The organism is Streptomyces malaysiensis subsp. malaysiensis (genome assembly GCF_040653035.1).
Lineage (GTDB): Bacteria > Actinomycetota > Actinomycetes > Streptomycetales > Streptomycetaceae > Streptomyces > Streptomyces malaysiensis.
The window spans coordinates 1-57,671 of record NZ_JBEZNG010000034.1 but is presented as its reverse complement, the minus strand read 5'-3'; the positions used below and the strand labels follow the sequence as shown (position 1 = coordinate 57,671).

Genomic DNA, 57,671 nt, shown 5'->3' with positions numbered 1-57,671 from the left:
GCAGCGCCAGCTGGGGTTCGTCGCAGGAGAGCGCGGCGTCCAGCAGGTGCTCGCTCTCCTCGTCGGTGTCGACGAGGACGAAGGCGCCGGGGTTCTCCGACTGGGCGGACCTGAGCAGCCCCCACACCGGGGAGCCGGCCAGGTCGGTCACGTCCTCGTCGGCCGCGGTGGCGATGGCGCCGCGGGTGACGACGGCCAGGCGGGCGCCGTCGGGGTGGTCGGCGGCCAGCCACTCCTGGAGCCGGGCGAGCGTCCGGCGGGTGGTCTCGTGGGCCGCGGCCGCGGTCGGCTCGCCCGGCTCGACACGGACCACGGTGTCGGTGCGCTCCACGGCCCGCGGCAGCGGGCGGGTCACCCAGGCCACCTGGTACAGCGAGTCGTGGCGGGCCAGGCCGGTGAGGCGGCGCAGCGCGAGGGAGTCCACCGTGAGCACGGGCCGGCCGTCGCGGTCGGCCGCGCGCACGGACACCTCGTTCTCGCCGCGCACCGTGGTCTCGACCCGCAGGTCGCCGCCGGGCTCGCCGTGCAGGGCGACACCGCCGAAGGAGAAGGGCAGGACGGGCCCGCCCGCGTCCCCGTCGCGGGTCAGGCCGACGGTCTGGAGTGCCGCGTCGAGGAGCGCCGGATGGACGCCGAACCGCCGCAGACCGGACCGCTGCTGCTCGGGCAGGGCAACCTCGGCGTAGATCCGGCCGTCCAGGCGCCAGGCGGCGATCAGCCCCTGGAACGCGGGGCCGTACGCGATGCCACTCTCGGCGAAGGTGCCGTAGAGGTCGTCGATGTCCACCGGTTCGGCCCCGGCCGGCGGCCACGGGGCGCCGACCGGCTCCGCCGCCGTGTCCCCGGCCCCGGCGGGCGCGAGCCAACCGGTGGCGTGCCGGGTCCAGGGTCCCTCGCCGGACGTGGAGTGGACGGCGAACGGACGCCGCCCCGCCGGGTCGGAACCCTCCACGGACAGCTGGACGGTGAGCGGCGCGACCGGGTCGAGCACGAGCGGGGTCTCCACCGTCAGCTCTTCCAGCAGGCCGCAGCCGAGGTCCCGGCCGGCGTGCAGCACGGTCTCGACCAGGGCCGCGCCGGGCAGCACCACGGTGCCGCCGACGGCGTGGTCGGCCAGCCACGGGTGGGTGCGCAGCGAGAGGCGACCGGTGTGCAGCAGGGTGCCGCTGTCGGCGACGGGCTGCGGCCGGCCGATCAACGGGTGGCCGTCGGCCGCGCCGCCGAGGTGCTCGATGGCCGGGTCCAGCCAGTACCGCTTGTGCTGGAAGGCGTAGGTGGGCAGTTCGACCCGCCGGGCGGTGCGGAAGGCCGCGCTCCAGTCGACGGGCACGCCGGCCACGTGGAGTTCGGCGAGGGAGAGCAGGAACCGGTCCCAGCCGCCGGCGTTCCGCCGCAGCGTGCCGGTCACGGTCCCGGTGGCCGTCTCCTCGATCGCCGAGGTCAGCACCGGGTGCGGGCTGACCTCGACGAACACGCCGTGGCCCGCGGCGCCGAGCGCGCGGACGACGCTCTCCAGCTCCACGGTCCGGCGCAGATTGCGGTACCAGTACTCGGCGTCGAGGGCCGCGGTGTCCAGCAGGCCGCCGGTCACCGTGGAGTAGAAGGGGATCTGACCGCTGCGCGGCGACACCGCCGCGAGCACGCTCAGCAACTCCTCGCGGATCTCCTCCACATGGGCCGAGTGCGAGGCGTAGTCCACCGGCACACGCTTGGCCCGCTCCACGGAGGCCAGGACGGTCTCCAGACCGGCCGGGTCACCGGCCACCACGACCGAGGACGGGCCGTTCACGGCGGCCACCGACACACCCTCCGGCAGCAGCGACCGCACCTCATCCACCGGCAACGGCACCGACACCATCCCACCACGACCCGCCAACCCAGTGATCGCCTTGCTCCGCAGGGCAACGACCCGCGCACCGTCCTCCAACGACAGCGCACCCGCCACCACGGCGGCGGCAATCTCACCCTGCGAGTGACCCACGACCGCGTCCGGACGTACACCGGCGGACTCCCACAGCGCCGCGAGTGACACCATCACGGCCCACAGCGCCGCCTGCACGACGTCCACCCGGTCGTACGCACCGGACCGTACGACGTCCGTCAGCGACCAGTCCACGAACGGTGTCAGGGCACGCTCGCACTCCGCGAACCGCGCCGCGAACACCGGCGAGGACTCCAGCAACTCCACCGCCATGCCCGTCCACTGCGCGCCCTGGCCGGGGAAGACGAAGACCTTCTTGCCGGCCGGTGCGGTGGTGCCGCGGACGGTGTGGTCGGAGAACTCACCGCGGGCCAGCAGCTCCAGTTCGCGGCCGAGGGCGTCGCGGTCGGCGCCGACGACGACCGCGCGGTGCGGCAGCGCGGCCCTGCCGGTCGCGGTCGAGTACGCGATGTCGGCCGGCGCGAGGCCGGGCCGGGCCGCCAGGTGGGTCCGCAGCCGGTCGGCCTGGTCGCGCAGGGCGTCGGCCGTCCGCGCGGACAGCAGCCAGGGAACCGCCGTGCCGGGCGCGGGCGCCGCCGCGGCGGGCTCCTCGTCGGCCTCGGGGGGCTGCTCGAGGACGAGGTGGGCGTTGGTGCCGCTCACCCCGAAGGAGGACACGCCGGCGCGCCGGGGATGCCCGTACTCGGGCCAGTCGACCGCCTCGGTGAGCAGCCGGACGTCGCCCTCCGACCAGTCGATGTGCGTCGACGGCCGGGTGATGTGCAGGGTGCTGGGCAGGATGCCATGTCGCATCGCCTGGACCATCTTGATCACACCGGCCACGCCGGCCGCCGCCTGCGTATGACCGATGTTGGACTTCAGCGAGCCCAGCCACAGCGGCCGCTCGCGGTCCTGCCCGTAGGTGGCCAGCAGCGCCTGCGCCTCGATCGGATCGCCCAGCGACGTGCCCGTGCCATGCGCCTCCACCACGTCCACCTCGGACGGCTTCAGCCCGGCATTGGCCAGCGCCTGCCGGATCACCCGCTGCTGCGAAGGACCATTGGGCGCCGACAGACCGTTGGACGCACCATCCTGATTCACCGCACTGCCACGGACCACCGCGAGCACCGGGTGACCGTTGCGCCGCGCGTCCGACAACCGCTCCAGAAGCACCACGCCGACGCCCTCACCGAAACCGGCGCCGTCGGCGCCCTCGGAGAAGGACTTGCAGCGGCCGTCGGCGGCGACGCCGCCCTGCTGGCTGAGCCCCACGAACAGGCCGGGGCCCGCCAGCACGGTCGCGCCGCCGGCCAGGGCCAGTGTGCTCTCCCCCGCGCGCAGGGACTGCGCGGCGAGGTGGATCGCCACCAGGGAGGAGGAGCAGGCGGTGTCGACGGTGACGGACGGCCCCTCCAGGCCGAAGGCGTACGAGATCCGGCCGGATCCCACGCTGGACTGGGTGCCCATGCCGAGGAACGCCTCGACGCCGTCCGGGACGTGGTGCAGGGGGCCACCGTAGTCGGTGCCCATCAGGCCGACGAAGACACCGGTCCTGCTTCCGCGCAGGGTGCCCGGGTCGATGCCCGCCCCTTCCAAGGTCTCCCAGGTGGTCTCCAGGAGCAGCCGCTGCTGCGGGTCCATCGCGAGCGCCTCGCGCGGCGAGATCCCGAAGAAGCCCGGGTCGAACGCGCCGGCGTCGGTGAGGAAACCCCCCTCGCGGGTGTGGGACCTCAGCGAGTCGGGTCCGCCCTCACCGAACAGGCCGCCGGTGTCCCAGCCACGGTCCTCGGGGAACGGGGAGATGGCGTCCCTCTCCTCGCTGACCAGGGTCCACAGGTCGTCGGGCGAGGCGACCCCGCCGGGGTAGCGGCAGCCCATGGCCACCACGGCGACCGGCTCGTCGGTCCGCTTCGACAGACGCTGATTGGCCTCCTTGAGGCGTTCATTGTCCACCAGTGCGCTGCGCAGGGCAGCGATCACCTGGTCCTGAGGGGCAGTCATCATGAGCTCCACAAACGTCGATCCAGGTCAGGATTCGTCATTACCGAGGGCACTGGCCCAGCGCACAAGATCGTCCACGTCCATGCTCCGGATGTGGTCGATCCGCTCGGCCGTCGTCCGCTGCCGCCCCTCCTCCGCCAGCCGCAGGATCACATCGAGCACTCCGGCCGTGCGCAGTTGCTCCACGGAGACGGCCGCCAGGGCCTCGCGCACCTCGGACTCGTCCACGTCCCCGGCCGGCTCCGGGCCGGCGACGGCCGCCGCCGCGGGGGCCAGCCCCAGCTTGTCGTAGAGGTGGCCGGCCAGCCCCGAGGCGGTCGGGTAGTCGAACACCAGGGTCGGCGTCAGACGGGTGCCGACGGTGTCGGAGAGCCGGTTGCGCAGTTCGACGGCCATCAGCGAGTCGAAGCCGAGGCTCATGAACGTCACCTCCGGGTCCACGGCGGCGGGCCCGTCATAGGCGACGACCGCGGCCACGGTCGACCGCACCAGATCCAACAGACTGTCCCGCCGCGCCTCCTCCGGCAGCCCCTCGAGGCGCTGCCGGAACGTCATCGCGTCCGCCGATCCCTCGGCCACGGCCGGAGCCCGCCGTACCGCGGGCCGCACCAGGTGCCGCAGCAGCGGCGGGACCCGCCCGCCGCGGGGCGACAGATCCAGGTGGATCGGGACCAGCACCGCGTCGTCCATGGCGGACGCGGCGTCGAACAGCGCGAGACCGTCGGCCGAGCCGATGGGCCGCACGCCGCCGCTGGTCAGCCTGGCCACCTCGCGGTCACCGAGCCCGCCGGTCATGGCGCTGCGCTGTTCCCAGAAGCCCCAGCCCAGCGACTGGGCCGGCAGGCCCTCGGCACGCCGGCGCTCGGCCAGCACGTCGAGGAAGGCGTTGGCCGCGGCGTAGTTGGCCTGGCCGGCCGCGCCGAAGGTCGCCGACGCCGAGGAGAACAGCACGAACGCGGAGAGCCGCAGGCCGCGCGTCAGCTCGTCGAGCAGCAGCGCCGCGTCGGCCTTGGGCCGCAGTACGCGGTCCAGCTGTTCCGACGTCAGCGACATGACCGGGGCGTCGTCGAGCACACCGGCCGCGTGCACGACCCCCGTCAGCGGCCGGTCGGCCGGGACACCGGCGATGAGCTCGGCCATCGCGGCCCGGTCGGCGGCGTCGCAGCGGGCGGCCACCACCCGGGCACCCGCCGCCGTCAGCTCCGCGACCAGCTCCGGGTCGGGACCGGAGCGTCCGACCAGGACGAGGTCGCGCACTCCATGCCGGTCCACCAGGTGCCGCGCGGTCAGCCCGCCGAGGACGCCGCCGGCACCGGTGATGAGCACCGTGCCGTTCGGGTCCCACTTCGGCTCCTCGCCGGTCGGCGCGGCCCGCACCAGACGGGCGGCGAGCACCGCACCGTCCCGGACCGCGACCTGCGGTTCACCGCCGGCCACGGCGGCCGGCAGCCACTGGGCGACCTCGTCGGCAGGACCGAGGTCCACCAGGACGAACTGGTCGGGGTGCTCGCTCTGCGCCGCCCTGACCAGGCCCCACACCGACGCGTGCACCGCGTCCCGAGCGTCGGGCCCGGCCGCGCCGCGGGTGACGAACACCAGACGCCGGTCGTCCTCGTGCTCCGCGGCCAGCCACTCCTGGACCCGGGCGAGCGCCCGGTGCGCGACGGTGTGCACGTCGTCGTCGGATCCGGTGAAGTCCGCCACCTCGTACGGCGGTACGGCCGTGTCGTCGGCGGTCACCGGGTGCCAGTCGACCCGGTACAGCGACCGCACCCGGGCGGCCTCCAGCTGTCCCGCCGCGAGCGGGCGCATCACCAGTGATTCGACGGTGGCGACCGGGGATCCGGCGGCGTCGGCGACGGTGATCGCGACCTCGTCGGTGCCCGTCGTCGTCAGCCGCACCCGCAGGGCCGTCGCGCCCGACGCGTACAGACTCGTCCCGCCCCAGCTGAACGGCAGCCGGACGCCGCCGGCCTCGCCCGCGGACGGGCCGGCCCCGACGGCCGCCAGCCACAGCGCGTGCAGCGCCGCGTCCAGGAGTGCCGGGTGCAGGCCGAACCGCCGGGCGCGGTCACGCTGCGCCTCGTCCAGGGCGACCTCGGCATACACCTCGTCACCGCGGTGCCAGGCCGCCCGGAGCCCCTGGAAGCCGGGCCCGTACTGGTATCCCTGCTCGGCGAAGCGGGAGTACAGGTCGGTCGTGTCCAGGGGTTCGGCCCCGGCCGGGGGCCACGCTCCGGTCAGGGCGTCCGCCGTCGAACCGCCGGTGGCCAGCGCACCGGTGGCGTGCCGAGTCCACTCCTGGTCCGCGGGCGCGTCCTCCTCCCGCGCGTACAGGTTGAGCGAGCGCCGCCCGGACACGTCGGGCGCGCCCACCGACAGCTGGAGGGTCAGTCCGCCGCGGTCGGGCAGGACCATCGGGGCTTCCAGGGTCAGTTCCTCGACCGTGGCACAGCCGAGCTGCTCGCCCGCGTGCTGCGCCAGCTCCAGGAACGCCGTACCCGGCAGCAGCACCGTCCCGTTCACCGCATGGTCCGCGAGCCACGGGTGTGTGCGCAGCGACAGCCGCCCGGTGAACAGATACCCCTCCGCATCCGCCAACGGCAGCGCGGCACCCAGCAACGGATGCTCCACACCACGCAGACCCGCCGCACTCACATCACCACTCGCCGCCGACCTCTCCAGCCAATACCGCTGCCGCTGGAAGGGGTACGTCGGCAAATCCCGATACGTGGGAGTGCCGCCGAAGACCGAGGTGAAGTCCACCCCGACACCACGGACGAACAACTCCCCCGCCGACAACAGGAACCGGCGCAGACCACCCTCATCCCGCCGCAACGTCCCCGACACCACAACCTCATCACCAACCGCCCCATCGATCCCCACCGTCAGCACAGGGTGCGCGCTGACCTCGACGAAAGCGGAGTGCCCGGCATCCACCAGCCCGCGCACAGCAGCCTCGAACTCCACCGTCCGCCGCAGATTCCGGTACCAGTACTCGGCATCGAGGGCCGCGGTGTCCAGCAGGCCACCGGTCACCGTGGAGTAGAAGGGGATCTCGGCACTGCGCGGCGACACCGCCGCGAGCACGCTCAACAACTCCTCGCGGATCTCCTCCACATGGGCCGAGTGCGAGGCGTAGTCCACCGGCACACGCTTGGCCCGCTCCACGGAGGCCAGGACGGTCTCCAGACCGGCCGGGTCACCGGCCACCACGACCGAGGACGGGCCGTTCACGGCTGCCACCGACACACCCTCCGGCAACAGCGACCGCACCTCCCCCACCGGCAACGGCACCGACACCATCCCACCCCGACCCGCCAACGCCCTGATCGCCTTCGACCGCAACGCCACCACCCGCGCACCGTCCTCCAACGACAGCGCACCCGCCACCACGGCGGCGGCAATCTCACCCTGCGAATGGCCCACCACCGCGTCCGGCCGCACACCCACCGACTCCCACAGCCCGGCGAGCGACACCATCACCGCCCACAGCACCGGCTGCACCACATCCACCCGGCCGAAGTCACCGGACCGGACCACGTCCGTTAGCGACCAGTCCACGAACGGGGACAGCGCACGCTCACACTCCGCGAACCGCGCCGCAAACACCGGCGAGGACTCCAGCAACTCCACCGCCATACCCGCCCACTGCGAACCCTGACCCGGGAAGACAAACACCGTCCTGCCCGTGGCGGACACCGCACCGGAAACGACACCGGCCAGCGGCTCGCCGTTCGCGAGCGCCCGCAGGCCCGCAGCGAACTCCTCGGCCGACTCACCCACCACCACCGCACGCTGCTCGAACACCGAACGGCCCACCAACGCCGCACCCACCGCCGCACGGTCCTCCTCCACCAGCGGCACCAGCCCAGCCGCCCCCGCACGCACCGCCTCCACCGAACGCCCCGACACCACCCACGGCACCACGGCAGAAGCCACAGGCGCCCCGACCGCTTCCCCGGACACCAACTCCTCAGCCGGAGCCTGCTCCAGGATCAGGTGGGCGTTCGTACCGCTGAGACCGAACGACGACACACCGGCCCGGCGCGGGCCGTCCCAGGGCCGCTCCTCGGTCAGCAGGCTCACCTGGCCCGCGGTCCAGTCGACATGCGTCGAGGGCGCGTCCACGTGCAACGTCCTGGGCAGGATGCCATGCCGCATCGCCAGCACCATCTTGATCACACCGGCTACGCCGGAGGCGAGCTGCGTGTGACCGATGTTGGACTTCACGGAGCCCAGCCACAGCGGTTCCTCACGGTCCTGGCCGTAGGTGGCCAGCAGGGCCTGCGCCTCGATCGGGTCACCGAGCGTCGTGCCCGTGCCGTGCGCCTCGACGGCGTACACGTCGGACGGCTCCAGCCGGGCGTTGGCCAGCGCCTGCCGGATGACCCGCTGCTGCGCGAGCCCGTTGGGCGCGGACAGGCCGTTGGACGCGCCGTCCTGGTTGGTGGCGCTGCCGCGGATCACGGCGAGCACCGGGTGGCCGTTGCGGCGGGCGTCCGACAGCCGCTCCAGTACCACCATGCCGACGCCCTCGGACATACCCATGCCGTCGGCCGCGTCGGCGAACGCCTTGCAGCGGCCGTCCTCGGCGAGGCCGCGCTGCCGGCTGAAGCCGATGAAGCCCTCCGGGTTGGCCATCACGGTGACACCGCCGGCGAGGGCGAGCGAGCACTCGCCCGAGCGCAGCGCCTGGCCCGCCAGGTGCATCGCCACCAGCGACGACGAACACGCCGTGTCGACGCTGACCGCGGGCCCTTCGAGACCGAAGGTGTACGCGACGCGGCCGGACGTCACGCTGACGGAGCCGCCCGTGACCATCTGGCCCTGGAGTGCCTCCGGGACCTCGGCGTTGGCGCCGTAGCCCTGGTGGCCGGTGCCGACGAAGACGCCGGCCCGTTCGCCCCGCTGGCTCTCCGGGTCGATGCCGGCCCGCTCGAACGCCTCCCACGCGGTCTCGAGGAGCAGCCGCTGCTGCGGGTCCATCGTGAGCGCCTCACGCGGGCTGATGCCGAAGAACACGGGATCGAAGTCGCCCGCCCCGGCGAGGAATCCGCCGTGCCGGGTGTACGACGTGCCGGGCTTGTCGGGGTCCGGGTCGTAGAGGCCGTCCAGGTCCCAGCCGCGGTCGGCCGGGAAGTCCGAGATGACGTCACCGCCCGCGCGCAGCAACTCCCACAGCTCCTCCGGGCTGTTCACACCGCCCGGGAACCGGCAGGCCATGCCCACCAGCGCGATCGGCTCGTCCTCGGCCGCGACCACGACCGTGGCCACCGGGGTCGCGGTGTCCTGGGTCAGCTCCGCGCGCAGATGGCGGGCGACGGCGTGGACGTTGGGGTGGTCGAAGACGACCGTGGTGGGCAGCCGCAGGCCGGTCGCGGCGTTGAGCCGGTTGCGCAGCTCCACCGCGGTGAGCGAGTCGAACCCGATGTCGCGGAAGGCACGCCTGGGATCGACCGCGTCGGCTCCGGAGTGGCCGAGGACCGAGGCGACCTGCTCGCGGACGAGCGTGACGAGCTCGGCCTCGGACAGCTGGGCCGCCACCGGTGCGGCGGCGGGGGTCTCCTCCCGGGCCTGGGCCGCCACCTCCGGTATCTCGTCCAGCAGCGGACGGGGCCGGGCGGAGGTGAAGACCGGAGCGAAGCGTGACCAGTCCACCTCGGCGACGGCGAGGACCGTCTCGTCGTCGTCCATGGCCCGCTGGAGGGCCGCGACGGCCAGTTGCGGGTCGATGAACGGCAGGCCCTGGCGGCGTACCCGGTCCATGTCCAGACCGCCGGGCATGGCGGCGGACTCCACCAGGTTCGGGGTGTTCCAGATGCCCCAGGCGATGGAGGTGGCCGGTGTGCCGCGGCCGCGCAGGTGCTCGGCGTAGGCGTCGAGGAAGGCGTTGGCCGCGGCGTAGGCGCCGTGGTCGCCGCTGCCCCAGACGCCGGCGATCGAGGAGAAGAGGACCAACGCGTCGAGGTCGGGCAGCAGCTCGGCCAGGTGGACCGCGCCCGCGACCTTGGCGTGCACGACGTCCTCGAACTCGGTCAGCGAGGTGTCGGCCAGCGACGCGATCTGGATGAGAGCCGCGGCGTGTACGACCGCGCGGACGGGGGTGCCCGCCGCGTCCAGCCGCGCCACCAGCTCCGCCACGGCCGTACGGTCGGTGACATCGCAGCCGGTGTACTCCAGTCGCGTCCCCGACTCGGCGAGTTCCGCGATGAGTTCGGCGGCGCCGGGCACGTCCGCGCCGCGGCGCCCGGCCAGCACCAGGTGCTCGGCTCCCGCGGCGGCCAGCCAGCGGGCGATGTACGGTCCGACCGCGCCCGTGGCACCGGTGAGCAGGACGGTTCCCCGGGGGCGCCAGGCCCGCCTGGCCGGCCGTCCGTCCGGCAGGGGGCGGGTGAGGCGGCGCACCAGGGTGGTACCGCCGCGGACCGCCCACTGGTCCTCGTCGCCGCCGCCCGCGAGCACGTCGCAGAATGTGGCGGCGGACCGTTCGTCGTGGTCGGTGGGCAGGTCGACCAGGCCGCCCCAGAACTCCGGGTGCTCCAGGCCGATGACGCGGCCGAGCCCCCACACCGCCGCCTGCGCGGGGTGCCGCGGCTCCCCGTCGCCCGCCGCGGAGGTGGCGCCCTGGGTCAGGCACCACAGCGGGACGGTCCAGCGCGCGTCGTGCAGCGCCTGGGTGAGCACGGTGGTGAGCGCAAGGCCCGCGGTCAGGCCCGGGTGCGCGGGGTCCGGCCGCTCGGCCAGGGCCAGCAGCGACAGCACGCCCTCCGGCCGTGCCCGGTCGGCCAGGGCCGCGGCCAGCTCCTCCCGGCCGGTGCCGGCGGGGACGACGTACTCCTCGACCCGGGCGCCGCGCTCGGTGAGCGCGCGGATTGCCCCGGCCGCCCAGGCGTCCTCGCGGTGTCCCTCCGGGACGACCGCCAGCCAGGTGCCGGGCAGCGGCCGTGCCTCGGGCACGGCCGGGCGCCAGGTGACGCGGTAGCGCCAGGAGTCCGTGGAGACCTCCGGGGACGGCGGCGCCAGCCAGTACCGCTCGCGCTGGAACGGGTAGGTGGGCAGGGCCACCTGCCGGCCGCCCCGGTACAGCGCGGCCGAGTCCACGTCCACGCCGTGTGCCCAGGCGGTGCCGAGCGAGGTCATGAAACGGCGCAGGCCGCCGTCGTCGCGGCGCAGGGTGCCGACCGCCAGGATCGCGGTGTCGCCGTCGATGTCCTCGGCGGTCTCCTCGATGGGCATGGTGAGGACGGGGTGGGCGCTGATCTCGATGAAGGCGCCGAAGCCGGCTCCGGCCAGCCCGCGTACGGCGGCTTCGAGCTCCACCGTCCGCCGCAGGTTGCGGTACCAGTACTCGGCGTCGAGACCCGTGCCGTCCGCCCACTCCACATCCACGGTGGAGAAGAACGGCACCGTCGCCTCACGCGGCGACACCCCCGCCAGCACACGCAGGATCTCCTCACGGATCTCCTCCACCTGAGCCGAATGCGACGAGTAATCCACCGGCACACGCCTGGCCCGCTCCACGGAGGCCAGCACCGATTCCAGACCCGCCGGATCGCCCGAGATCACAACGGAGGACGGGCCGTTGACGGCGGCCACGGACACACCCTCCGGCAGCAGCGACCGCACCTCGTCCACCGGCAACGGCACCGACACCATCCCACCACGACCCGCCAACCCAGTGATCGCCTTACTGCGCAGGGCGACCACCCGCGCACCGTCGTCCAACGACAGCGCACCCGCCACCACAGCGGCGGCAATCTCACCCTGCGAATGACCCACCACCGCGTCCGGACGCACACCCACCGACTCCCACAACCCGGCGAGCGACACCATCACGGCCCACAGCACCGGCTGCACCACATCCACCCGGCCGAAATCACCGGACCGCACCACATCCGCCAACGACCAGTCCACGAACGGCGACAGCGCACGCTCACACTCCGCGAACCGCGCCGCGAACACCGGCGACGACTCCAGCAACTCCACCGCCATACCCGCCCACTGCGAACCCTGACCCGGGAAGACGAACACCGTCCTGCCCACACCGGCGGCGACCGGGCGGTCGAGGGCGGCCAGGCCGACCGTCCAGTCCTCGGCGTCCCGCCCGACGACGACCGAGCGGTACTCGAACGCGGTGCGGGTCGCCAGGGTGTGGCCGATGTCCACGGGGTTCTCGCCGGTCAGCGGCCGCAGCTGCTCGGCCAGTGCCAGCACGGCCTCCGGCGTCCGGCCCGACAGCAGCCACGGCACGACCGTGGCGGGCGGGGCGGCGGGCGCGGCGGCGGGGGGCACCGACTCGATGATCGCGTGCGCGTTGGTGCCGCTGATGCCGAACGACGACACACCGGCCCGGCGCGGGCCGTTCGCGTCGGGCCACTCACGGGCCTCGGTCAGCAGCTCCACCTGGCCCGTGGCCCAGTCGATGTGCGGCGACGGCTCGTCGGCGTGCAACGTCCTCGGGAGCGTGCCGTGCTGCATGGCCAGCACCATCTTCATGATGCCGGCGACGCCCGCGGCGGCCTGGGTGTGGCCGATGTTGGACTTCACCGAGCCCAGCCACAGCGGCCGGTCGCGGTCCTGCCCGTAGGTGGCCAGCAGCGCCTGCGCCTCGATCGGGTCGCCCAGCGACGTGCCCGTGCCATGCGCCTCCACCACGTCCACCTCGGACGGCTTCAGCCCGGCATTGGCCAGCGCCTGCCGGATGACGCGCTGCTGCGAGGGGCCGTTGGGGGCGGTGAGCCCGTTGGAGGCGCCGTCCTGGTTGACCGCGGTGCCGCGCACCACGGCCAGTACCGGGTGCCCGTTACGCCGCGCGTCCGACAGCCGCTCCAGCAGCAGGACGCCGACGCCTTCCGCCATGCCGAAGCCGTCCGCGCCCGCCCCGAAGGACTTGCACCGGCCGTCCGCGGCCAGGCCGCGCTGGCGGCTGAACTCCACGAACCCGCCCGGCGTGGCCATCACCATGACACCGCCGGCGAGCGCGAGGGTGCACTCACCCGAGCGCAGCGCCTGGCCCGCCAGGTGCAGGGCGACCAGGGAGGAAGAGCAGGCCGTGTCGACGGTGACCGCGGGCCCCTCGAGGCCGAAGGTGTACGACAGCCGGCCGGAGACGACGCTCGCCGAGTTGCCGGTGGCGATGTAGCCCTCACCGGCGTCCGGGTCCCCGGCCAGCAGCGTGATGTAGTCCTGGCTGTTGGTGCCCACGAAGACACCGCCGGGCGTGCCCTTGAGCGAGGCCGGGTCGATGCCGGCCCGTTCGAACGCCTCCCAGCTGGTCTCCAGGAGCAGCCGCTGCTGCGGGTCCATGGCCAGCGCCTCGCGCGGGCTGATGCCGAAGAAGCCCGCGTCGAACTCGCCCACGGCGTCGAGGAAGCCGCCTTCGCGCACGTATGAGGTACCCGCGTGGTCGGGGTCCGCGTCGTAGAGGCGGCTGACGTTCCAGCCGCGGTCGGTGGGCAGCCCGGTGATCGCGTCGCCGCCCGAGGCCAGCAGCTCCCACAGCGCCTCGGGAGTGCTGACGCCGCCGGGGAACCGGCAGCCCATGGCGACGATGGCGATCGGCTCATCGGAGGCCGCGGCCACCGGGGCGGCCGCGGCGGTACGGGTGCCCGCCAACTCGGCGAGGAGGTGGCCGGCCAGGACGGTGGGGGTCGGGTAGTCGAAGACCAAGGTGGCCGACAGTTTCAGGCCGGTGGCCTTCGTCAGCCGGTTGCGCAGCTCCACCGCGGTGAGCGAGTCGAAGCCCAGCTCGCGGAATGCCTTGCCGGCCTCTACCAGGTCCGGGGAGGCGTGGCCGAGGACCACGGCCGCGGCACCGCGCACCAGGTCGAGGGCGTACCGCTGCCGCTCCGCCTCCGGCATGGCCGCGAGCCGGTCCCCGAGGGAGACTCCGGCGCCCGCGCCGGTGGCCGCCCGCCGCGCGGGCGCGCGCACCAGGCCGCGCAGTACGGGGGGCAGGGTCTCTTGCCGACGCAGCGCGTCGTGGTCGACGCGGACCATGACGGGGGCCGCGAGGTCCGTCGCCAGGGCGGCGTCGAAGAGGGCGAGGCCCTGCTCCGAGGAGAGCGGCGGCATGCCGGAGCGTGCCATCCGGGCGACATCGCCGTCGTCGAGCCGCGCGGTCAGGCCGCTGCGCTGCGTCCACATGCCCCAGGCCATGGACTGGGCGGGCAGCCCCGCCGCCCGCCGGTGCTGGGCGAGGCCGTCGAGGAAAGCGTTGGCCGCGGCGTAGTTGCCCTGGCCGGGGGCGCCGAAGCTGCCCGCCGCCGAGGAGAACAGCACGAAGGCGGCCAGGTCCTGGTCCCGCGTCAGTTCGTGCAGATGGAGGGCTGCGTCGGCCTTGGCTCCGAAGACCTGGTCCAGGCGATCGGGGGTGAGGTCGGCCAGTACGCCGTCGTCGAGGACGCCCGCGGTGTGCACGACCGCCGTCAGCGGCCGCTCCAGCGAGCCCAGCACCTCGGCCAGCGCGTCCCGGTCCGAGACGTCGCAGGCGACGTAGCGGACCTCGGCGCCGGGAACATCCGGCGCGTCACCGCTGCGGCTGAGCATGACCAGGTGGCGGATGCCGTGCTCGGCCACGAGGTGTTCGGCGACGAGCCCGGCCAGCACACCGCTGCCGCCGGTGATGAGGACTGCGCGGTCGGGGTCGAGGCGGCGCGGCGGGGTGAGGACGAGCTTGCCGACATGCTTGGCCTGGCTGAGGAAGCGCATCGCCTCGGGGGCGCGGCGCAGGTCCCAGCCGCGGGTCGGCAGCGGCGTCAGCACGCCCTGTTCGAAGAGGCCGAGCACCTCGGTCAGCATCGCGTGGATCCGGTCGGGGCCGGCGTCCATCAGCTCGAAGTCCCGGTAGCGCACGCCCTCGTAAGCGGCCGCCACCTGCTCGGGGTCGCGGAGGTCGGTCTTGCCCATCTCGATGAAGCGTCCGCCGCGGGGCAGCAGGCGCAACGAGGCGTCGATCAGCTCGCCGGTGAGGGAGTTGAGGACGACGTCCACGCCCCGGCCGCCGGTGGCGGCGAGGAAGGCGCTCTCGAAGTCGGCCGTCCGGGAGGAGGCCAGGTGGTCGGTGTCGAGTCCGGTCGCCTCCCACTTGCCGGTGCCGGCCGTGCCGTAGACCTCGGCGCCGAGGTGGCGGGCGAGCTGGACGGCGGCCATGCCGACGCCGCCCGCCGCGGCGTGCACGAGGACGGTCTCACCGGCGCTCAGACCGGCCAGGTCGACCAGTCCGCGGTAGGCGGTGAGGAAGACCACGGGCACGCCGGCGGCCTGCTCGAAGGTCCAGCCGTCGGGTATCCGAGCCAGCAGCCGCCGGTCGGCGACCGCGACCGGCCCGTAGCAGCCGGCGAACACACCGCAGACCCGGTCCCCGACCGCGAGGCCGGTGACGCCCGGCCCGGTCGCGGTGACGACACCGGCGCCCTCGATGCCCATCGGGCCCGGCTCGCCGGGGAGCAGGCCGAGGGCGTTGAGCGCGTCGCGGAAGTTCATGCCCGCGGCGCGGATCTCGACGCGCACCTCGTTGTCGGCCAGGGGTGCCAGCAGCTCGGGCGCGGGCAGCAGCGCCAGGTTCTCCAGAGTGCCGCGCTCCGTGGTGCCCAGCAGCCAGGCCGACGTGCCGTCGGCGGGCGGCAGCAGGGTGTCACCTGTGCCGACGCGGGCCAGTCGCGGCTGGTGGGCGATGCCGTCGCGGAGCGCGAGCTGCGATTCGCCGGTCGCCACGGCGGCGGCCACCAGGTGGTCGGACGCCTCGTCGGAGTCGATCAGTACGAAGCGGTCGGGGTGCTCCGCCTGGGCGGAGCGGACCAGGCCCCACACCGCGGCGTGCGCGGGATCCACGTCGGCGCCCGGCTCGGTGGCCACTGCCGCCCTGGTGCGGACGATCAGGGTGCCGTCCTCGGTGAGGGCGTCCTGCAACCGGGCGAGCACCTGCGCGGTCACCTCGTGCGCCGAGCCGACGCCGACGGCGAACACCTCGGGCTCCGGGTGCGTACGGTCGGTGTCCAGCGCCAGGACCGGCCACTGGAAGTGGTACGGGAGCTCGCGGGAGGCACGGAACAGGGCCGGGTTGAGCGGGCGGACCACCAGCGAGCCGACCGTCACGACGGGCTCGCCGGACCCGTCGGCGGCCGCGATGGTGATCGAGTCGGGCCCGTCCGGGCGGACCCGGACACGCAGCACGTCGGCGCCGGACGCCAGCAGCGAGACCCCACGCCAGACGAACGGGAGCCGCGCCTCGTCACCGGAGAAGAACGCGCCCAGACCCGCGGCCTGGAGCGCCGCGTCCAGCAGTGCGGGGTGCAGACCGTACGCGTCGGCTTGGTCGGCCTGCTCGTCGGGGAGCGCGACCTCGGCGAACAGGGTGTCGCCCTGCCGCCAGGCGGCGCGCAGCCCCTGGAAGGCCGGGCCATAGGCGAAGCCGTTGCCGGCCATGCGGTCGTAGAAGCCGTCGATGTCCATCGCCTCGGCCCCGGCCGGGGGCCACGTGTGGGCGGTGAAGTCGGCGGGAGCGGTCGCCTCGGTGAGCGTGCCGCCCGCGTAACGGGTCCACTCCTGGTCGGCGGGCGCGTGTTCGGCCTTGCCGTGGACCGTCAGCCGCCGACTGCCGTCCGTGTCGGGCGCGCCGACGACGACCTGGATCGCGAGTCCGCCGCGGTCGGGCAGGACCATCGGTGCTTCCAGGGTCAGTTCCTCGACCGTGGCACAGCCGAGTTGCTCGCCGGCGTGCTGCGCCAGCTCCAGGAACGCCGTACCCGGCAGCAACACCGTCCCGTTCACCGCATGGTCCGCGAGCCACGGGTGCGTGCGCAGCGACAGCCGCCCGGTGAACAGATACCCCTCAGCATCCGCCAACGGCAGCGCGGCACCCAGCAACGGATGCTCCACACCACGCAGACCCGCGGCACTCACATCACCACTCGCCGCCGACGCCTCCAGCCAGTAACGCTGTCGCTGGAAGGCGTATGTGGGCAGGTCGGGGTAGGCCGGGGTGTTCCCGAAGAACGGTGTGAAGTCCACCGCGACGCCGCGGACGAACAGTTCACCCGCCGAGCGCAGGAACCGGCGCAGACCGCCCTCGTCACGCCGCAGTGTCCCCGAGACCACCGACTCGTCCCCGACGGCCTCGTCGATGCCCACGGTCAGTACGGGGTGGGCGCTGACCTCGATGAAGGTGGTGAAGCCGGCGCCGGCCAGATCGCGTACGGCGGCTTCGAACTCCACGGTCTGCCGCAGGTTGCGGTACCAGTAGTCGGCATCCAGACCCGTACCGTCCGCCCATTCCACATCGACGGTGGAGAAGAACGGCACCCTCGCCTCACGCGGCGAGACATCCTCCAGCACACGCAGGATTTCCTGGCGGATCTCCGCCACCTGCGCCGAGTGCGACGAGTAGTCCACGGGCACACGCCTGGCCCGCTCCATGGACGCCAGCACCGACTCCAGACCCGCCGGGTCACCGGAGATCACGACGGAGGAGGGGCCGTTCACGGCGGCGACGGACACACCGTCCGGCAACAGCCCGCGGACCTCGTCCACGGGCAGTGGCACCGACACCATGCCACCACGACCCGCCAGGGCTGTGATCGCCTTGGACCGCGATGCCACCACCCGTGCGCCGTCCTCGAGCGAGAGCGCGCCCGCCACCACGGCGGCGGCGATCTCACCTTGTGAATGTCCCACCACCGCGTCCGGACGCACGCCCGCCGACTCCCACAGTGCGGCAAGCGACACCATCACCGCCCACAGCACCGGCTGCACCACATCGACCCGGGCGAAGTCACCGGAGTGCACGATGTCCGTCGGCGACCAGTCCACGAACGGGGACAGCGCACGCTCGCACTCCGCGAACCGTGCCGCGAACACCGGTGAGGAGTCCAGCAGTTCCACCGCCATACCGGCCCACTGCGAGCCCTGCCCCGGAAAGACGAACACCGTCCTGCCCACGGCGGACGCGACACCGGAGACGACGTCGGCCCGCTGCTCGCCGTCGGCGAGCGCCCGCAGACCAGCCGCGAGCTCCTGGGCCGGACCGCCGAGGACCACCGCACGGTGCTCGAACACCGAGCGGCCCGCCAAACCCGCACCCACCGCGGCACGGTCCTCATCCGCGAGCGACACCAACCGCCCCGCCTGGGCACGCACTGCTTCCGCCGAACGACCCGAGACCACCCAGGGCACCACGGCCGGAACCACGGGCGCCCCGGTGGCCTCCTCGGCGACCGGCTCCTCCACCGGGGCCTGCTCCAGGATCAGGTGGGCGTTCGTACCGCTGAGACCGAACGACGACACACCGGCCCGCCGCGGGCCGTCCCAGGGCCGTTCCTCGGTCAGCAGCTCCACCTGGCCCGCGGTCCAGTCGACATGCGTCGACGGCGCGTCCACGTGCAACGTCCTGGGCAGCACGCCGTGTCGCATCGCCTGGACCATCTTGATCACACCGGCCACGCCGGCCGCCGCCTGCGTATGACCGATGTTGGACTTCAGCGAGCCCAGCCACAGCGGCCGCTCACGGTCCTGCCCATAAGTGGCCAGCACAGCCTGCGCCTCGATCGGATCGCCCAGCGACGTGCCCGTGCCATGCGCCTCCACCACGTCCACCTCGGACGCCTTCAGCCCGGCATTGGCCAGCGCCTGCCGGATCACCCGCTGCTGCGAAGGACCATTGGGCGCCGACAGACCGTTGGACGCACCATCCTGATTCACCGCACTGCCACGGACCACCGCGAGCACCGGGTGACCGTTGCGCCGCGCGTCCGACAAACGCTCCAGAAGCACCACGCCGACGCCCTCACCGAAACCGGCGCCGTCGGCGGCGTCCGCGAACGCCTTGCAGCGGCCGTCGGCGGCGAGGCCGCGCTGCCGGCTGAACTCGGTGAACAGGGCGGGCGTGGACATGATGGTGACACCGCCGGCGAGCGCGAGCGAGCACTCACCCGAGCGCAGCGCCTGGCTCGCCAGGTGCATCGCCACCAGCGACGACGAACACGCCGTGTCGACGCTGACCGCCGGGCCCTCCAGGCCGAAGGTGTACGCGATGCGGCCGGACAGCACGCTGGGCGAGGTGCCGGTGCCGAGGAAGCCCTCGATCTCCTCGGGCACCTCGGTGACGCGCGCCGCGTAGTCCTGGTACATCACACCGGCGAAGACACCGGTGGCGCTGCCCTTGAGGTCCTGCGGGCGGATGCCCGCGCGCTCGAACGCCTCCCAGCTGGTCTCCAGGAGGAGCCGCTGCTGCGGGTCCATGGCCAGCGCCTCGCGCGGGCTGATGCCGAAGAAGCCGGGGTCGAAGTCGGCGGCCTCGGCGAGGAAGCCGCCCTCGCGGGCGTACGAGCTGCCGCGGCGGACGCCCTCGGGGTCGTACAGGCCGTCCAGGTCCCATCCGCGGTCGCCGGGGAAGGCGGCGATGGCGTCGCCGCCGGAGGCGACCAGGTTCCACAGGTCCTCGGGGGTACGGACGTCCCCGGGGAAGCGGCAGCCGATGGAGACGATCGCGATCGGCTCGTCCACGGCGACGGCCTGGACGGCGCTGGTGGCCGTGGTCCGTCCCTCGCCCAGTTCGACGAGGAGGTGCTCGGCGAGCGCGATCGGGGTCGGGTAGTCGAAGACCAGCGTCGCCGGGAGCTTCAGGCCGGTGACGGCGTTGAGCCGGTTGCGCAGCTGGACCGAGGCGAGCGAGTCGAAGCCGAGGTCGCGGAAGGCCCTGTTGCCGTCGATGACGTCGGCGGAGGCATGGCCGAGGACCGTGGCGACGCGGGTGCGGACCAGGTCGACGACGGCGCCGAGGCGGTCGGCGGCGGGTAGGGCGGCGAGCTGTGCGGCCAGCGAGGTGGTGTCCTCGGCGGTGCCATGCGCGGCGACGGCCCGGCGGGCCGGGGTACGGACCAGGCTGCGCAACAGCGGCGGGACCGGGTCGGCGGAGGCGCGCAGCACCGGCAGGTCCAGGCGCATCAGGACGAGCAGCGGGTCCGGGGCGGCCAGCGCCCGGTCGAACAGCTCCAGGCCCTGCTCGACGGTGAGGGGCGGCATGCCGGAGCGGGCAATGCGGCGCAGGTCGGCCTCGTCGAGGTGGCCGGTCATCGCGCTGGCCTGCTCCCACAGGGACCAGGCGAGGGACTGGGCGGGCAGTCCGGCCGCGCGGCGGTGCTGGGCCAGCGCGTCGAGGTAGGCGTTGGCGGCGGCGTAGTTGGCCTGGCCGGGGCCGCCGAAGACGCCGGACGCGGAGGAGAACAGGATGAACGCGGCCAGGTCGCGGTCGCGCGTCAGCTCGTGCAGATTGACCGCGGCGTCCACCTTGGGCCGCAGGACGGTGTCGACGCGCTCCGGGGTCTGGGCGGTGATGACGCCGTCGTCGAGCGCGCCGGCGGCGTGGATCACGGCGCACAGCGGCCGGCGCAGCCCGTCGATCACCGCGGCCAGGGCGGTGCGGTCGGCGGCGTCGCAGGCCACGATGTCGACCTCGGCGCCGAGCCCCGTCAGCTCCGCATGCAGCTCCGGGGCGTGCCCGGTGCGGCTGAGCAGGACGAGGTGGCGTACGTCGTGGTGGGTGACGAGGTGCCGAGCGAGGTGGGAGCCGAGCAGGCCGGTACCACCGGTGATCAGCACGGTGCCGTCGAGCGCGGCCGGTGGGCCGTCGGAGCGGGCGCGCTCCAGGCGGGGGGCGAGGAGGCGGGCGCCGCGCACCGCGAGCTGGTCCTCGCCGGTGACGAGCGGCGCCTCGGCGCCCTCGGTGTCGGTGTCCACGAGCACGAAGCGGCCGGGGTGCTCGGACTGGGCGGACCTGACCAGGCCCCAGACGGCGGCGCCCGCCAGGTCGGTGACGTCCTCCTCCGGGGCGGCGGACACCGCTCCGGTGGTGACGAACACCAGCTGTCCCGGCTCGTCGTCGGCGAGCCACCGCTGCACCTCGGCGAGGGCGTGGCCCACCGCGGCCCGGACGTCGCCGCCGGGCTCGACGCGTACGGTCCCGGCCGGTCCGGCGGTGCCGGGCGCGGCGGTCACCGCCGTCCAGGCCGGGCGGAAGACGGCATCGGCGCCCGGGGCGCGCACGGCGTCCTCGGCGGGCGGCCGTAGCGCGAGGGACTCCACCGAGGCGACGGGCCGTCCGGCGGGGTCGGCGACGTGCACGGAGACGGCGTCCTGCCCGGCGGGGGCGATCCGGACGCGCAGCGCCGTGGCGCCCTGGGCGTGCAAGGACATGCCGTTCCACGAGAACGGCAGCCGGGCCTCGGCGGCATCGGCGAGTCCGGTGACGTGCAGTGCCGCGTCGAGCAGCGCGGGGTGCAGGCCGAAGTGGCGGGCCGCGTCCTGCTGGTCGTCGGGGAGGACGACCTCGGCGAAGAGTTCCTCGCCGCGGCGCCAGGCCATGCGCAGGCCCTGGAAGGCCGGGCCGTAGCCGAAGCCGGCCGCGGCGTAGCGGTCGTACATGTCGGCGGCGTCGAGCGGGGTGGCGTCCCGCGGCGGCCAGACGGTGAGGTCGGCGGCGGGGGCTGCGGGGGCCGCGGACAGGGTGCCGCTGGCGTGGCGGGTCCACTCGTCCGTGCCGTCGGGAGCCGCGTGCAGGGTGATGGTGCGGCGGCCGGACGGGTCGGGGGCGCCGACCGCGAGCTGGATGGCGACGGCGCCGTGCTCAGGCAGCACGAGCGGGGTTTCCAGCAGGAGTTCCTCGACCCGTTCGCAGCCCACCTGGTCACCGGCGCGGGCGGCCAGTTCCAGGAACGCCGTGCCGGGCAGCAGGATCGCGCCGCGGACCGTGTGGTCGGCGAGCCAGGGGTGGGTGCGGACGGAGAGGCGCCCGGTGAGCAGGGCGCCCTCGGCGTCCGCGAGCGCGACGACCGCGCCGAGCAGCGGGTGGTCGGCGGAGCCGAGGCCGGCCGCGGTCACGTCGCCCTGCTGGGCGGAGTGGTCCTCCAGCCAGTACGCCTCCCGTTGGAAGGGGTAGGTGGGCAGGTCGACGCGGGAGCCGCCGGGCAGGAGCGCGGTGAGGTCGGCGGGGACGCCCGCCACGTGGAGCTCGGCGAGGGAGAGCAGGAACCGGTCCCAGCCGCCGGCGTTCCGCCGCAGTGTGCCCACGACGGTGCCCGCGACCGTCTCCTCGATCGCCGAGGTCAGCACCGGGTGCGGGCTGACCTCGACGAACACATCGTGGCCCGCGGCGCCGAGCGCGCGGACGACGGTCTCCAGCTCCACGGTCTGGCGCAGGTTGCGGTACCAGTACTCGGCGTCGAGGGCCGCGGTGTCCAGCAGGCCGCCGGTCACCGTGGAGTAGAAGGGGATCTCGGCACTGCGCGGGGTCAGGCCCGCCAGGGTGGTGAGCAGTTCCTCACGGATCTCCTCCACATGGGCGGAGTGCGAGGCGTAGTCGACGGGGACGCGGCGGACGCGCACGTCGTCCCAGGTCTCGAGGGCGTCGAGGGCGGCGGTGTCCCCGGCCACCACGACGGACGAGGGGCCGTTGACGGCGGCGACGGACAGACCGGGTCCGATGCGGCGCCGGGCCTCCTCCGCCGAGAGGGCGACGGAGGTCATGCCACCGCGGCCGACGAGGGCGTTCAGCGCCTTGCTGCGCAGGGCGACGACGCGTGCGCCCTCCTCCAGCGAGAGCGCGCCGGCCACCACGGCGGCGGCGATCTCACCCTGCGAGTGGCCGACGACAGCGTCCGGCCGGACCCCGGCGGCCTGCCACAGGGCGGCGAGGGAGACCATCACGGCGAACAGCACCGGCTGGACGACGTCCACCCGGTCGAAGTCACCGGAGCGCAGCACGTCCTCCAGGGACCAGTCGACGTGCGGGGCGAGCGCCTCGGCGCACTGGGCGATCCGGTCGGCGAAGACCGGCGAGGCGTCGAGGAGGTCCACCGCCATGCCGGTCCACTGAGCGCCCTGGCCGGGGAAGACGAAGACCAGGTCGCGGGTGGGGCGGACGGTGCCGCGCACCAGGAAGGGGTGTTCCTCGTCGTTCGCCAGGGCGGCCAACGCGGCGTCGGCGTCGCTGCCGCCGCCGAGCACGACGGCGCGGTGTTCCAGCGCGGCCCGGGTGGTGGCCAGGGAGTGGCCGACGTCGAGCGGGTCGAGACCGGTGAGAGCGCGCAGCTGTGCCGCCCGGGCGCGCAGCGCCCGCGGGCTGCGGGCGGAGAACGTCCAGGGCACGACGGCCGGGGCGGTCACCGCTGCGGGCGCTGCGCCGGCGTCGGCGTCCGCCACGGGGGCGGGCCCGGTCTCCTTCGGCTCCTCGGGCGCCGGTGCCTGCTCCAGGACGATGTGGCTGTTGGTGCCGCTGACGCCGAAGGAGGAGACGGCGGCGCGGCGGACCCGGTCCACCTCGGGCCACGACTGGAGTTCGGTGGCCAGCCGGACCGTGCCCGATGCCCAGTCGACCTGGGGCGTGGGCCGGTCCGCGTGCAGCGTGGGCGGCACCTGGCCGTGCCGCATGGCCTGCACCATCTTGATGATGCCGCCGACTCCGGCGGCGGCCTGGGTGTGGCCGATGTTCGACTTCAGCGAGCCGAGGAGCAGCGGCTGCTCCGGGCTGTGCTCGCGGCCGTAGGTGGCCAGCAGCGCCTGCGCCTCGATGGGGTCGCCGAGCGGGGTGCCGGTGCCGTGCGCCTCGACGACGTCGACGTCGGCCGGGGTCAGCTTGGCGTTGGTCAGCGCCTTGCGGATGACCCGCTGCTGGGCGGGGCCGTTGGGCGCGGTGAGCCGGGAGCTGGCGCCGTCCTGGTTGACGGCGGTGCCGCGGACCAGGGCGAGCACGGGGTGGCCGTTGCGCCGGGCGTCGGAGAGCCGCTCCAGCAGGAGCATGCCGACACCCTCGCCCCAGCCGGTGCCGTCGGCGTCGGCGGCGAACGACTTGCAGCGGCCATCGGCGGCCAGGCCGCGCTGGCGGCTCATCTCGGTGAACGCGACGGGGGTCGACATCACCATGGCGCCGCCGGCCACGGCGAGCGTGCACTCCTCGGCGCGCAGGGCCTGGGCCGCCAGGTGCAGTGCGACCAGCGACGACGAGCAGGCGGTGTCGACGCTGACCGCGGGGCCCTCGAAGCCGAAGGTGTAGGAGATGCGGCCCGAGGCGACGCTGTCGGAGTTGCCCCCGGCGAGGAATCCCTCGACCTCCTCGGGCACCTGGCGCAGCCGGGAGCCGTAGTCCTGGTACTGCACGCCGGCGAAGACGCCGACCTGGGCGCCGCGCTGGGCCTGCGGGTCGATACCGGCCCGCTCGAACGCCTCCCAGGTGGTCTCCAGGAGCAGCCGCTGCTGCGGGTCCATCGCGAGCGCCTCGTTCGGCGAGATGCCGAAGAACTGCGGTTCGAAGCCGGAGATCTCGTCGAGGAAGCCGCCCTCGCGGGCGTAGCTGCTGTCCGGCCGGTCGCCCTGCGGGTCGTACAGCCGCTCCAGGTCCCAGCCGCGATCGTCCGGGAACGGGGTGACGGCGTCCGTGCCCGCGGCGACCATGCGCCACAGGTCCTCGGGGCTGTTCACGCCGCCCGGGTAGCGGCAGGCCATGCCCACGATGGCGATGGGCTCGGTGTCCTTCGCCTCGAGCTTGGCCAGCCGCTGACTCGCGCGGTGCAGATCGGTCGTGACCCGCTTGAGGTAGGTGCGGAGCTTGTCGTCGTTCACTGCTGTCCCTCTACCTTGTTGGGCGGTCACGACATGCCCAGTTCGTTGTCGATGAAGTCGAAGATCTCGTCGTCGTCGGCCGCGTCGATGCGTTCCTCGACGAAGTCGTCACCGGCGGCCGCGCGCGCCTTGGCCAGCAGGTCGTGCAGCCGGCCGGTCAGCTCCTCGCGGTAGCGCTCGTCGTCCAGGAGGGTGGTGAGCCGGTCCAGTTCGGCGAGGCCGGGCAGCTGCCCCGCCGCGGCCGGTTCGGGCACCAGCTCGGCGGCGAGGTAGCCGGCGATGGCACGGCACGACGGGTAGTCGAAGAGCAGGGTGGCGGGCAGCCGGAGTCCGCTGGCCGCGCCCAGCCGGTTGCGCAGCTCGACCGCGGTCAGCGAGTCGAAGCCCGCCTCCATCAGGCCCCGGTCGGCGTCGACGGAGTCGGCGTCGACGAAGCCCAGCACGGTGGCCGTGTGGTCACGGACCAGGTCGAGCAGGGCCCGGTCGCGCTGAGTGTCCGTCATCCCGGACAGCCGCTGGGCCAGGCCCGCCGCCTCGGCGGCGCCGGTGGCGGTGTCGGCGGCGCCGCGCCGTACCGTCGCGCGCACCAGACCCCGCAGCACCGCGGGCACCTCGCCCTGTGCCTGGACCGCCTTGGTGTCCAGGCGCAGCGGCAGCAGGACCGGGTGGTCCTCGGCGAGGGCGGTGTCGAACAGCTCCAGGCCCTCCGCGGGCGGGAAGGCGATGATGCCGCCGCGCGCGATGCGCTTGAAGTCGTTCTCGTTGAGGTGGCCGCTCATGCCGGCGTCGTTGGCCCACAGGCCCCAGGCCAGCGAGGCGGCCGGCAGGTCCTGGGCCCTGCGGCGGTGGGACAGGGCGTCCAGGAAGGCGTTGGCCGCCGCGTAGTTGGCCTGTCCCATGCCGCCGAAGACGCCGGCGATGGAGGAGAAGACCACGAAGGCCGACAGGTCCAGCCCGGCGGTGAGCTCCTGGAGGTTGAGGACCGCGTCGACCTTGGGCCGCAGTACGAAGTCCAGCTGCTCGTCGGTGATCGACGCCACGATGCCGTCCTGGACCACACCGGCGGTGTGGACGACGGCGGTGACCGGGTGCTCGGACGGGACCGCGGCGAGCAGGGCGGCGAGCGCGTCGCGGTCGGCGACGTCGCAGGACGCCACCTCGACCTCGGCGCCCAGCGCGGTCAGCTCCTCGTGCAGCCGTGCGGCGCTCCGGCCTGCCATACCGCTGCGGCTGGTCAGCAGCAGCCGCTTGACGCCGTGCTCGGTGACCAGGTGGCGGGAGACATGGGCGCCGATCGCGCCGGTGCCGCCGGTCACCAGGACGGTGCCGCCGCGCTCCCACTGCGGCGCGGCGTCCGCTGTGCCCACCGGGACGCGTGCGATGCGGTAGGCGTACGCCCGTCCGTCGCGCATCGCGAGCTGCGGTTCGCCGCAGGCGACGGCGTACGCGGCCGCCGCGTCGGCCCGGTCCTGGTCGTCGTGGTCGTGGTCGTGGTCGACCAGCACGAACCGGTCCGGGTGCTCGGTCTGCGCGGAGCGGACCAGACCCCAGACGGCGGCGCCGGCGAGGTCGGGCACGTCGTCGTCGGCCGTCAGCGGCACCGCGCCGCGGGTGCTGAAGACGAGCTTCGCCCCCGCCCGGTCCGCGCCGAGCCAGTCGCGGATGTCGGCCAGCGCCCGCCGGGTGGCGCGGCGCACCGCCTCGGCGTCCTGCCCGGGTTCGTAGCCGCGCACCTCGAACGCGGGAACCGCATCGGCGGTGGGCAGCGGCACCTCGGTGAACTCGGGGCGGAACAGGGTGCGGTGGGTCCGGCCGCCACCCGTCGCGGACCGGGCGGGCGCCGCGGGCCGCAGCGCGAGCGACTCGGCCGTGGCGACCGGCGCCCCGGTACCGTCGGCGAGGGCAACCGACATCGAGCTGTCCCCGGTGGGCGCCATCCGCAGCCGGACGGCGGTCGCGCCGCCGGCGTGCAGGGTGACACCGCTCCAGGCGAACGGCAGCCATGCCTGGCCGCTGCCGCTGAGCACGCCGAAGGCGAGGGAGTGCAGCACGCTGTCCAGGAGGGCCGGGTGGAGTCCGAACCGGCCGGCCTCGGAGCGCTGGGAGGCGGGCAGGGCGGCCTCGGCGAACACCTCGTCGCCGCGGCGCCAGGCCGCCGTCAGCCCCTGGAAGACCGGGCCGTAGGCGAAGCCGCTCTCGGCGAACTGCTCGTACAGGCCGGTCACGTCGATCGGCTCGGCGCCCGGCGGCGGCCACTCGGCGAGCGCCTCGGCGCCGGGTGCGACGGGCGTGGCGCCCGGCGAGAGCACACCGTCGGCGTGCCGGGTCCACGCCTCGTCGGCCGGCGCGTCCTGCGGCCGGGAGAACACCTCGAGCGAGCGGGTGCCGTCCGCGCTCTGCGGGCCGACCCGCATCTGAAGGACGACGGCACCGTCCTCGGGCAGGACCAGCGGTGCCGCCAGGGACAGTTCGTCGACCCGGGCGCAGCCGACCTCGTCGGCCGCCCTGACCGCCAGTTCGAGGAAGGCGGTCGCCGGGAACAGGGCCTCCTCGAAGACCCCGTGATCGGCCAGCCAGGGCGTGCTGCGCAGCGACAGCCTGCTGGTGAAGACGTATGTGTCGGCGTCGGCCAGTTCGACGGCGGCGCCGATCAGCGGGTGCCCGGTGGCGACCAGACCCGCCGACGTCACGTCGCCGGCCCCCGCGGTGTCGTCGAGCCAGTAGCGCTCTCGCTGGAACGCGTAGGTGGGCAGCGGCACGCGGCGCACGTCGCGGCCCGCGAAGACCCGTTCCCAGCCGGGGGTGGCCACCTGGGCGTGGAAACGGCCCAGGGCGGCGGTGACCGATTCGGCCTCGTCGCGGTCCCGGTGCAGCAGCGGGATCAGCTCGGCCCGGCCCTCCAGGCAGTCCTGGGCGAGCGCGGTGAGGGAGCTGTCGGGGCCGATCTCGACGAACGCGGTCACGCCGGCCCGCTCCAGGGCGCGTACGCCGTCGAGGAACCGGACCGTGTCGCGGACGTGGCGCACCCAGTAGTCGGGGGTGCACAGCTCGTCGGCGCCGGCGAGGTCACCGGTGACGTTGGAGACGACGGGAATGCGCGGCGGGTGGTACTCCAGCCGGGCCGCGACCTGGCGGAACTCCTCCAGCATCCCGTCCATGTGCGGGGAGTGGAAGGCGTGGCTGACGCGCAGCCGCTTGGTCTTATGGCCATCGGCGGCGAGCCGTTCGGCGATATCGAGCACGGCGTCCTCGTCACCGGCGACGACGGTGGCCACCGTGCTGTTGACCGCGGCCACGGTGACCCGGTCCCCGTACTCGGCGAGGTACGGCAGCACCGTCTCCTCGGGCGCCATCACGGAGACCATGGCGCCGTCGGCGGGCATGGCCTGCATCAGCCGGGCGCGCTCCGCCACCAGCAGGGCCGCGTCCGGCAGCGACAGCACCCCGGCGACGTGGGCGGCCGCCAGCTCGCCGACCGAGTGGCCGATGAGGTGGTCGGGCCGCAGGCCCCAGTGCTCGGCGAGCCGGAACAGGGCGACCTCGACGGCGAACAGGGCCGGCTGGGTGTAGGCCGTACGGTCGAGCAGCTCTCCGTCCGGGGAGCCGGCGGCGGCGCCGATCACCTCGTGCAGCGGCCGTTCCAGCAGCGGGTCGAGGGCGGCGCAGACGGCGTCGAACGCCTCGGCGAACACCGGGAACTCACGGTGCAGCCCCAGCCCCATGCCCAGCCGCTGGCTGCCCTGGCCGGAGAAGAGGAACGCCATGCGCGGCTCGGCGGGCGGCACGGTGCCGGTCACCGACCGCAGGGCGGCACGAACCGTGTCACGGTCGCCGTACGGCACGACCGCCCGGTGCTCCAGATGGGCTCGCGCGGTGGCCAGGGTGTAGCCGACGTCGGCGAGCCGCACGTCCGGGTTCTCCGCGAGGTGCCGGTCGAGCAGGTCCGCCTGCTCGCGCAGCGCCTGTGCGCTGCGGGCGGAGAGCACCAACGGCACCGACAGCGGCTCCCGCACACCAGCGCCGGCGGCCGACTCGCCGTCGGGGACCTGCTCCAGAATCACATGGGCGTTGGTACCGCTGACGCCGAAGGAGGACACACCGGCCCGGCGCGGGTGGCCGGTGACCGGCCAGGGGGTGTTCTCGGTGACCAGATCGACGCTGCCGGCGCTCCAGTCGATGAACGGCGAGGGCTCGTCCACGTGGAGAGTGCCGGGCACCGTGCCGTGCCGCATGGCGAGCACCATCTTGATGACACCCGCGATGCCGGCGGCGGCCTGGGAGTGGCCGATGTTGGACTTGACCGAGCCCAGCAGCAGCGGCTGCGCACGGTCCTGGCCGTAGGTGGCCAGCAGCGCCTGCGCCTCGATGGGGTCGCCCAGCCTGGTGCCGGTGCCGTGCGCCTCGACCACGTCGAGGTCGGCGGGCGCCAGGCGGGCGCCGGCCAGGGCATCGCGGATGACGCGCTGCTGGGAGGGGCCGTTGGGGGCGGTCAGGCCGTTGGAGGCACCGTCCTGGTTGACGGCGCTGCCGCGCACGGTGGCCAGCACGGGGTGCCCGTTGCGCCGGGCGTCGGAGAGCCGCTCCAGCAGGACCAGGCCCACGCCCTCGGCCCAGGCGGTGCCGTCGGCGGCGGCCGCGAAGGGCTTGCAGCGGCCGTCCTCGGCGAGGCCGCGCTGCCGGCTGAACTCGACGAACGACGTCGGGGTGGCCATCGCGGCGGCACCGCCGGCCAGGGCCATCGTGCACTCGCCGGACCGCAGGGCCTGCGCCGCGAGGTGGATGGCGACCAGCGAGGACGAGCACGCGGTGTCCACGCTGACGGCCGGGCCCTCCAGGCCGAAGGTGTAGGAGATGCGGCCGGAGGCGACGCTGCCCGCGCTGCCGATGCCGAGGTAGCCCTCCACCTCCTGGGGGGCGTTGCGCACCCGCAGGCCGTAGTCGTGGTAGCTGGAGCCGACGAACACGCCGGCGCGGCTGCCCTTGACCGACTGCGGGTCGATGCCGGCCCGCTCGAACGCCTCCCAGGTGGTCTCCAGGAGCAGCCGCTGCTGCGGGTCGATGGTGGTCGCCTCACGCGGGGAGATACCGAAGAAGGCGGGGTCGAAGTCGGCCAGGTCGTGCAGGAAGCCGCCGCCGCGGGCGTAGGTGGTGCCGTGGTGGTCGGGGTCCGGGTCGTAGAGAGCGTCCAGGTCCCAGCCGCGGTCGGTGGGGAACGGTGTGATGGCGTCGCCGCCCTGGCTGATGAGACGCCAGAAGTCCTCCGGGGTGCGCACCCCGCCCGGGAAACGGCAGGCGAGCGCCACGATGGCGATGGCGTCGTCGGTGACGGCGGCGCCGGCCGCCGTCACCACGGCGGTCTCGGTGCGGACCTCCGGCTCGCCCAGCTCCGCGGCCAGGTGGTCGACGACGGCGGTCGGGGTCGGGTGGTCGAAGACCAGAGTGACCGGGAGCCGCAGGCCGGTCGCGGCGGAGAGCTTGTTGCGCAGCTCCACCGCGGTCAGCGAGTCGCAGCCGAGGTCCTTGAAGATCCGGTCCCGGCCGATCGCGTCGGCGCCCTCGTAGCCGAGGGCCTCGGCGGCGGCCGTGCGCACCAGTTCCAGGAGTGCGGCCCGGTCCAGGGCGGCCGGCCGCTCGGGAACGGCCGTCCGCTCGGTGAGCGCGGCCACCTCCGGCAGGTCGGCGATGAGCGGGCTGGGCCGCAGGGCGGTGAAGGCCGCGACGAAGCGGTCCCACGCGAAATCGGAGACGATCACGTGCGGTTCGCCCGAGCCGACGGCGTGCCGCAGGGCGGCGACGGCGCGCTCGGGGTCCATGGCGGGCATGCCGTCGCGGACCAGCCGGGCCGCCACCGCCTCGTCGGTCAGGCTCTTGCCGGCCCACAGCCCCCAGGACACGGAGGTGGCGGGCAGGCCGAGGTCGCGGCGGTGCAGGGCCAACGCGTCGAGGTAGGCGTTGGCCGCGGCGTAGCTGCCCTGCCCGGTGCCGGCGACGGTGGAGGCCAGCGAGGAGAACAGCACGAACGCGGACAGGTCCATCTCGCGGGTCAGCTCGTGCAGCACCAGTGCGGCGTCGGCCTTGGGCCTGGCCACGCCGACCGCGCGCTCGGCGGTGATGGAGTCGACCACACCGTCGTCGAGGACGCCCGCCGCGTGCACGACGGCGGTCAGCGGGGTCTCGGCCGGGATGCCGGCCAGCAGCTCCGCGACGGCGTCCCGGTCGGCCACGTCGCAGGCGGCGACGGTGACACGGGCGCCCAGCGCGCGGAGTTCGGCGGTGAGCTCGTCCGCGCCGGGGGTGTCCGCACCGCGCCGTCCGGTCAGCAGCAGGTGTTCGGCGCCGGCCGTGGCCAGCCAGCGGGCCACGTGCCCGCCGAGGGCGCCGAGGCCGCCGGTGACCAGAACGGTTCCGGTGGGCTGCCACGGGCGTCCGGCGGCGGAGCCGGACCGGCCGGCATGGGCGATGCGACGACCGTAGACACCGGACGGTCGGACGGCCACCTGGTCCTCGCCGGACTCGCCGGTGAGGACCGTCAACAGGCGCTGCGCGGCCCGGTCGTCGAAGGCGGCGGGCAGGTCGACCAGACCGGCCCAGCGTCCCGGATACTCGACTCCGGCCACGCCGCCCAGGCCCCACAGGGCCGCCTGCGCGGGTCCGGCCAGCGGGTCGGCGGGGCTGACGGAGACGGCGCCGCTGGTGGCGGCCCACAGCGGGGCGTCGATGCCCGCGTCGCCCAGGGCCCCGATCAGGGTCACGGTCAGCGGCAGCCCGGTGGGCAGCACCGTGCCGTCCGACCAGGGCCGGTCGGCGAGGCCGAGCAGGGAGAGCACACCGGCGGGTGTGTGGCCGTCGGCCGCCGCGCGCAGCCGTGCCGCGCCGGTGGTGCGGTCGTCGGCCGCCTCCCACGGCACCACGAGGGTGGTGAGGCCCTGTCGGCGCAGGGCGTCGAGGTGTCCGCCGACATCGGTGCCCGCGGGGGTGACGACGAGCCAGTCCCCGGTGGCCGGGCGGGTCGGCAGGTCGTGCAGGACGCGCCAGTCGACGCGGTACTGCCAGGCGTCGGTGTCCTCGGCCGCGGGCAGGGCCCTCGGTTCGAGGGGAAGCGGCACGAGCCAGTAGTGCTGCCGCTGGAACGCGTAGGTGGGCAGGTCGACCCGTCGGCCACCGCGGTGCACGGCGCGCCAGTCGACCGCGGCACCGCGCGCGTGCAGTTCGCCCAGCGAGGTCAGGAAGCGGTCCAGGCCGCCGGCCTCGCGGTGCAGGGTGCCGACGACGACTCCGCCGTCGGCCGCCTCCAGGGCCCGCTGCACCCAGATCGCCAGCACCGGGCTGGGGCTGACCTCGACGAAGGCGTCGTAGCCCGCGGCGATCAGCTGGTTGACGGCCTGGTCGAACTCGACGGTCTGGCGCAGGTTGCGGTACCAGTACGCGGCGTCCAGGGCGGAGCCGTCCAGCCAGGCGCTGTCGGCGGAGGACCAGAACCCGACGGTCGTCGGACGCGGGGTCACGCCGCCCAGCAGGCGCATGAGTTCGTCGTGGATGCGCTCCACCTGGCGGGAGTGGGCGGCGAAGTCGGCGCCGGGGATCGGCCAGCGCATGACGCCGTCGCCCGACAGCGCGGCGCCCAGCTCCTCCAGCGCCTCGGGGTCGCCGGAGACCGTGACGGCGGCGGGCCCGTTGACGGCGGCCACACCGATCCGGCCGTCCCAGGCGGCGATCCGCTCGCGCAGCGGCTCGGCAGCCATCGCGACGAACATCATCGCGCCCTGTCCGGCGAGCGCGATAAGTGCCTTGCTGCGCAACGCGACGATCATCGCCGCGTCCTCCAAGGTCAGCGCTCCGGCCACACACGCGGCGGCGATCTCACCCTGGCTGTGACCGACCACCGCGTCGGGCTCGACACCGCAGGACCGCCACAGCGCCGCCAGGGACACCATCACGGAGAACAACACCGGCTGGACGCGGTCCACCTGCTCGTACTCACCGCTGCGCAACACCTCGGTCAGCGACCAGTCGACATGCGGGGCGAGAGCGCGCTCGCACTCGGCGAAGCGCTCGGCGAACACCGGGGCGCTCTCCAGCAGCTCCAGGGCCATACCGGTCCACTGGGTGCCCTGGCCGGGGAAGACGAACACGGTGCGGCGACCGGCATCGGCGGTGTGCACGGGTGCCTCGCCGTCGCGCACCGCCCGCAGGCCGGCGGCCAGGTGCTCCCGGTCCGCGCCGACGACGACGGCCCGGCGCTCGAAGGCGGTCCTGGTGGCCGCCAGCGAGTAGCCGACGTCGAGGGGGTCGGCGTCGAGCCGGTCCAGCAGGGCGCCCGCCTGCTCGCGCACGGCCTCCTCGGTGCGGCCCGACAGCGTCCAGGCCACGGCCGGCGCGGCCGTGGTGGCGTCGTCCTCCAAGGCCGGCTCCTCGACGGGGGGCTCCTCGACGGGGCCGACCTGCTCGATGATGACGTGCGCGTTGGTGCCGCTCATGCCGAACGACGACACGCCGGCCCGCCGCGCTCCCTCCCAGGGCCGCGCCTCGGTCAGCAGCTCGACGTTGCCCGCGGACCAGTCGATGAACGGCGAGGGCACGTCCGCGTGCAGCGTGCGGGGCAGCACGCCGTGCTCCATGGCCTGGAGCATCTTGATGATGCCGGCGACGCCGGAGGCGGCCTGGGTGTGGCCGATGTTGGACTTCAGCGACCCCAGCCGCAGCGGCGCGGCGCGGTCCTGGCCGTAGGTGGCCAGCAGTGCCTGCGCCTCGATGGGGTCGCCCAGCTTGGTACCGGTGCCGTGCGCCTCGACCACCCGCACGTCGGCGGGTTCGAGTCCGGCGTTGGCCAGGGCCTGCTGGATGACGCGCTGCTGCGAGAGCCCGTTCGGCGCGGTCAGGCCGTTGGAGGCACCGTCCTGGTTGACGGCGCTGCCGCGCACGGTGGCCAGCACGGGGTGCCCGTTGCGCCGGGCGTCGGAGAGCCGCTCCAGTACGAGCATGCCGATGCCCTCGGCGATGCCGAACCCATCGGCCTCGGCGCCGAAGGGCTTGCAGCGGCCGTCGGCCGCCAGCCCGCGCTGCCGGCTGAAGCCGGTGAAGGACAGGGGGGAGCCGAGAATGGTGGCGCCGGCGGCCAGCGCCAGCGAGCACTCGCCCGAGCGCAGGGCCTGCGCCGCGAGGTGTACGGCGACGAGCGAGGACGAGCAGGCGGTGTCGATGGTCAGCGCCGGCCCCTCCAGGCCGAGCGAGTACGAGATGCGGCCGGACAGCACGCTGCTGGAGATGCCGGCGATGAGGTGGCCCTCGGCCTCCTCGGGCACCCGCTCGCCGTCACCGCCGTACCCCTGGTACCCGGCTCCGACGAAGACACCGGTGTGGGTGCCGCGCAGCGAGGTCGGGTCTATGCCGCCCCGCTCCAGCGCCTCCCATGACGTCTCCAGGAGCAGCCGCTGCTGCGGGTCCATGGCGAGCGCCTCGCGCGGGCTGATGCCGAAGAACTCCGGGTCGAACAGGCCGGCGTCGTAGACGAAGCCGCCCGCCCGGGAGTAGGTGGTGCCGGGCCGGTCGGGGTCGGTGTCGTAGACCTCGCCCAGGTCCCAGCCTCGGTCGCCGGGCAGCTCGGATATCGCGTCGCGCCCCTCGGCGAGCAGCTGCCACAGGTCCTCGGGGCTGCGGACGCCGCCCGGGTAGCGGCAGCTGGCGGCGACGATGACGATGGGGTCGTCCGCGGCGGGCACGGTGACCGCGACCGGGGCGGCCGACGCCACCGCCGTGCCGAGCAGTTCGTCCCGCAGGTGGTCGGCGAGCTCGGTGGCCGAGGAGTAGTCGAAGACGACGGTGACCGGCAGTCGCAGGCCCGTCGCGGCGTTCAGCCGGCCGCGCAGGTCGACGGCGGTCAGCGAGTCGAAGCCCAGCTCGCGGAAGGCGCGGCCCGGCTCGATCTCGGCGGCGGACTCGTGGCCGAGGACGGCCGCCGCCTGGGTGCGCACCAGCTCGGCCAGCAGCTCGCGCTGCTCGGCGGCGGGCAGCGCGCGCAGCCGGTCCAGCAGGGGCGAACTCGTCTCGTCCTGTGCCGCGGCGTCCGCGTCCTGGCCGGCCAGCGCGGCGCGGGCGTCGGGCAGGTCGGCCAGGAGCGCGCTGGGCCGGGCCGAGGTGAACACCGGGGCGAAGCGGTCCCAGTCGACGGCGGCCACCACGACGACCGTCTCGTCCCGGTCCAGCACCTGCTGGAAGCCCTCGATGGCGAGCGCGGGACGCATGAAGGGGATGCCGCGGCCGCGCAGCTGCTGCTCGGCGAGGTTGGCGGCCATGCCCTTGCCGTCCTGCGGGGCCCAGATGCCCCAGACCACGGAGGTGGCGCCGAGCCCGCGGGCGCGCCGGTTCTCCGCGAGGCCGTCGAGGTAGGCGTTGGCGGCGGCGTAGGCGCCGTGGTCGGCGCTGCCCCAGACCGCGGAGATGGAGGAGAACAGGACGAACGCGTCCACCTCGCCGATCAGTTCGTCCAGGTGGGCGGCGCCGAGCACCTTGGCGTGCAGGGTGTCGCCGAACTCGGCGAGGTCGGTGTCCGGCAGTGGTACGAGGCTGCCGGCGCCCGCGGTGTGCATGACGGACCGAATGTGCTCGCCCCGCGCCTCGAGATCGGCGACGAGGGCGGCCAGCTGCTCGCGGTCGGTCACGTCGCAGGCGGCGGTGGTGACGCGGGCGCCCAGGGACTCGAGTTCGGCGGTCAGTTCGGCGGCGCCGGGCGCTTCGCCGCCCTGTCGACTGAGGAGGACCAGGTGCTCGGCCCCGTTGTGGGCCAGCCAGGCGGCGATCTGGCCGCCGACGGCGCCGGTGCCGCCGGTGATGAGGACGGTGCCGCGGGGCCGCCAGGGCTCGGGCGCGGGGCCGTCGGGCAGCGGGGCGCGTTCGAGTCGGCGCCCGTACGCGGCGCCGGGGCGCAGCGCGAGCTGGTCCTCGTCGCCGTCGCCGGCCAGCGCGGTCACCAGAGCGGCGGGGTCGAAGCCCGTGACCAGGTCCAGCAGTCCGCCCCAGCGCCGCGGGTACTCCAGCGCGGCGACACGTCCCAGGCCCCACACCAGGTTCTGCGCGACGCCGGTCACCGGGTCGTCGTCACCGGTGGAGACCGCGCCGCCGGTCAGGCACCACAGGGGGGCGTCGACGCCCGCGTCCTCCAGTGCCTGTACGAGGGCGAGAGTGAGGGCCGTGCCGACCGGCACGACGGAGTGGTCCGGGTGCGGCCGCTCGTCCAGGCCGACCAGCGACACGACCCGGTCCAGGGGGCGGGGCACGTCGGCCAGTCGCCGCGCGAGCGTCCGCCGGTCGCTGTCCGCGGCGGTCAACTCCCTGCGTGTCACGGTGGCGCCGGCGCCCTCCAGGGTCCGGCAAACCTCGTCCACGAGGGGGTGGCCGGTCTCCGGTACGAGCACCAGGAAGTGGCCGGACAGCTCACCGGAACCACCGCCGGGCAGCGCCTTCCAGGTGACGCGGTAGCGCCAGGAGTCGACCGTGGCACGGCTGTCGTGGCGGTTGCGCCAGTCGGACAGGACGGGCAGCACCTCGCTGAGCGGGGTCTGCGGGTCCACTCCGAGCAGCTCGCTCAGGCCACCGTCCTCGACCGTCTGCCAGAAGCGGTTCTGCTCCGCCTCGGCCATGCCGACGCTGTCCTCCAGCCAGTACCACTTGCGCTGGAAGGGGTACGTCGGCAAGTCCCGATACGCCGAGGTGCCGCCGAAGAACGAGGTGAAGTCCACCCCGACACCACGGACGAACAACTCCCCCGCCGACAACAGGAACCGGCGCAGACCACCCTCGTCCCGCCGCAACGTCCCCGACACCACAACCTCATCACCGACAGTCGCGGTGATACCCATCGTCAGGACGGGGTGGGCGCTGACCTCGACGAAAGCGGAGTGCCCGGCATCCACCAGCCCGCGCACAGCAGCCTCGAACTCCACCGTCCGCCGCAGATTCCGGTACCAGTACTCGGCATCGAGACCCGTGCCGTCCGCCCACTCCACATCCACGGTGGAGAAGAACGGCACCGTCGCCTCACGCGGCGACACCCCCGCCAGCACACTCAGGATCTCCTCACGGATCTCCTCCACCTGAGCCGAATGCGACGAGTAATCCACCGGCACACGCCTGGCCCGCTCCACGGAGGCCAGGACGGTCTCCAGACCGGCCGGGTCACCGGCCACCACGACCGAGGAGGGACCGTTCACCGCGGCGACGGACACACCCTCCGGCAGCAGCGACCGCACCTCGTCCACCGGCAACGGCACCGACACCATCCCACCACGACCCGCCAACGCCGTGATCGCCTTCGACCGCAACGCCACCACCCGCGCACCGTCCTCCAATGACAGCGCACCCGCCACCACAGCGGCGGCAATCTCACCCTGCGAATGACCCACCACCGCGTCCGGACGCACGCCCACCGACTCCCACAGCCCGGCGAGTGACACCATCACGGCCCACAACACCGGCTGCACCACATCCACCCGGCCGAAATCACCGGACCGCACCACATCTGCCAACGACCAGTCCACGAACGGCGACAGCGCACGCTCACACTCCGCGAACCGCGCCGCGAACACCGGCGACGACTCCAGCAACTCCACCGCCATACCCACCCACTGCGAACCCTGACCCGGGAAGACGAACACCGCCTTGCCCGTGGCGGACACCACACCCGCGGCCACACCGGCCAGCGGCTCACCGGCCGCGACCGCCTTCAGACCCGCCGCGAACTCCTCGGCCGACTCACCCACCACCACCGCACGGTGCTCGAACACCGAACGGCCCACCAACGCCGCACCCACCGCCGCACGGTCCTCCTCCACCAGCGGCACCAGCCCAGCCGCCCCCGCACGCACCGCCTCCACCGAACGCCCCGACACCACCCACGGCACCACGGCAGAAGCCACAGGCGCCCCGACCGCCTCCCCGGACACCAACTCCTCAACCGGAGCCTGCTCCAGGATGGTGTGGACGTTCGTACCGCTGACGCCGAAGGCGGAGACACCGGCCCTGCGCGGGCCACCCTCGTCGTTCCACTCCCGGGCCTCGGTCAGCAGCCGCACATTGCCCGCCGACCAGTCGACGGCCCGGCTCGGGGTGTCGACGTGCAGCGTCTTCGGGAGCGTGCCATCGCGCATGGCCATCACCATCTTGATGACGCCGCCGACGCCGGCCGCCGCCGAGGAGTGGCCGATGTTGGACTTCAGCGAGCCCAGCCACAGCGGCCGCTCGCGGTGGCGGCCGTAGGTGGCCAGCAGGGCATGCGCCTCGATGGGGTCGCCGAGCTTGGTGCCGGTGCCGTGGGCCTCCACCGCGTCGATGTCGCCCGCGGAGAGCTGTGCGTTGGCGAGCGCCTCCTTGATGACGCGCTGCTGCGAGGGGCCGTTGGGCGCGGACAGTCCGTTGGAGGCGCCGTCCTGGTTGATCGCACTGCCGCGGATCACCGCGAGGACCTGGTGGCCGTTGCGCTGCGCGTCGGAGAGGCGCTCCAGGACCAGGACACCGACGCCCTCGGACCAGCCGGTGCCGTCTGCGGCGTCGGCGAACGCCTTGCAGCGGCCGTCCGAGGACAGGCCGCGCTGGCGGCTGAAGGCGATGTACGCGTCCAGAGTGGCCATCACGGTGACGCCGCCGGCCAGCGCCATGGTGGCCTCGCCGGTGCGCAGCGCCTGGACGGCCAGATGGATGGCGACCAGCGAGGAGGAGCAGGCGGTGTTGACGCTGACCGCCGGTCCTTCGAGGCCGAGCACGTAGGAGACGCGGCCTGACACCACGCTGTCGGCGGTGCCGGTGTCCAGCAGGCCCTGGAGTTCGGGAACGTCCTTGGAGCCGTCGCCGTAGCCGTTGCCGATGGCGCCGATGTACACGCCCGTCCTGGTGCCGCGCAGCGCGTGCGGGTCGAGTCCGGCGCGTTCGACGGCGGTCCAGGCGGTCTCCAGGAGCAACCGCTGCTGCGGGTCCATGGAGAGGGCCTCGCGCGGCGAGATGCCGAAGAAGCCCGCGTCGAACAGGCCCGCCTCGTCCAGGAAGCCGCCGTTGCGGGTGTAGGAGGTGCCCGGCCGCTCCGGGTCGGGGTCGTAGCGGCCCTCCAGGTCCCAGCCGCGGTTGACGGGCCATTCGGTGATGGCGTCGGTGCCCTCGGCCACCAGCCGCCACAGGTCCTCGGGGGATTCGACGCCACCGGGGTAGCGGCAGTCCATCCCGACGATGGCGATGGGCTCGTGCTGGGCCTGACGGGCCTCGCGCAGTGCGGCCTTGGTCTGACCGAGCTCCGCCGTGGCACGCCTGAGGTAGTCCAGGAGCTTCTTGTCGTCTGTCATGGTGGCCGGTCTCCTCAGGCGCTGCCGAAGTTGTTGTCGAGAAGGTCGAACAGTTCATCGGCGCTCGCCGAACTGAGTTCACCGGCCTCGGCCGGTGCGCTGCGCTCGTCCCAGTGGCGCAGCAGGGTGTGGAGTCGGATGCTGATCTCGTCGGCGACCGGGAGCTGTGACAGGGCCCGGTCCAGACGGTCGAGTTCGGCCAGCATCGGGGCTACGGGGTCGGGCTCGGCGAGCAGCTCGCCGTGCAGGTGGTCCGCGAGGACGGCCGGTGTCGGGTGGTCGAACACCACTGTCGGGGAGATGGCCAGTCCGGTGGCCGTGCACAGCCGGTTGCGGAACTGGACGGCGAGCAGTGAGTCGAAGCCCAGGTCGGCGAAGGGCGAGTCGGGCCGGACTGCGCCGGGTGCGGCATGGCCGAGGGCGGCTGCGATCTGCTCGGTGACCAGGTCGAGCAGGGCCCGGCGCTGGTCGGCCTCCGGCAGTGCGGACAGCCGCTGGACGAGGTCGTCGCCGTGCTCCTCCGCCGCGGCCTCGGGCAGTTCCGAGATCAGGTTGAGCTGGCGGGGAGTGGAGACCGCCGAGACGATCAGATCCCAGTCGACGTCGGCCACGATGAGCGCGGGCTCGTCGCGTTCGACGGCCCTGCGGACCGCCGCCATCACCGTGTCGGCGGGCACCGGCGTCTCGGCGGGTGCCTGCGGCTCCCAGCCGCCGACGGCGACGGAGACGGCGCGGACGCCGCGGTCCCGCAGCCGGGCGGTGAGCGCGGCCAGACCCGCGTACCGGGCGGTGCCGGTGGCCTGCCGTGCCGCGCCCCAGACACCGCTGAGCGGGTGGAGCAGGACGAAGGTGTCCATGTCGCCGTCGGGTTCGGCCGACATGGACAGCATGGACAGCACGGCCTCGGTGACCGGACCGGCCGGCGGCTCGGCGGGCGCGACCTGGATCACGGTGCGCTCGTCGGGCTCGGGCCGTGCGGCGGGGTCGTCGCTGACGCGGACGCCCTCGGCGCCGTGCCGCTCCAGCCAGCCGACGATGTCGGCGGCCAGGGGCTCGTGGGCGCCGCGGACGAGGACGCGGCCGGGTGCCCAGCGTTCGGCGGGCGGCGCGACCTGCGGGGTGCGGACCAGGCGCCGGGCGTACGTGCCGTCGGCGCGCACCCGGACCTGGTTCTCGGTACCGGCCAGGAGGGTGCGCAGGCGGCGTACCACCGTGTCGTCGAGGTCGACGGGCAGGTCGACGAGGCCGCCCCAGCGCTGCGGCTGCTCCAGGCCGATGACCTGGCCGAGGCCCCACAGCGCGGCCTGCTCGGGGTCCCGTTCGGCCTCGGTGGTGACGCACCACAGGGGTGCCTGGACGCCGGCGGTGTCCAGGGCGCGCACCAGGGCCGGAGTGTCGGCGGGTGCCAGCAGGGAGAGCACGCCGGCGACGGGGCCGGTGACGCCCTTGAGGTCGGCGTCGGTGGTGACGACGCCGGGCAGGGCGGCGGTGAGCGGGTGGCCGCCGTCGGGCACGACGACCGCCCAGTCGTCCAGCGTCCCGGGGATGTCCTGGTCGGGCAGGGCGCGCCACTCGGTGCGGTACAGCACGTCGGGTGCCTGCTGCGGGGCGCCGGCGGCGGACCTGCCGGGCGTGGGCAGCCAGTACCGCTCGCGCTGGAAGGGATAGGTCGGCAGCTCGGCGCGGCGGCCGGGGCCGGTCAGGGCGGTCCGGTCGACGTCGGCGCCGGCGACCCACGCCTCGGCGAGGGCGGCGTGCATACGCTCCCGGCCGCCCTGGCCGCGCTGGAGGGTGCCGACGGTGGTGACCGGGAGCCCGGCGTCCGCGGCGGTGCCCTCGATGCCGGCGACCAGCACCGGGTGCGGTCCCGCCTCGACGAACAGGGTGTGTCCGGTGCGCAGCAGCCGCTCGGTGGCCGCGTGGAGGGCGACCGTTTCGCGCAGGTTCCGGTACCAGTACTCGGCGTCCATCGTGGTGCCGTCGACGAAGTCCGCGGTGACGGTGGACAGCAGGGGGACGTCCCCCTGGGCGGGCCGGACGCCGGCCAGTTCGGCGAGGAGTTCCTCCCGCACCTCCTCCACATGGGCGGAGTGCGAGGCGTAGTCGACGGGGACGCGCCTGGCCCGTACGTCGCGGGTGTCGCAGTCGGCGACGAGGGCGTCGAGCGCCTCGGGGTCGCCGGAGACGACGGTGGCGGCGGGGCCGTTGAGCGCGGCCACCCCGATGCGTCCGGCATGGCCGTCCAGGAGTCCGCGGACGGTGGACTCGTCGGCCGCCACGGAGACCATGCCGCCCTTGCCCGCCAGGGAGCGGCGGATGGCCCGGCTGCGCAGCGCGACGACCTTCGCGCCGTCGTCGAGGCTGAGTACACCGGCCACCACGGCCGCGGCGATCTCGCCCTGCGAGTGGCCCATGACGGCGTCCGGGTGGACGCCGTAGGAGCGCCACAGCGCGGCGAGCGAGACCATGACCGCGAAGAGGGCGGGCTGGACGACGTCGACCCGGTTCAGGGCCGTCTCGTCCGCGAGGACCTCGCGCAGGGACCAGTCCGTGTGCGCGGCCAGGGCCTGGGCGCACGCGTCCAGGCGGGCCGCGAACTCCGGCTCCGCGTCGGCGAGTTCGAGTGCCATGCCGGTCCACTGCGTGCCCTGGCCGGGGAAGACGAACACCGTGCGGCCAGAGTCGGCCTCGCCCGTGACGGCGTTCGGCGCGGTGTCGGGCGCGGCGAGCGCGGACAGCAGGGCGTCCCGGTCCGCGCCCAGGACCGCCAGGCGCCGCCCGAAGCGGGCCCGGCCGGCCAGCGTGCGGGCCACGTCGGCGGTGGGTACGTCGGTGTCGCGCAGCAGCCGGTGCAGACCGGCGGCCTGGGCGCGCAGGGCTCCCGCGGTACGGGCGGACAGCAGCAGGGGTGCCGTGCGGTCCGGGTCGGCGGGCGCGGGCGTCTCGTCCGGCTGCGGCTCCGGCTGTTCCAGTACGACGTGGGCGTTGGTGCCGCTCATCCCGAACGCCGACACACCGGCCCGGCGCGGTCCCTCCCAGGGGCGGGCCTCGGTGAGCAGCCGGACGTGGCCGGCGCTCCAGTCGACCTTGGTGCTGGGCTGCTCGGCGTGCAGGGTCCTGGGCAGGGTGCCGTGCCGCATCGCCATCACCGTCTTGATGATCGCGGCGACGCCGGCGGCGGCCTGGGGGTGGCCGATGTTGGACTTCAACGAGCCCAGCCACAAGGGCTCTTCGCGGTCCTGACCGTAGGTGGCCAGCAGCGCCTGCGCCTCGATGGGGTCGCCGAGGGTGGTGCCCGTGCCGTGCGCCTCGACCAGTTGCACATCCGCCGGTTCGAGCCCGGCGTTGGCCAGCGCCTGGCGGATGACCCGCTGTTGGGCGAGGCCGTTGGGCGCGGTCAGTCCGTTGGACGAGCCGTCCTGGTTGACGGCGGAGCCGCGGACCACGGCGAGCACCGGGTGGCCGTTGCGCCGGGCGTCCGACAGCCGCTCGACGACGAGCACGCCGACGCCCTCGGACCAGCCGGTGCCGTCGGCCTCCTCCGCGAACGACCGGCAGCGGCCGTCGGCGGAGAGCCCGCGCTGCCGGCTGAACTCCACGAAGACGTCCGGGGACGCCATCACGGCGGCGCCGCCGACCAGGGCGTACGCGCACTCGCCCGAGCGCAGGGACTGGCCGGCCAGGTGCAGTGCCACCAGGGAGGACGAGCAGGCCGTCTCCACGGTGACCGCGGGGCCCTCGGTGCCGAGCGTGTAGGCGATGCGGCCGGAGGCCACGCTGGTGACGGTGCCGCTGAGCAGGTGGCCCTCGGCGCCGTCGATGGAGCCGCTGCCGTAGCCCTGCATGGCGGCGCCGACGAAGACGCCGCCCTGGGTTCCGCGCAACGACGTCGGGTCGATGCCCGCCCGCTCCAGCGCCTCCCAGGAGGTCTCCAGGAGCAGCCGCTGCTGCGGGTCCATGGCGAGCGCCTCGCGGGGCGCGATGCCGAAGAAGGCAGCGTCGAAGTCGCCGGCGTCGTGGAGGAAGCCGCCGCCGCGGGCGTAGCAGGTGCCCTCGTGGTCGGGGTCGGGGTGGTAGAGCCGCTCCAGGTCCCAGCCGCGTTCCGCCGGGAGGGCGCCGATGGCGTCCTCGCCGTGGGCGACCAGCTTCCACAGGTCCTCCGGCGAGGTCACACCGCCGGGGAAGCGGCAGGCCATGGCGACAATCGCCAGCGGTTCGCCGGTCGTCCGCGCGGTGTGCGCGGTGGCCGTACGGTCCTCCGCGCCGGGCGCGGTGGCGTCGAGTCCGGCGTACAGCCGGCCGGCCAGGTCGGCGACGGTGGGGTGGTCGAAGACCTCGGTGACGGACAGCCGCACCCCGGTGGCCTCGACCAGCCGGTTGCGCAGCTCCACGGCGGTCAGGGAGTCGAAGCCGAGGTCGCGGAAGACCCGGTCGACGGCGATGTCGTCGGCGCGGTCGTGGCCCAGGACGGCCGCGACATGGTCGCGGACCAGGTCGCGCACCGCCTCCTCGCGGCGGGCCGCCGGCAGTCCGACGAGGTGTGCGGCGAACGCGGACGCCGGGGGCTCCGGGTCCTCCGCGCGGCCGGCCAGGACCGCGCGCACCTCGGGCAGGTCCTCGACGAGCCGACGCGGGCGCGCCGCGGTATAGGCGGGGGCGAAGTCCTCCCAGCGGACGTCGGCGACGGCCACCGTGGCGTCCGGTCCCGCGGCCAAAGCGCGCAGGGCGGCGACGGCCGCGGCGGGCGCCAGCGCGGCGAGGCCGCGGCGGCGCAGCCGGTCCAGCGCCTCGTCGTCGGCCATGCCGCCGCCGGCCCAGGGGCCCCAGGCGACGGAGACCGCGGTGAGCCCGCGGGCCCTGCGCCGGGCGGCCAGTGCGTCCAGGTGGGCGTTGGCCGCCGCGTAGGCGCCCTGTCCCCCGCTGCCCCACAGGCCGGCGATGGAGGAGAACAGCACGAACGCGTCCAGCGGGGTGTCGCCGAGCAGTTCGTCCAGGTGGCGGGCGCCCAGCACCTTGCCGGCCGCGATCTCGCCGAGCGTGGCCACGCTGTCTTCGGCGACGGACCCGAGGCCGAGCGCGCCCGCGGTGTGCACGACGGCGGCCGGGGGGTGCGCGGCCAGCAGGGCGGCGACCGCCTCGCGGTCCGTCATGTCGCACGCCTCGACGGTGACACGCGCCCCGAGGGCGGTCAGTTCGTCGCGGAGGGCGTCGGCGCCGGGCGCGGCCGGGCCGCGGCGGCTGGTGAGCACCAGGTGCTCGGCGCCGTCCTCGGCCAGGCGCAGTGCGACGTGGCGGCCGAGGGCGCCGGTGCCACCGGTGATCAGGACGGTGCCGCGGGGCTGCCAGAGCGGGCCGGCCTCCGGTGCGGGCGCGTGCTCCAGGCGGCGGGCGCGGACGCCCTCGGCCCGTACGGCGAGCTGGTCCTCGTCGCCGCCGCCGGTGACCGCGGCGCCCAGCCGGGCCAGGGCGGTCGCGTCGACGTCGGCGGGCAGGTCGACCAGGCCGCCCCACAGCTCGGGCTGTTCCAGGCCGAGTACCTGGCCGAGTCCCCAGGTCTGCGCCTGCTCGGGCCGTGCGGTGTCGCGGTCCTGGTCCACGGTGACCGCGCTCTGCGTCACCAGCCAGAGCGGGGCGCCGAGCGCGGCGTCGGTCAGCGCCTGGGCGGCGGTCAGGGTGCCGGCCAGGCCGGCCGGTACCGCCGGGTGATCGGGGTGCGGCCGCTCGTCGAGCGCGAGCAGCGACAGCACGCCCGATACCGGACCGGGTCCGGCCGCGTCCCGCAGCAGCTGTGCGAGCGCGCCGCGTCCGGTGCCGGCGGCGACGGGGACGACGGATGTGCCGAGCTCGCGGAGCCAGGCGAGGCAGACGGCCGACGCGGTGCCGACGGCGTCGGTGTCGGGGACCAGGGCGAGCCAGGTGTGGTCCGGTGCGCCCGGGGTGGCGGGGCGGACCGGCTCGGTCCAGCCGATGCGGTAGCGCCACCGGTCGGCGGCCTGTCCGGCGGCGCCGGGCGCGTCCGGTACGTGCGGCCAGAACCGCTTGTGCTGAAAGGGATAGGTGGGCAGCGCGTGCCGGACGGCGCCCGCGGGGGCGAACAGCGCCTCCCAGTCCGGTCCGGCGCCCGCGGTGTGCAGGCGGGCCAGGGCGGCCAGCAGGGTCTGCTCCTCGGGGCGGCCGGCGCGCAGCAGGGACACCGCGAGCGGGCTCTCCTCGGGGAGGCAGTCGGGGACCATGCCCGAGAGCACGCCGTCGGGCCCGAGTTCCACGAACGTGGTGGTGCCGACGGCCCGCAGGGTGCGTACGGCGTCGGCGAACAGGACGGTGGCCCGGGCCTGCCGCGCCCAGTAGGCGGGCGAGCACGCCTCCTCGGGGGTGAGTTCGGCGCCCGTCACGGTGGAGACGACGGGGATGCGCGGGACCGCGTAGGAGAGGCCGGCCGCGATCCGCTCGTACTCGGCGAGCATGCCGTCCAGGTGTGCGGAGTGGAAGGCGTGCGAGGTGCGCAGCAGCTTGGTCCTGCGGCCCTGCTGCCGCCAGTGCCCTTCGAGGGCGGCGATCGCGTCGGCGTCGCCGGAGAGCACCACGGACCCCGGGGCGTTGACGGCCGCGACGGCGATCCGGTCCCCGTACTCGGCGAGCGGACCCGCCGCCTCGTCGGCGGACGCCTGGACGGCGAGCATCGCGCCATCCGCGCGCTGGGCCTGCATCAGCCGCCCGCGCGCGGTCACCAGGACGGCGGCGTCGGCGAGCGTGAGGACGCCGGCGGCGTGCGCGGCGGCCAGTTCACCGACGGAGTGACCGGCGAGCCGCTGCGGGTGCACACCCCACTCCCGCAGCGTGCGGAAGAGGGCGACCTCGAGGGCGAACAGCGCGGGCTGGGCGTACTCGGTGCGCTCCAGGGCCTCGGCGTCCTCCTCGACGACCCGGCGGAGTGGCCGCTCCAGGTGCCGGTCCAGCTCGGCGCAGACTTCGTCGTAGGCGGCGGCGAAGGCGGGGACGCGGGCGTACAGCCCGGCGCCCATGCCGGGGTGCTGGCTGCCCTGCCCGGTGAACAGGAAGGCCACCGACTGGGCGGCCTCGTCGCGTGCGGTGCCCTCGAAGATCCCGGCCGAGGTGCGGCCCTCGGCGAGCGCGCCGAGCGCGCGCACCAGGGCGTCGCGGTCCTCGGCGAGCACGACGGCCCGGTCGGGCAGCGCGGCGCGGGTGGTGGCCAGCGAGTACGCGACGTCCGTCAGCGCCTCCTCGGCCACGGTCCCGCTCTCCAGGAACGCCAGCAGGCTCGCGGCCTGGGCGCGCAGGGCGGTGCGGCCCTTGGCGGCGAGCGGGAAGAGCCGGGCGCCGGTGGCCGGGCGGTCGCCGGTCCGCTCCGCGGCGTGCTCGGCGTCCTGCCGGCCGGGCTCCTCCAGGAGGGCGTGCGCGTTGGTGCCGCTGATGCCGAACGCGGACACGCCGAACCGGCGCGGCGCCCCGGTCCTGGGCTGCCAGGGCCGCGCCTCGGCCAGCGGCTGTACGGCTCCCCCGATCCAGTCCACGACGTCGGAGGGGGCGTCCAGATGCAGGGACTCGGGAAGGACGCCGTGCCGCATCGCCATGATCATCTTGATGACGCCGGCCACGCCCGCGGCGGCCTGGGTGTGCCCGATGTTGGACTTCACCGAGCCCAGCCACAGCGGCCGGTCCGCGTCGCGGTCCCGCCCGTAGGTGGCGATCAGGGCCTGGGCCTCGATGGGGTCGCCGAGGCGGGTGCCGGTGCCGTGGCCCTCGACCGCGTCCACCTCATCGGGGCGCAGACCGGCGTCGGCGAGGGCGGCCGTGATGACCCGCTGCTGCGAAGGCCCGTTCGGGGCGGCCAGGCCGTTGCTGGCGCCGTCCTGGTTGACCGCGCTGCCGCGCACCAGGGCGAGCACCTGGTGCCCGTTGCGCCGGGCATCCGACAGCCGCTCCAGCAGCAGCAGTCCGGCGCCCTCGCCCCAGGCGGTGCCGTCCGCGGAGGCCGCGTACGCCTTGGCGCGCCCGTCGGCGGCGATACCGCGCTGCCGGCTGAACGACAGGAACAGGCCGGGCGTGGACATCACGGTGACTCCGCCGGCCATGGCCAGGTCGCACTCGCCCCGGCGCAGCGACTGGCAGGCCAGGTGCAGGGCGACCAGCGCGGAGGAGCAGGCGGTGTCGACCGTGACGGCGGGCCCCTCCAGGCCGAGGGCGTAGGAGATGCGGCCGGAGACGACGCTGGCCGCGGCGCCGGTGCTGCCGTAGCCCTCGCTGTCGGCGTGGTCCGCGGGCGCGGCGGCGAGCAGCGCCGGGTAGTCCTGCCCGTTGGTGCCCGCGAAGACGGCCGTACGGCTGCCGCGCAGCGTGGTGGGGTCGAGGCCGGCGCGCTCCAGCAGCTCCCAGGACGTCTCGAGGAGCACGCGCTGCTGCGGGTCCATGGCCAGCGCCTCGCGCGGGGAGATGCCGAAGAAGTCGGCGTCGAAGCCGGCGGCGTCGTCGAGGAAGGCACCCTCGCGCACATAGGTGGTGCCCGGGTGCGCCGGGTCGGGGTGGTACAGCCCGTCCAGGTCCCAGCCGCGGTCGGCGGGGAAGGCGCCGACCGCGTCGGTGCTCTCGCCGACGAGCCGCCAGAGGTCCTCCGGGGTGCGTACGCCGCCGGGGAAGCGGCAGCTCATCGCGACGACGGCGATCGGGTCGCCGTCGGCCCCGGCCGGCACCGGCGCGGGGTCCGGCCCGGGTGCGGCGCCCGTGGAGCCGGCCAGTTCGGCGCGCAGGTGGCGCACCAGGGCGGCCGGGGTCGGGTGGTCGTACACCACGGTGGCCGGGAGGCGCAGTCCGGTCGCGGCGCCCAGCCGGTTGCGGACCTCCACACCGGTCAGCGAGTCGAAACCGAGCTCCTTGAACGTGCGCTCCACCGGGACCGCCCCGGCACCGGAGTGGCCGAGCACGGCGGCGATGTGAGAGCGCACCACGTCGAGCAGGATGCGTCCGCGCTCCTCCTCGCCGGCTTCGGCGAGCCGCCGGGCGAGCGCGGTGCCGGCGGTGCCGGGCTCCTCGGCGGCGGTGGCCGCGGCCGCGCGGATGCGCCGCACCTCGGGCACGTCGTACAGCAGCGGCCGGACGCGGGAGGCGGTGAACGCCAGGAAGAACCGGTCCCAGTCGATGTCCGCCACGGTCAGGCAGGTCTCGTCGTCCGCCACGGCCCGCTCCATCGCGGTCAGGGCGTCCTCGGGGTCCATGGCGGGCAGGCCGTGCCGGGCCAGCAGGCCGCCGACGCCGTCACGGCCGGCCATGCCCGCGCCCGCCCAGGGGCCGAAGGCGACGGAGGTCGCCACAAGCCCTTCGGCGCGGCGCTGCTCGGCGAGGGCGTCCATGAACGCGTTGCCGGGGGCGTAGTTGCCCTGGCCGGGTACGCCGAAGGTGGCGGCCACGGAGGAGAACAGCACGAACGCGTCCAGGTCCAGCGTCCGGGTCAGCTCGTGCAGATGCCGCGCGCCGACCAGCTTCGGGCGCAGCACCCGGTCGATCTGCTCCGGGCGCAGCACCGCCACCATGTCGTCGTCCAGGACGGCGGCGGTGTGCACGACGGCGGTGAGCGGGTGTTCCCGCGGAACCGTCGCGAGCAGCGCCGCCAGGGCATCGCGGTCGGCCACGTCGCAGGCGGCGATCGTGACACGGGAGCCGCGCTCCTCCAACTCCTGGCGGAGCGCGTCGGCGCCGGGCGCCTGCGGGCCGCCGCGGCCGACGAGGAGCAGATGGTCCGCGCCGCGCTCGGCGAGCCGGCGGGCGACGTGCGCGCCCAGGGCGCCGGTGCCGCCGGTGACGAGCGTGGTGCCGCGGGGCTCCCACGTGCGGGCCCGGGGGCGAGCGCCCCGCGCCGCCCGTGTCAGACGGCGCACGGACACGCCCGCCGCGCGCACGGCTGTCTGGTCCTCGGTCCCCCGGGCGGGGTCCGCCGCGCCGCCCGCGGGCAGGCCCGCGAGGACGGCGGCCAGCCGGGTGCGGGTGTCCTCGTCCAGACCGGCCGGGAGGTCGACGAGACCGCCCCAGCGGTCGGCGTGTTCCAGGCCGACGACCCGGCCCAGGCCCCAGACCGGGGACTGCTCGGCGGCGGTGAGCCGGTCGGTGGCGTCCACGGCGACGGCGCCCCGGGTGACCAGCCATAGCGGCGCGGTGAGGCCGGTGTCGCCGAGTGCCTGGACGAGCGCCACGCTGGACACCAGGCCGGCGGGCGCCGCCGAATGTCCGGGGCACGGCCGCTCGTCCAGGGCGAGCAGCGAGAGCACGCCCGCGACGGGGCCGTCCCCGGCCGCGTCGCGCAGCCGCTCGGCGAGGACCGCCCGGTCGGCGTCGGCGGCCACGGTCACGGTGCGGACGTCCGCACCGTACGCCGCCGGTACGGCCCGCACTGCGGCGGTGTACGTGTCCTCGGCGAGGTGCTCGGGCACCACGGCCAGCCAGCGCCCGGCCAGGGCGTCCGGAGCCGGTGCCCGGTCGGCGTCGGGCCGCGGTGTCCAGGTGACGCGGTAGCGCCAGGTGCCGGGGCCTGGCCGCGCGGGCGCGGCGGCACGCGAGGTGTCCAGCCAGTACCGCCGGCGCTCGAACGAGTAGGTCGGCAGTTCCGTGCGACGGGCGCCGCTGCCCTCGTACAGTGCCGTCCAGTCCACCGGCGCGCCGTGCGCGTATGCCTCGGCCAGGGAGTTGAGGAACCGTTCGGGGCCTCCGTCGCCACGGCGCAGCGTGCACAGCACGGCCGCCGGGCGTTCCGAGGTGTGGTCGAGGGACTCGGAGATGCCCTGCATCAGCACCGGGTGCGGGCTGACCTCGATGAAGAGCGCGGAGCCCGCGGAGAGCACATCCTCGACGGCCGGGCCGAAGCGGACCGTGCCGCGCAGGTTGCGGTACCAGTAGCCGGCGTCGAGTCCGGTGCCTTCGAGCACCTCACCGGTGACGGTGGAGAGGAAGGGCACCGTGGCGCGGCGGGGCTCGATCCCGTCCAGTGCCTCGGTCACCGCCTCGCGGATCTCTTCCACGTGCGCCGAGTGGGAGGCATAGTCGACCGGGACACGGCGGGCGCGGCAGCCCTCCTCCTCGCACATCGCGAGGAGTTCGTCCAGCGCTTCGGGGTCGCCGGAGACGACGACCGCCCCGGGGCCGTTGACGGCGGCGACGGACAGCCGGTCGCCCCAGCGGCTGAGCCGGCGCACGGCCGCCTCCTCCGGCTCGGCGACGGACACCATGCCGCCGCGCCCGGCGAGGGCGCGCAGCGCCTGGCTGCGCAGCGCGACGACGCGCGCACCGTCCTCCAGCGAGAGGGCGCCGGCCACCACGGCCGCGGCGATCTCGCCCTGGGAGTGGCCGACGACCAGGTCGGGCTGCACGCCGTGGGAGCGCCAGAGGGCGGCCAGGGAGACCATGACGGCGAACAGGGCGGGCTGTACGACGTCCACGCGCTCCAGCCCGGGTGCTCCGGGCTCGGCCAGTACCTCCGAAAGCGACCAGTCGACGTACGGCGCGAGGGCGTCCTCGCAGGCCCGCAGCCGCTCGGCGAAGACCGGTGCGGACCGGGCGAGTTCCAGGGCCATGCCGGCCCACTGCGAGCCCTGGCCGGGGAAGACGAAGACGGTCCTGGCGCCGGGCAGCGCGGTGCCGCGCACCACTCCGGGCAGCGGCAGCCCGTCGCCGGGCGTGGCCTCGGCGAGCGCGCGCAGTCCGGCCGGTCCGGCGAGCAGCACCGCGCGCTCCTCGAACGCGGTCCGCTCGGCGGCCAGCGAGTAGCCGACGTCCAGGGGGCGCGGCTGCGGGGCGGCGGCCAGGTGCTCCGCGAGGCGGCCGGCCTGCCGGCGCAGGGCGTGGGCGTCCCGGGCGGTGAGGATCCAGGGCGCGGAGGCCGGGGTGTGCCCGTCCGCCGCGAGGGCCGCCTGCGGGGCCTCTTCGAGGACGACGTGGGCGTTGGTGCCGCTCACGCCGAACGAGGAGACGCCGGCCCGGCGCGGGCGGCCCGCGGCCGGCCACGCCATCCGCTCCGTGAGCAGCCGCACCGCGCCGGCCGACCAGTCCACGCGGGACGACGGCGTACGGACGTGCAGGGTCGCGGGCAGCGTCGCGTGCCGCAGCGCCGCCACCGTCTTGATGACTCCGGCGATACCGGCGGCGGCCTGGGTGTGGCCGATGTTGGACTTCAACGAGCCCAGCCAGAGGGGCCGTTCGCGATCCTGGCCGTAGGTGGCGAGCAGCGCCTCGGCCTCGATCGGGTCGCCCAGGACGGTTCCGGTGCCGTGGGCCTCGACGGCGTCGACCTCGGCGGCGGTCAGCCCCGCGTCGGCCAGGGCGTCGCGGATGACGCTCTCCTGGGACGGGCCGTGCGGCGCGGTCAGGCCGTTGGAGGCACCGTCCTGGTTGACGGCGCTGCCGCGCACCAGCGCGAGCACGGGGTGGCCGTTGCGCCGGGCGTCCGACAGCCGCTCCAGCAGCAGTACGGCGACGCCTTCGCCCCAGCCGGTGCCGGTGGCGTCGTCGCTGAAGGACCGGCAGCGGCCGTCGCGGGCGAGGCCGTTCTGCCGGCTGAACTCCATCAGCATGCCGGGCCCCGCCATCACCGTGGCTCCGGCGGCCAAGGCGAGGGAGCACTCGCCGCCGCGCAGCGCCCGTGCCGCCATGTGGAGCGCCACCAGCGACGACGAGCAGGCGGTGTCGACGGTCACGGCCGGACCGTGCAGGCCGAAGGTGTAGGAGATACGGCCCGAGGCGACGCTGCCGGCGCCGCCGACCAGGCCGTATCCCTCGACCTCGGCCGGTATCTCGTGCAGCCGGGGCAGGTAGTCCTGGCTCATGGCGCCGACGAAGACACCGGTGGCGCTGGAGCGCAACGTGGCCGGGACGATACCGGCCCGCTCGAACGCCTCCCAGCTGGTCTCCAGCAGCAGCCGCTGCTGGGGGTCCATGGCGAGCGCCTCGCGCGGGGAGATACCGAAGAAGTCGGCGTCGAAGTCGCCCACCCCGTCCAGGAATCCTCCGAAGCCGGTGTGGGAGGTCCCGTCGCCCTCGCCGCCGAGCAGGGCGTCCAGGTCCCACCCGCGGTCCTCGGGCAGTGGTCCGACGGCGTCCGCGCCGGACTCCACAAGCCGCCACAGGTCCTCGGGGGAACGCACCCCGCCGGGCAGCCGACAGCTCATGGCGACGATCGCGACGGGCTCGTCCACCGGTGCGGCGGTGGGCGCCAAGGCCGGTGCGGCGGTGCCGGCGCCGTGCAGAGAACGGTGCAGGAAGGACGCGACCTCTTCGACGGTGGGGTGGTTGTAGACGAGTGCGGCGGGCAGTCGCAGGCCCGTCGCGGCGGCCAGCCGGCCGCGCAGTTCCAGCGAGGAGGTGGAGTCGAGGCCGAGGGCTTTGAAGGCCAGGCTGACATCGACCCCGTCAGCGCTCGGGTGTCCCAGGACGGCGGCGGCGTGCGATCTGACCAGCTCGGTCAGTGCGGGCAGACCGGTGTCCTCGACCGCCGTCACAGCCGGGGCGGGCTCGGCGACCCGGTCGAACCAGTAGGACTGCCTCTGGAACGGGTAGGTGGGCAGAGCGACGCGGACGGCGCCGGAGAGCAGGGGGGACCAGTCGACGTCGACGCCTTGGACGAACAGTTCGGCCGCCGAGCGCTTCAGCCGCTCCCATCCCCCGTCGTCCCGGCGCAGCGTCCCGCCCGTGATCACGTCACCGGCGGTCTCCGCCACCGCCGCGGTCAGCACCGGATGAGCACTGACCTCGACGAACACGCCGTATCCGGCGTCCGCCAGGGTGCGTACGGCCGCCTCGAACTCAACGGTCCGGCGCAGGTTGCGGTACCAGTAGCCGGCGTCGAGCTCCGTGCCGTCCGCCCAGTCCACGTTCACGGTCGAGAACAGCGGGACGCTTCCCGCCCGGGGGGTCACGTCCCGCAGGACGTCCAGTACCCGCTCCTCGATCTCCTCCACCTGCGCACAGTGGGAGGCGTACTGCACGGGCAGCCGGCGAGCGCGGACGTCCCGCTCCTCGGCCAGTGCCTCCAGCTCCGCCAGTGCCTCGGGGGCGCCGGCGACGACGACCGACGAGGGACCGTTGACCGTGGCGACCGAGAGCTCGGGCCCGATGAGTGCGCGGACCTCCCGGGCCGACAGCGCCAGCGATGTCATGCCGCCGCGCCCGGCCAGGGCACGCAGCGTCCTGGCGCGCAGGGCCACCACGCGCGCACCGTCCTCCAGCGACAGGGCGCCCGCCACCACGGCGGCCGCGACCTCGCCCTGGGAGTGGCCGAGCACCGCGTCGGGGACGACGCCCAGCGACTGCCACATCGCGGCGAGCGACACCATGACCGCCCACAGGACGGGCTGGACGACCTCCGTGCGCTCCAGCGCGTCCGCGTCGCCCAGCACATCGGCGAGGCGCCAGTTGGTGAACGGTTCCAGTGCCTGTCCGCACTCGTCCATGCGGGCGGCGAAAACCGGTGACCCGTCCATGAGTTCACGCGCCATGCCGACCCACTGCGAGCCCTGGCCGGGGAAGACGAACACGGTCTTGCCCACCGCCGCCGTGGCGTGTCCGGTGACCACGTTGTCGCCGGCCCCGCCCGTCGCCAGCGCCCGCAGGCCGTCGGCGCCCAGGGACACCGCGCGGTGGTCGAAGAGAGTACGGGACGACAGCAGGGATCCGCCCAGGTCGACGGGGTCGGTGCCGGGGTGGCCGTCGACCCAGTCGGCCAGCCGCGCGGCCTGCGCGCGCAGCGCGGCCGGGGTCCGCCCGGACACCACCAGAGGCACGGCGCCGGGTACCGCGTTCCGCTCGGGAGAGGCCGGTGCCGCGGACACGTCCGGAAGGTGGGCGGCCACCACCACGTGGCAGTTGGTACCGCCCAGCCCGAACGAGCTGACGCCGGCGACCCGGCGATCGCCGCGCCAGGAACCGTGTCCGGTGACCACCTGGAGGTTCAGCTCGTCGAGCGGGATGTCGGACGACGGCGTGTCGAAGTTGAGGCTGGCCGGGATACTGCCGTGACGCACCGCCAGGACGGTCTTGAGCAGGCCGACGACACCGGCGGCGCTCTCCAGATGGCCGACGTTGGTCTTGGCCGAGCCGACGAGCAGAGGCGAACCGGCCGGCCGCGCGCCGCCGATCGAGGCACCCAGCGCGGCCGCCTCGACCGGGTCGCCGACCTTGGTGCCCGTGCCGTGCAACTCGACGTAGTCGACATCGGCGGGCGACACTCCAGCGGCCCGGTGGGCCAGTGCCACCACCTCGCGCTGTGCCGTGGCGTCGGGCACGGTCAGCGCGCTGCCGTCGCCATCGTGGTTGACGGCACTGCCGAGAAGCACACCGTGGACGGTGTCGCCGTCGGCGACGGCCTGGTCGAGCGGTTTCAGCAGTACCAGGCCACCGCCCTCGCCACGTACATAGCCGTCGGCCCGCGCGTCGAAGGTGTGACAGCGCCCCGTCGGGGAGAGGGCGCCGACGCCCGCGGCGACCAGCGCGGTGTCGAGTGCCAGGTTCAGACTGACACCGCCGGCCAGCGCGGTGACGGACTCGCCGCTGCGCAGACTCTGACACGCCAGATGCACGGCGACCAGCGACGACGACTGGCCGGTGTCCACGAGTTGACTCGGGCCGCGCACACCGAGGGTGTGCGAGAGCCGGTTGGCGATGAGCGCGCGCTGAGTGCCGGCCAGCGTGTGATGGGTGATCTCACCGGCCGACTGCCGCCGCAGTGTGGCGTAGTCGTCCCACCCGGCGCCGATGAACACGCCCGTGCGGGTGCCGGCGAGCGCGGCGGGCAGCAGACCCGCGTGCTCGACGGCCTCCCAGCTCAGTTCCAGGGCGAGCCGCTGCTGCGGGTCCATGGCGGCGGCTTCGCGGGGCGAGACGCCGAAGAAGGCCGCGTCGAACGCGTCGGGGTGCTCGATGAAGCCGCCCCATCGCGCGCCGGCGGCGTGCGGGGTCCCGGCGGCGTCGAGCTGGGCGGCCGTCCATCGGTCGGCCGGCGCCTCGGTGATGGCGTGCCGTCCGTCGAGCAGCAGCCGCCAGAAGGCGTCGGGGTCGGGCGCTCCGGGCAGGCGGCACGAATAGCCGATGACGGCGATGGCAGCCTGCGACGGATCCGTCCTGGTCAACGACTGCTCCTCAACGTACTTCAATTCCCTCGCCCTGACCCCTAGGGATACATCGTGATTTTTCAAGTCATGTTGTTCCTGCGAAACCGCAGCGCACCACCGCAATGGCTGTAGATCCCCTCCACCACTGCGGGGCAGGCGACAACTCGGCGAGGCACGTCCCGACGATCAAGTGGCTGACGACCGATCAGTCGAAGAACCCCCAGGCCACTGAGCGCACTTGGTGACCCTACTCTGACGCCCGTCGCCCTATCGCGCGTGGCGAAGATCACAACCCGCACGCCTCCGCGCCGCCGCCGTTACAACCTGTTTCCACACCATTGGCGCCAGCCGTTCGCCCGCTTTTCACCCAATGATCAATATTGTCGCTACGCATACCACCAACAGCCCACCAAATCGGACGTGTTCCACTCTCCGCTTTCGATCACTGACCGCGTGCAACGCCCGGCGAGCAGTCACCGCTGCGTGGCCGGTGTCACGGCTTTCTGCCGCCAAGCGCCTGACCTGGCCGGACGGCATGTCTAGGGAAACTCGTAGACTGATCAAACCTTGGGTCGGCACCAACACACATCACGTACGGGCGCGTCCCGATGGGAAGCGCCCGTACGGGGACCGGCTGACCTCCCGTGAAGCCCCTACCGGGCCCGAAGAACGCGAGGGGCCGGCGTGTGCACTCGCCGGGTCAGCGGCCTTCGGCGAAGCGGGCGGTGACGGCGAGCGCCTGCTTGTCCGGCTTGCCGGCACCGGTGAGGGGCAGCGCGTCATGGAATGTCACCACGGCCGGTACGTGCTTCGGGGACAGCTCGGCGGCGACGTGGCCGATCAGCGTCCCGGCGTCGGCGGTGCTGTCCGGCCGCGCCACCACGGCGGCGTGGATGTGCTCCACGCGGTCGTCGTCGATCACGCAGTACACCGCGGCCTGGGCGATGCCCGGATGGCTCAGCAGCGCGTTCTCCACATCGGTGGGATGGACCTTGATGCCGTTGGCCTTCATCACCTCGCCCATCCGGCCGTGCAGCCGCAGAAAGCCGTTCTCGTCCACGGAGCCGAGGTCACCGGTGTGCACCCAGCCGTCACGGACGATCGCGGCCGTCAGCTCCGGCTCACCCCAGTAGCCGAGCATGGTGGACGGGCTCCGCACACACACCTCACCGATCTCACCGGACGGGAGGTCGCGGTCGGCGTCCAGGTCACGGATGCGTATCTGTGTGGTCGGACGTCCGACGGTCCGGCGCAGCTCCGGGTCGAAGTGGTCCTGCGGCATCAGCATGCTGATGCCGCTGATCTCCGTGGTCCCGTAGAGCTGGAGCAGCACCGGGCCGAACACCTCGACCGCCTGGGCCAGTCGGGCAGGGGCCGCGGGGGAACCGACGTAGGTGATGAGCTTGACGCTCGACCGGTCGGTGGTGGCGATGTCGGGATGGTCGATCAGCATGTACAGCTGCGGCGGGGTGATCGTCAGCGCGGAGACACGGTGCCGTTCCACGGCCCTCAGCACATCGCCCGCCTCGAACCCGTCGTGCAGGACGACCGTTCCCCCGGAGGCGAGCGCGACGTCGACGGCGGAGCCGCTGGAGTTGCTCACCGGAAGGGTCGACAGGCACACGATGGGTTCCGGGGACTGGAGGGCCACCTGGAGGTTGAAGCTGCGCAGGCGGTACGGCTGCATGACGCCCTTGGGGCGGCCGCTGGTACCGCTGGTGTAGATCACCACGGCCGGCTTTTCGGGGTCGGTCTCGACGGCGTCGAGGTCGAAGGCGTCCGGGTCGCCCGACGAGAGGTCCAGGACATCGGAACCGAGGGCGCCGAGCGCGGCGAGACGCGGTGGCTCGGACAGCCGGTCGCACAGCTCGCGGGCCGCGTCGAGGTTCTCCTTGTCGACGGCGAGGAAGGTCACCCCGGTCCTGCTGAGGATCTCCTGCCGGGCGGCGGCGGCCATCTGGTCCGTGGGATCCACCGCGTTGGTGGAGTGCAGGTGGACCACGGTGGCCCCGGCGAGGTTGGCCGCGTAGCGCAGGATGATGGTCGCCGGGCTGTTGGTGACGGTCAGCACCGCCACCACCGGATCCTTGCCCTCCGTGCCCGGGGCCCGGTGTTCGGTGAAGTGCCTGCGCAGGACTTCGGCCGCCGTGACAACCGCCGTGGAGAACCGGTCCGCGGTGAACTCCTCACCCTCCCGCCACAGGGCGATCCGGTCGGGATCGGACGCCAACACCTCAAGGACCCGGCGGGCGTAATTCTCATTCGAAGACATCGGCACTCCACTTTGCCAGCCGTTGACGGTTCGATGAAGGGTTACATGATCGCGAGAGCACGGCAACACACACCTAAGTGAATTACCAGACCTGATGTTCCGAGTTGCTGTTGTTGACTTCGAATGACCGGCGATGTCAAGCGAGTTGGACACCGGCCGAGTGAGTTGGACGCCGACCAAAACCGATGGTATACAGACGCTACTTCCATGTCCTTCCTCCGAATCGAGGACGGCAAAGCCACGTGATTCGCCGCGCGATTCCGCTGGTGACGCGTTTGCGCCGGGGGCGAGCAGAAGTCGGCCGTAGCCCTTCGGTTTCAGCCGGTTGAGCGCGGCTGCCCGTAGTTGCATATGGCCTCAGGCGGCCTGAAAACGAAGCGAGTAGATGTGACGACCCAGTATCTGGACCTCTTTGCAAACCTCATCGAAGGCTCCGA

At 74.2% G+C, this 57,671-nt stretch carries 3 protein-coding genes and 2 pseudogenes (1 of these 5 running past the window's edge); all 5 read right to left on the bottom strand.

The genetic code is table 11. The features are described from left to right. Positions 1-3,823 (bottom strand): annotated as a pseudogene (locus AB0E24_RS40405) (type I polyketide synthase) (its annotated part extends 1,991 nt beyond the left edge of the window); the annotation flags it as partial. A gap of 126 nt (positions 3,824-3,949) precedes the next feature. Next, on the bottom strand, positions 3,950-24,535 hold the full coding sequence (locus AB0E24_RS40400) for an SDR family NAD(P)-dependent oxidoreductase (RefSeq protein ID WP_359384619.1): 20,586 nt from the start codon (positions 24,533-24,535) through the stop codon (positions 3,950-3,952). Positions 24,536-24,561: 26 nt separating this feature from the next. Continuing rightward, positions 24,562-38,859, bottom strand: coding sequence for a type I polyketide synthase (locus AB0E24_RS40395; protein ID WP_359384617.1), 14,298 nt, complete (start codon positions 38,857-38,859; stop codon positions 24,562-24,564). 14 nt (positions 38,860-38,873) lie between these two features. Continuing rightward, a pseudogene (locus AB0E24_RS40390) lies at positions 38,874-54,893 on the bottom strand (SDR family NAD(P)-dependent oxidoreductase); the annotation flags it as partial. Between the two features lie 769 nt (positions 54,894-55,662). Further along, complete coding sequence (locus tag AB0E24_RS40385; RefSeq protein WP_359384613.1) at positions 55,663-57,234, bottom strand: ANL family adenylate-forming protein; 1,572 nt, start codon at positions 57,232-57,234, stop codon at positions 55,663-55,665. Positions 57,235-57,671: the final 437 nt, after the last annotated feature.

What these genes read in the sequence shown, in the direction of transcription:
- AB0E24_RS40385 (WP_359384613.1), bottom strand. Translation starts at nt 57,234, where the DNA reads ATGTCTTCGAATGAGAATTACGCCCGCCGGGTCCTTGAGGTGTTGGCG.
- AB0E24_RS40395 (WP_359384617.1), bottom strand. Translation starts at nt 38,859, where the DNA reads ATGACAGACGACAAGAAGCTCCTGGACTACCTCAGGCGTGCCACGGCG.